Origin of the sequence: Mycobacterium sp. pW045 (assembly GCF_041287085.1) — a bacterium.
Classification (GTDB): domain Bacteria; phylum Actinomycetota; class Actinomycetes; order Mycobacteriales; family Mycobacteriaceae; genus Mycobacterium; species Mycobacterium algericum_A.
On sequence record NZ_JBGGKU010000011.1, the window covers coordinates 163,839 to 204,967 of the forward strand.

The window sequence follows — 41,129 nt, forward strand, 5'->3', positions numbered from 1 at the left end:
AGCAGTAAGGATTACCGATGGAATCGACTTCGCTGATCGCGTTGGCCGACGAGAAACTGGCCGAGGCCCGGCAGCACCACAGCGGGCGCTCGGCCCACACCGTCTACGGCGGATCGGTGCACCATCTGCGTCAGACCCTGGTGGCACTTCGGGCCGGCGAGGCGCTGGCCGAACACGACAGCCCGGGGGAGTCCACCCTGCAGGTGTTGCGCGGCCGGGTGCGGCTGACCGCCGGTGACGACGCCTGGGAGGGCTCGGCGGGGGAGATCGTCGGCATCCCGCTGACCCGCCACGCGCTGGAGTCGCTGGAGGACTCGGTGGTGCTGCTCACCGTGGCCAAGAGCGCCGCGCACTGAGCGTTCCGGCAGCGCGGCTCGGCACGCCCTGGTCGCTGGGGGCGGGGCTGCGGGTGCCCATCGTCAACGCGCCGATGGGAGGGGTGGCCGGCGGACGGCTGGCCGCTGCGGTCACCGCCGCCGGCGGGCTGGGCATGATCGGAATGGGCAGCACCGCCACTGCCGCGTCGTTGGCCACCGAGGTGGCCCGGGTCGGACCGGCGAGGTTCGGAATCGGCTTGGTGGACTGGGTGATCCGCGACCAGCCGGACCTGTTCGACGCCGCGCTGGCGGCCCGCCCCGCGCTGCTTTCGGTCAGCTTCGGCACCGACCTGTCCTGGGTCGAGCGCGCCCACGCGGTCGGAATCCGCACCGCCACGCAGGTCTACGACGCGGAGGAGGCCCGGCGCGCACAAGACGCCGGGCTGGACGTGGTGGTGGCCCGCGGCGCCGAGGGTGGTGGACACGGGCAGACGAGGCTCGCGACGCTGCCGCTGCTCGACGCCGTGCTGGACGCCGTGACGGTGCCGGTGCTGGCCGCCGGAGGGGTCGCCTCGCCACGCAGTCTGGCCGCGGTGCTGGCCGCCGGAGCCGCCGGCGCCTGGCTGGGGACCTGTCTGTCGGCTTGTCCTGAGGCACTGACCGGCGACGCGGTCCGGCGCGCCTTGATCGCGGCGGCCGGCACCGACACCGTGACCACCCGGGTGTTCGACATCGGCCAGCGGCTGGGCTGGCCGGCGCAGTTCCCATCGCGGGTGTTGCGCAACGAGTTCGCCGGCCGCTGGGCGGGGCGCGAGGCAACGCTGGCCGGCGACGAGCACGCGATCGCGGAGCTGGCGGCCGGTATCGCCGCCGAAGACCAGCGGATCGCTCCGGTCGACGCCGGCCAGGGCGTGGGACTGCTCAGCGCGAGCCGTCCGGTGGCGGTGGTCGTCGATGAGCTGTGCGCCGGGGCGCAGCGACTGTTGGCCCGCTGGGGCTAACCGGGGGCGGGACGCTCACCGGCGGTCAGCACAACACAGCACCGAGACGGATCGGGCGCCAGGCGGGCCCGCGGGCAGTACGGCATCAGCGCATCGGCGACGCCGCTGATCAGCGCGAGATTCATGGTGCAGGCCAGTTCTGTCTGGGACTGGGCCAGTGCGTGAAACGGGCAGTTGGCCAAATACACCTCGCCGCTGCCGTCGTCACGCGGCTCGTAGCCGTGGTCGGTGAGCACATCGGCGGCCAACTCGAGGGCGGCGGCGGCGTCGGCCGGTGGTCGGTCCGCCGTGGCAGCCCTCCCGAGTTCGCGGCCGTAATCCCGGGCCCGTCGGTCGAGCGCCTGGATTGCCGGTGTGCCGGTACGGGCGGATTCGGCGATCGCATCGGCCATCAACCGGCCCGCCAGTTCATATTCCCGCGGCGGCAGGCTCACCGCGATCTCGCTCGGGGAGCGCCGGTAGCGCTTCGATGGGCGGCCGGCGCCGGGACCTGAGCGACCGGTCAACCGGGCATAGTCGCTCACCAGCAGGCCGTCGGCCTCCAGTCGGTCCAGATGGAACTTGGCCTGATGGCGGGCAATCCCGGTGGCCGCGGCAGCCTCGTCACGGCTGACCGGGGCGGCTTGGGAGGCGACGAATCGATACAGCTCGCGACGAACCGGATCCGCGAGGGCACCGATCCCGGTCATGTTGCGGTCCAGATTGGCCATCGGCAGCAGGTTTCTATCGGAGAAAGGTCTTGACGTTAGATTCAGGTCGTTCTAACGTTCAAAATATTGATATTTAGAAGCGAGGAGGATGTTCATGAGTGCCACCAATCTGGGCTCACCTGCCCTTTCGGAGCGGTTGAAGGACCCGGTGTTCGAGGCGTATTTTCTGCTGCGAACGCTGTTCACGGTCGCCCCGATCCTGTTCGGTCTGGACAAGTTCTTCAATCTGCTGACGCACGTCCCCGGAGGCGCGGGCCCGAGCCACTGGGACAAGTACCTTGCCGGCTGGATCAATGACATCCTGCCAGGCAACGGCGACCAGGCCATGTACCTGATCGGCGTCATCGAGATCGTCGCCGGGGTCCTGGTCGCGGTCGCGCCGCGGATCGGCGCCTGGGTGGTGGCGGCGTGGCTCGCCGGCATCATCGTCGACCTGCTCACCTTGTCCGGCTACTACGACGTCGCGCTGCGGGACTTCGGTCTGCTGGTCTCCGCCGTGGTGCTGGCACGGCTGGCCCAGGCCGTGCATGTCCGTCGTGTGACCTGACGCCGCCCCAGTCCAGCTCGCGGCCGCGCCACGGCCCACCGGACCGCGGCGCGGTCGCGCCATATCGGGACGTCAGATCGCCCGCAGATAACGCCTGGCGATGACGCGCTGCGCCGCCGAAGCCACCGGTCCGGCTGCCCTGATCCACCACGTGGCGGGCCGGGAGAACGCCCGCACCTGTGCGTGGACCGTCTCGTCGGCGGGGTCGTAGCGCACCGAGAACAACTCCTCACCGGATTCGGGGTGTCCCGGCAGGGTGCCGTAGGCGAAGCCGCGGCGATCGGGCTCGGACACCACGTAGACCACCCGGCACGGTGCGCTGAGCAAACCCATCCGCACCACCACTGTCGCGCCCACCGTGGCGACGTCGCTGTCGGCCCGCACCCCCAGACCGGCGCCGCGCTGCATTCCCCAGTGCAGCACCGCCTCGGCCGCCTGCTCGAACCGCTGCCGGCCGCGGCCGATCGGGGCGGCGTGTTCCAGATGCTGATACCCCGCGGGCAGCGCCCCGGCGGTGGCGCCCACCTCGGCGTAGGTCAGCGGTAGGTCGCGCAGTCTGCTCAAGTCCACCGCACCAACCCTGCCATCGCGGGCGTGGCGTACACCCGGTAATCACCTGAACGTTAAATAGACGCGTGACAGCCACACATGCCGGCGGCGGATTCAACCCGCCCGAACCGACCCAGAAGGGCGGGCCGGACTACGGCCGGTTCCTCGAGACGATGCGTGCGCTGCAGGACCACGCCCGAGCCGCCGACGCCCCGGACGAGGTGTTCAGCCGGGCCGCCGACGCGCTGCAGGACGTCTGCGACCTGTTGGCGCCGTTCGACGGCGACGAATGGTCCTCGCCGTCGGGGCGCCGGCTGGATCTGCCGATGCGCGGCAACCTGCTGGCGGTGCCGATGAAGCTCAGCAGGACCGAGGACGGCCGGCTGCGCGGCTGGGCCCGATTCCGGCGCTTCCACCTGGGCCGCAACGGCGCCGCGCACGGTGGCGCCATCGGCCTGCTGTTCGACTCCGTGCTGGGAACCGCGTCGTGGCTGCTGACCGGCGGGCCCTACCAGCGCACCGCCTATCTGCATGTCAACTACCGCAACATCGTCCCGATCGACAAGGAGCTGCAGGTCGAGGCGTGGATCAGCCGGACGGAGGGGCGCAAGATCTTCGTCGGGACCTCGCTGCGTGACGGCGATACGGTGCTGGCCGACGGCGAGGCGCTGTTCGTGGTGCTCAAGCCCGGCCAGCCGTGACGGCGGCGTACTCCCGAGCGGTCGGTCACGACAGCCCCGATAGCATGGTCGCGGACGTTCGACCACCTCGCATCCCCTTGGAGACCACCCCATGAGCGCGCCCGCACCGATCCGGGTTCCTGCCGGCACCACCGCCGCCGATGCGGTGCGCGCGGCGGGCCTGCCCAGCCGGGGGGCGCCGGATGCGATCGTCGTGGTGCGCGACGCCGAGGGCAAGCTGCGCGACCTGAGCTGGATTCCCGACGCCGACGCCGAGGCGACCCCGGTGCCGGCCGACACCGAGGACGGCCGCAGCGTCATCCGGCACTCCTGCGCGCATGTGCTGGCCCAGGCCGTGCAGGACTTGTTCCCGGGCGCCAAGCTCGGCATCGGCCCGCCGATCACCGACGGCTTCTACTACGACTTCGACGTGCCCGAGGCCTTCACCCCGGAGGACTTGGAAAAGCTCGAGAAGCGGATGCGGGCGATCATCAAAGACGGTCAGCTGTTCGCCCGGCGGGTCTACGAGTCCAAAGAGGCCGCCCGCGCCGAGTTGGCCGGCGAGCCCTACAAGCTCGAGCTGGTCGACGACAAATCCGGCGACAGCGACATCATGGAAGTGGGTGGCGATGAACTCACTGCCTACGACAACCTGAATCCCCGTACCCGGGAACGGGTTTGGGGTGACCTGTGCCGCGGCCCGCACATCCCGACCACCCGCTTCATCCCCGCGTTCAAACTCACCCGCTCCTCGGCCGCCTATTGGCGCGGCGATCAGAACAACGCCAGCCTGCAGCGCGTCTACGGCACCGCGTGGGAGTCCCAGGAGGCCTTGGAGCGTCACCTCGAGCTGATCGAGGAGGCCCAGCGACGCGATCACCGCAAGCTGGGCGTCGAGCTGGACCTGTTCAGTTTCCCCGACGAAATCGGTTCGGGCCTGCCGGTTTTCCATCCCAGGGGCGGGATCATCCGCCGTGAGCTGGAGGACTACTCGCGGCGCAAGCACATCGAGGCCGGCTACCAGTTCGTCAACACCCCGCACATCACCAAGTCGGCGCTGTACGAGACCTCCGGTCATCTGCAGTGGTACTCCGAGGGCATGTACCCGCCGATGCACATCGACGCGGAGTTCGCCGAGGACGGCACCGTTCGCAAGCCCGGCCAGGACTACTACCTCAAGCCGATGAACTGCCCGATGCACCACCTGATCTTCCGGTCGCGGGGGCGCTCCTATCGGGAACTTCCGTTGCGGCTCTTCGAGTTCGGCAGCGTCTACCGCTACGAACGTTCCGGTGTGGTGCACGGGCTGACCCGGGTGCGCGGCATGACCCAGGACGACGCACACATCTACTGCACCCGGGAGAGCATGCGCGAGGAGTTGGCCTCGCTGCTGCGCTTCGTGCTCGACCTGCTGGCCGACTACGGCCTGGACGACTACTACCTGGAGCTGTCCACCAAGGACCCGGAGAAGCACGTCGGCTCCGACGAGGTGTGGGAGGAGGCGACCGAGACGCTGCGTGAGGTCGCCGAGGCGTCCGGGCTGACACTGGTGCCCGACCCGGGCGGCGCGGCGTTCTACGGCCCCAAGATCTCGGTGCAGGTCAAAGACGCCCTCGGCCGCAGCTGGCAGATGTCGACCATTCAGCTCGACTTCAACATGCCCGACCGGTTCGAGTTGGAGTACACCGCAGCCGACGGCACCCGGCAGCGTCCGGTGCTGATCCACCGGGCGTTGTTCGGCTCGATCGAGCGATTCTTCGGTGTGCTGACCGAGCACTATGCCGGAGCCTTCCCGGCCTGGCTGGCGCCGGTGCAAGTGGTCGGCATCCCGGTGGCCGACCAGCACGTGGGATACCTGGAGGAGATCGCCGCGCAGCTGCGCAGCCACGGGATACGGGTCGAGGTGGACGCCAGCGACGACCGGATGCCCAAGAAGATCGTCAACCACACCAACGCGCACGTGCCGTTCATGCTGCTGGCCGGCGACCGCGACGTCGACGCCGGGGCGGTCAGCTTCCGGTTCGGCGACCGCACCCAGATCAACGGTGTGCCCCGCGATGACGCGGTCGCGGCGATCGCCGGCTGGATCGCCGCGCGGGACAACACCGCGCCGACCGCGGAGACGGTCAAGACGAGCCTGAAGGCGGGCGAAGCGACATGACCGGCGACCAGGGCGGTGAGGACGGGATCGTCGACACCGGCGCCGGTGACCCCGACCGGTTGGAGCGGCTGTGGACCCCCTACCGGATGACCTATCTGGCCGAGGCGCCGCTCAAACGTGCGGCGTCCGGGTCGGCACGGTCCACCAGGCCGTTCACCGACATCCCGAATATGTCCGATGAGGACGGACTGGTGGTGGCGCGCGGCGAGAACGTCTATGCGGTGCTCAACCTCTACCCGTACAACCCGGGCCACCTGATGGTGGTGCCCTACCGGCGGTTCTCGGAATTCGAAGACCTCACCGAACCCGAGGCCGCCGAACTGATGACGTTCATCCAGAAGGCCATCCGGGTGATCAAGGCGGTGTCGCGTCCGCACGGGTTCAACGTCGGCCTGAACCTGGGCGAGTCGGCCGGTGGTTCGCTGGCCGAGCATCTGCACGTGCACGTGGTGCCCCGCTGGGGCGGCGACGCGAACTTCATCACCATCGTCGGCGGCTCCAAAGTGATCCCGCAGTTGCTGCGTGACACTCGCCGGCTGCTCGCCGACGAGTGGGCGCGACAGCCATGAGCAGGCTGCCGTTCCTGTCGCGGGCGAGGTTCGCCGGTATCACCACGCCGGTGGCACGGGCCTTCCTGCGGGCCGGGCTCACCGCCGACGTCGTCACGATCATGGGCACCGCCGGTGCGGTGCTGGCCGCACTGACACTGTTCCCCACCGGCCAATTGTTCGCCGGCACGCTGGTGGTCTGGTTCTTCGTGCACTTCGACATGCTCGACGGGGCGATGGCCCGGCTGCGCGGCGGCGGCAGTGCGTTCGGCGCGGTCCTGGACGCCACCTGCGACCGGATCAGTGACGGTGCGGTGTTCTGCGGGCTGGCGTGGTGGGCGGCGTTCGGTCTCGACAGCGCCCCGCTGGTGGTCGCCACGTTGATCTGCCTGGTGACCTCGCAGGTGATCTCCTACATCAAGGCGCGTGCCGAAGCCAGCGGGCTGCGCGGCGACGGCGGTTACATCGAACGCCCGGAACGGCTGATCATCGTGCTGGTGGGTGCCGGCCTGTCCGATCTGCCGGTGTACCCGCTGCCGTGGGCGCTGCATGTGGCGATGTGGCTGCTGGCGGTGGCCAGCCTGATCACCTGCGCGCAGCGGCTGCACACCGTGCGCACCTCACCGGGCGCGGTGGAGCCCCGGCCGGAAGCCGACGGCGAGGGAACCGCCGGATCGTGACCTTCATCCCGAGCGGTCTGCGAGTTCCCGGGCTGAGCCAACTGGACGCCTGGGCCACCGATGCCGGGTTCGCCGCAGGCTGGATGATGGTACGCGCGTTGCCGGAATTCGTCGCCCGCAACGCATTCGACGCCGGCGCCTTGTTCGCGGCCCGCGGCGGGGGACCCGAGCAGCTGCGCAAGAACCTGGCCCGGGTGCTGGGCGTGGCGCCGGCTGAGGTGCCGTCGGGGCTGATGCGGGCTTCGCTGGCGTCGTACGCCCGGTACTGGCGCGAGGCGTTTCGGCTGCCCACCATGGACCACGCCGAGCTGGCACGCCGGCTGCACGATTCGGTGCAGGGCCAGCAGCACATCGAAGCCGCATTGCGGGCCGGGCGCGGCGCGGTGCTGGCGTTGCCGCACAGCGGCAACTGGGACATGGCCGGGGTCTGGCTCGCCCAGACCCACGGCGGGTTCACCACCGTCGCCGAGCGCCTCAAACCCGAGTCGCTCTACCGGCGCTTCCTCGACTTCCGGGAAAGCCTGGGTTTCGAGGTGCTGCCACTGTCCGGCGGCGAACGCCCGCCGTTCGAGGTACTGGCCGACCGTCTGAGTGCCAATGGACTGGTCTGCCTGATGGCCGATCGCGACCTGACCCGCAACGGGGTGGCGGTCGAGTTCTTCGGTGAGACCACCCGGATGCCGGCCGGGCCGGCCAAACTCGCTGTTGCAACCGATGCGGCCCTGCTTCCGGCGCACTGCTGGTTCGACGGCGCGGGCTGGGGGATCCGGATTCATCCGCCGCTGGAGTGCGGCAGCGGTGACGTCGGGGTGATCACCCAGGCGCTGGCCGACACGTTCGCCGAGGGCATCGCCGCATACCCGCAGGACTGGCACATGATGCAGCCGCAGTGGGTGATCGATCTGCCTGAATCGCGACGGGCGCACCTGGGGGAGAGCTGATGCGGATCGGCATGGTCTGCCCCTACTCGTTCGACGTGCCGGGCGGGGTGCAGGCCCATGTGCTGCAGTTGGCCGAGGTGCTGCGGGGCCGCGGGCATGAGGTCAGTGTGCTGGCGCCGGCCTCACCGCATGTGGAGCTGCCCGACTACGTCGTCTCGGCCGGCAAGGCCGTCGGGATCCCCTACAACGGCTCGGTGGCCCGGCTGCAGTTCAGCCCGGCCGCGCACCGCAAGGTCAAGAAGTGGCTCATGCGGGGCGATTTCGACGTGTTGCACCTGCACGAGCCGAATGCCCCCAGCCTGTCGATGCTGGCGTTGAACGTCGCCGAGGGCCCGATCGTGGCCACCTTTCACACCTCCACGACCAAGTCGTTGACGTTGAGCGTGGCCCAGGGCCTGCTGCGGCCGATGCACGAGAAGATCATCGGCCGCATCGCGGTCTCGGACCTGGCGCGCCGCTGGCAGATGGAGGCGCTCGGATCCGACGCGGTCGAGATCCCGAACGGGGTCGACGTGGCCGCGTTCGCCACGGCGCAGCCGCTGCCCGGCTATCCCCGAACCGGCCGTACGGTGTTGTTCCTCGGCCGCTACGACGAACCCCGCAAGGGAATGGCGGTGCTGCTGGCGGCGCTGCCGGCGCTGGTCGAGAAATTCGCCGACGTCGAGTTGCTGATCGTCGGCCGCGGGGACGAGGCCGAATTGCGCAGCAATGCGGGCACATTGGCGAAACATCTGCGGTTTCTGGGTCAAGTCGATGACGCCGAGAAGGCATCGGCGCTGCGCAGCGCCGACGTTTACTGCGCACCGAACACCGGCGGGGAGAGCTTCGGCATCGTGCTGGCCGAGGCGATGGCCGCCGGCGCGGCGGTGGTGGCCAGCGACCTGGATGCCTTCCGCCGGGTGCTGCGCGACGGACAGGCGGGCCGGCTGGTGCCGGTCGACGACCACGCGGCGCTGGCCGCGGCCCTGATCGAGGTGCTCGACGACGATGCGCTGCGGGCGTCGTATGTGGCAGCGGGCAGCGAGGCGGTACGGCGCTTCGACTGGTCGGTGGTGGCCGATCAGATCATCCGGGTCTATGAGACGGTCGCCGGCGTCGGCCGCAAGGTCTCGGTGGGCGAGTAGATGGGCCCGACGATCCTGGGTACCGTGCTGGTGCTGGTCGCCGTGGCGCTGCTGGCCGCCACGGTGGGCTGGGCCTACCAGACCGCCAGCCGGCTCAACCGGCTGCACGTACGGTGCGACCTGTCCTGGCAGGCACTGGACGCGGCCCTGGCGCGCCGTGCCGTGGTGGCCCGGGCTGTCGCGTTCGAGGCATACGGCGATGCGCTGACCGGGCGGCGGCTGGCCGCCGTGGCCGACGCCGCCGAGCGAGCGTCACGAGACGCCCGTGAGACGGCCGAGAACGCGTTGTCCGCCGAACTGGCGATGGTCGACACCGCGTCGCTGCCGCCGGCGATGATCGCCGAGCTGGCCGACGCCGAAGCGCGGGTGCTGCTGGCGCGCCGGTTCCACAACGACGCGGTGCGCGACACCGTGGCGCTGCGGGAGCGCCCGCTGGTTCGGGCGTTGCATCTGGGCGGAACCGCCCCGATGCCAACGTATTTCGAGATCGTCGAACGGGCCGGAATGGTCGCTTACGGCGACCACGGCGTCCTGGGCCCGCGCGTCTCGGCGCGGGTGGTGCTGCTCGACGACACGGGCTCGGTGCTGCTGCTGCGCGGCCGCGACCCGGCCCTGCCCGACGACGCCGAGAATCCCGCACCGCGCTGGTGGTTCACCGTCGGCGGCCAGGTGTTGCCCGATGAGCCGCTGGCCGACGCGGCGGCGCGCGAACTGCACGAAGAGACCGGGCTGACGGTCGACCCCGCGGAGCTGGTCGGGCCGATCTGGCGCCGCGACGCGGCCTTCCAGTTCAATGGCGACCGGATCGACAGCCAGGAGTTCTTCTTCGCCTATCGCACCACCCGGTTCGAACCGTCCGGCGCCGGTCGCACCGGACTGGAGCAGCGTTACCTGCACGGTCACCGCTGGTGCGATGCGGCCACGATCGCCGAGCTGGCCGCCGGCGGCGAAAAGGTCTACCCGCTGCAACTCGGCGAGCGGCTCGCCGAGGCCGCCCGGCTGGCCGATTCGGCCGATGGGCAGCCGGTGCTGCGCCGCATTTCTTGACCGCTCGGGCCCTGGCTGCCCGGATTGCGGCGGAATAAGCTCGGGCAATGCCAACTCATCGCGCTGTTCAGGTGCCATCGGCCGGTGCGCCGCTGAGCCTCGTCGACGTCGACACCGCCGCGCCGGGACCCGATCAGGTCAGGATCAACGTCGCGGCCTGCGGTGTCTGCGGCACCGACCAGGGCATTGTCGGTGGCGGGTTTCCCGGCGTCAGCTGGCCGTTGACCCCCGGGCATGAGATCGCCGGCCGGGTCGCCGAGCTCGGCTCGGCCGTGACCGGCTGGGCCGTCGGCGACCGGGTGGCGGTGGGATGGTTCGGCGGTCACTGCAACCACTGCATCCCCTGCCGCAAGGGTGATTTCATCCACTGCGCCGACGGGCAGGTGCCGAGCCTGCACTACCCGGGCGGCTACGGCGAATCGGTGACGGTGCCGGCCAACGCGCTGGCGCGGATCCCCGACGGGCTGTCCTTCGTCGAGGCGGCGCCGATGGGATGTGCGGGGGTGACTACCTATAACGCGCTGCGCTGCACCCGGGCGCTGCCCGGCGACCGCGTCGCGGTGCTCGGCGTCGGCGGGCTGGGCCACCTGGGCGTGCAGTTCGCCGCCGCCATGGGATTCGAGACGATCGCGGTCGCTCGCGGCGCCGGGAAGGGCCAGGACGCCCGCGCGCTGGGCGCCCACCACTACATCGACTCCACGGCAGGCGACGTCGCGGCCGCGCTGCGCGCGCTCGGCGGGGTGTCGGTGGTGCTGGCCACCGCCGCCAATTCGCAGGCGATGGCCGATACGCTGGGCGGCCTGGTGCCGCGTGGCGAACTGGTCATCATCGGTGTCACCGCAGATCCGCTGCCGATCGCCCCGGTGCAGTTGATCGGGCCGGGGCTCAGCGTGTCCGGTCACCCGTCGGGCACCGCCCGCGACGTCGAGGAAACCATGGCGTTTGCGGTGCTGTCGGGGGTGCGGGCCCGCATCGAGGAGCGGCCGCTGGCCCAGGCGGCCGAGGCATACGCCGCCATGGCACAGGGCCGGGCCCGCTACCGCATGGTCTTGACGATGTGACCTGTCACCGGCTCACGCCGAGAGGCCCGCGTCGTAGTCCCACCGGGTGGGTGGCGTCATTCCCGGCGGCATCCACCCGATGAACAGGTGCCCGTCGCGATGCGCGCGGGCGGTCGGCTCGATTCCCAGCAGTTCGCGCACCTCGGCGAGCGGCTTGTCCAGCAGCTCTTCATAGGGGGCGGCCATCAGGTTGTCGGCGCGTTGCCCCCGACGGACCGCCTCACGGAAATAGCGCAGCTTGCGGCGTGGGGAGGCGGGGATCAGGGGCCCCAGCAATCCGAGGGTGAGCGCCTTGAGCGCACCGGAGGGCTCCATCTGGCCGCAGTGGAAGCCGAGGTTGCCGAACTCTCCGCCCATGTCCGGACCGTAACCACCGAGGGTGTGGAACATGTCGTGCAGGGCGGTGCCGCGCCGCATCATGTAGAAGAAATCGTCATCCCAGCCGCGGCGTTCGGCGATCGGCCGGATCACGGTGTCCACGTCGAACACGCCGGCGTCGAGCCGGTTGGTGCGCAGAAAAGACCGGTAGGCGTGGCCCAGCGATCCCGCCGGCAGCGAAGCCAGGTGGTCGTCGTCGCCCAGCAGCGCCAACAGATCGGGCTTCTCGGAGAACAGCTTCCGGCCGTTGGGATGTGCCCGCAGCTGGTGGTAGCTGCGCGCCAGGATCGGAGCCGCCAGGCCCACGATCAACTCGAAGGCGGAGCCCCCGTTCTTGCCCGGGTTGGCCAGCAACCGCCACGAGCCGAAGACTGCCGCCCAGTCACGCTGCTCGGGTACACCAGTAAGCGTTGCGGCCATGCGACGATCCTTTCACCGGATGCCTCGATAATAGACATTTGAATGGAGATGTCCATATATGTCAGCGAAGACGGCCCGCGGCCGAGGCAGGCCACCCGGTGGTGGCAATCCTCCCGAGCACGCTCGGGAGTTGCTGCTCGACGCCGCGGAACGGTCGTTTGCGCGCCGGGGCTACCGCGCGTCGACGATGCAGGTCATCGCGCGGGACGCCGGCTACACCCGCGCGGTGATCTATCGGCATTTCGGCAGCCGGGACCAGCTGCTGGACGCGTTGGTGGTGCGGGTCGCCGGACGCAAAATGGCCGCCATCGCCGCCCGGCTCGAGACCACCACCGACCCCGGCGAGCTGGTGACCGAGTCACTGGTGATCGTGGCCACCGAAGTCGGCCAGGACCCCCTGCTGCGGGTGATCTCCGAGCACACCGACGAGGGCAACGTCGCCGCGATGATCGCCCGGTCGGCAACCCTGAGCGAGGTGCTCGCCGGGCAGTTCGAGATGGGATTTCACCAGGCGGGCGACAAACTGCGCGCCGGCCTGCGCCCCGGCGACGCCGCCCGCTTCGTGTTGTCGGTCGCGCTCGGGTTGCTGCTGGGGCTCGTTCCCGGCGCCGACGACGCCGAACAGGTCCGCCGGTATGTGCAGGTGTTCGTGCTCCCCGCGCTGGTCGCCGATCCGTCGCCGGCCGGGCCGGTGTTCACCGCGCCGGGGTAACAAGCGGGAAAACCGGTGGCGTCGGCCCACTACACTGAGCGGGTATCAGTGGCCAGCAAGGAGAAGCATTCAGTGGACAGCGCGGCGCAGAACGGTTCGGCACCCGGCGGGCAGACGGGTACTGCGCGAGTAAAGCGCGGCATGGCCGAGATGCTCAAGGGCGGCGTCATCATGGACGTCGTCACCCCCGAACAAGCCCGGATCGCCGAGGGGGCCGGCGCCGTCGCGGTGATGGCGCTGGAGCGGGTGCCCGCCGACATTCGCGCTCAGGGCGGGGTGTCGCGGATGAGCGACCCCGACATGATCGAGAGCATCATCGCCGCGGTCACCATCCCGGTGATGGCCAAGGTGCGTATCGGGCACTTCGTCGAAGCGCAGATCCTGCAAAGCCTCGGAGTGGACTACATCGACGAGTCCGAGGTGCTCACCCCGGCCGACTACAGCCACCACATCGACAAGTGGCAGTTCACTGTTCCGTTCGTGTGCGGGGCGACCAACCTCGGTGAGGCGCTGCGCCGGATCACCGAGGGCGCGGCCATGATCCGCTCCAAGGGCGAGGCCGGAACCGGCGATGTCTCCAACGCCACCACCCACATGCGTGCCATCGGCGGCGAGATCCGCCGGCTCACCTCGCTGTCTGAGGACGAATTGTTCGTCGCGGCAAAGGAACTGCAGGCGCCTTACGAACTGGTCGCCGAAGTCGCCAAGGCCGGCAAGCTGCCGGTGACGCTGTTCACCGCCGGCGGCATCGCCACCCCGGCCGATGCGGCGATGATGATGCAACTCGGAGCAGAGGGGGTGTTCGTCGGGTCCGGCATCTTCAAGTCCGGTGACCCGGCGGCGCGGGCCGCGGCCATCGTCAAGGCCACCACCTTCCATGACGACCCCGACGTGCTGGCGCGGGTTTCGCGGGGCCTGGGCGAGGCGATGGTCGGCATCAACGTAGAGGACATCGCCCAACCGCACCGGCTTGCCGAACGCGGCTGGTAGACGTTCCCCGTGGCGATCGAAGAGATCCTCGATCTCGAGCAACTCGAGATCAACATCTACCGCGGTAGTGTGTTCAGTCCGTTCTCGGCCGACAACCAGCGCACCTTCGGCGGGCACGTCGCCGGGCAGGCGCTGGTGTCGGCGGTGCGCACCGTGGACCCGAAGTTCCGGGTCCATTCCCTGCACGGCTATTTTCTGCGGCCAGGGGATGCCAAGGCGCCCACGGTTTTTCTGGTCGAACGCGTGCGTGACGGCGGGTCGTTCTGTACGCGGCGGGTCGATGCGGTGCAGCACGGCGAGACGATCTTCAACATGTCGGCGTCGTTCCAGAGCGAGCAACGCGGTATCGAGCACCAGGATGCGATGCCCGACGCGCCCGTGCCCCAGGACCTGCCCGACATCGCCGCCATGAAGGCGTTCGACGACGAGGGTTTCAAGGCATTCGCCGAGTGGGAGCTGCGCCGGGTGCCGCGCGAGCTGTTACCGCACGTTCCGGGCAAGGTCGCCGAACAGCAGGTCTGGTTCCGCCACCGCGATCGACTTCCCGACGATCAGGTACTGCACATCTGTGCGCTGGCCTATATGAGCGACCTGACGTTGCTGGGCTCCGCCTGGTCGATCCACCCCGCCGACCGCGACCACCTGCAGGTGGCCTCACTGGACCATGCGATGTGGTTCATGCGCCCCTTCCGGGCAGACGAGTGGCTGCTCTATGACCAGTCGTCGCCGTCGGCGAGCGCCGGCCGGGCACTGACCCAGGGCAAGATCTACAACCAGGCCGGGGACATGGTGGCGGCCGTCATGCAAGAGGGGCTGACCAGATACCCGTCCGGATACACCCCCGCCGGTCAGTGAGCGGCCCGCGCATCGGCGTGCTCGCACTACAGGGCGATGTGCGCGAACACCTCGCCGCAGTTGCCGGCGTCGGCGCAGAGCCGGTGCCGGTGCGTCGCCGTGCGGAACTCGACGCCGTCGAGGCGCTGCTGCTTCCCGGCGGGGAGTCGACCACCATGAGTCATCTGCTGCGCGAACTGGAACTGGTCGATGTGCTGCGGGCGCGGCTGGCCGAGGGGATGCCGGCCTACGGATCTTGTGCGGGAATGATCCTGTTGGCGAGTGAGATCGTCGATGCCGGCGCTGAGGGGCGTGCCGCCATCCCGTTGGCCGGTATCGATATGACGGTGCGGCGCAACGCTTTCGGACGACAGGTCGACTCCTTCGAGGGTGACGTAACCTTCGCCGGACTGGCCGAGCCGGTGCATGCGGTGTTCATCCGGGCGCCCTGGGTGGAGCACGTCGGACCCGAGGTGCAGGTGCTGGCCGAGGTCGCCGGGCATCCGGTCGCGGTGCGGCAGGGCGGCGTGCTGGCCACCTCGTTTCACCCGGAGGTGACCGGTGATCGCCGAATCCACCGGCTGTTCGTCGACATCGTCGCCGGGCGCGCCTGATCGGCCGTCAGCCGGCGGGGCGCACCGTGACGCTGACGGTGCCGGCCCCGGGATCTGATGCGATCGTCAACACCGCGGCGTTGGGGCCCGACACCACGTGACCGCCGGTGACACTCACCTGATAGCCGTTCGGATATTCCATCGCCGGCGTCGAGATCGTGGTGATCGAGCCGGCATCGAAGCTGCCCAGGCCGTCGACCCGGTCGGTGGTGTAGCGGAACTGGAAGGTCCCGGTTGTCGGGTCGAACGACCAGGAACCCGGGGTGCCCGAGATCGCCTGCGGGTACGGGGTGGCCAGCGCTGCCAGTTTCTCGGTGTCGACGTTGTCGCCTCTCGGCGGCTGGGCGGGGTCGGCGACCAGCCAGCCGTTGCCGCCGCCGGTGGTGGTGATGTCGCCCTTGTCGCTGTACTCCCACTCGGCCCAGCCGATGCGGTTCGCATCGGCGATCCGCAGCATGTCGCTGATGTGCGCGTAGTCGTTGGTCGCGCCGAATTCCGTCAGGAGCACCGGGATGTTGTGCGCGTTCCCGTAGGCCACCGCATTGGTCGCGCTCTGAGCGCCGAGTCCCAGGCCGGGCAGGAAGCTGTCGGCGTAGTCGTGGAATGACAGCACGGTGTTCGGGTCGTCGACGGTGCCCAGCGTCAGCGGCAGCCCGTTGGTGGTGAGCAGATCCGGTTCGAAGTACACCGGCGTGCTCGGGTCGACGGCCCGGATGGCGGCGTCGACCTGGTTGTAGAACGGTGTCAGTATTCCGGTCCCGAAGTAGCTACCCAGCCCGTAGCTGCCGCCCCAGGGTTCGTTCATGATCTCGTAGCCGGCGACATTCGGATTACCGTTGAAGTAATCGGCGACGTACTCCCACATCTGCGCGTAATGGTTGGACAGCCCCATGCCGTCGGGGGCTTCGGCGTTGGACCACAGCGCATCCCAGGCGTTGTACTGCGCCGGATTGAAGAAGTAGTCGTACGGGAAGCCCAGGCTCGGGTTGGGCAGCCCGCCGGTCTGGGTGGCCCACTCCGGTGCGCCCTCGCCGCCGAACACACTGCTGTAGCCGTCCTGGTGCATGTCGAGGATGACGCGGATGCCATGGCGCGCCAGCGTCTGGACGGTCTCGTCGATGGTGTCCAGGTAGGACCGGTCGAAGACGCCGGGCTGGGGTTCCACACCGGCCCAGATCACGCCCAACCGCACCACATTGAAGCCGTTGTCGGCCAAGAACTGTGCGTCGTCGTCGCCGAAGCCGATGGCTGACGGCGCGAACGGCGCGATCTTGTACACCTCGTTGAGGCCGTGCAACATCACCGCCCGGCCGTCGCTGTCGGTGATCCAGGTGCCGGTGCTGTCGAGTCCGCCGGTGGTCACGACCGGCGGACCGCTCGTCAACGTGCCGAATGCGCCGACCGCGCCGTGGCTGCCGAGCAGCCCGCCGGTGCCGCCTGCTCCGCCGAGGGCGGGCAGGCCGTTGAGCGTGTCGCCGTCGCCGGCGTTGCCCCCGTCGCCGCCGATGCCGAAGAGGCTCAACGCCGCCCCGCCGTCCCCGCCGGCCTGACCGGCGCCGGTGGCATCCCAGCCGTCGCCGCCGTCGCCGAACCACAATCCGCCGGCGCCGCCGTTGGGGTTCGCCGCCGTTCCCGCGTCGCCGTCGCCGATCAAATACAGCCCGAAGATCTGGTTGATGGCGGTGTCGATCTGCTGGCCGAGGTCGCTGTGGATCCAGTCCTCGATGCCGTCGTGGATCGGGTCGACGACCAGCTGCCGGAACGCCGTGTCGGCGGCCGCAGACCACATGTCCGGGTCGAACCAGGCACCGACGTCGACATCGTCGGCGCGAGCGCCGGGCGCACCGGCCAGCGTGGTCAGCCCGGCGGCGACCAGCACCCCGACCGTCGTTGTGAAGCCGGCGACCCGGCCATGGCGTGTGGAGCGGGTATCGGGCATCGAGACCTCCACGCAATTGTGACCCAGCTCATAGTAAACGGCCGGCACCGCCCGCAAAGGTGCTCGTGCCGGAGCGTCGAGGCCGTGGCCGTAGACTTGTCGGGCGGACTTCTCTCCAGCCACAGTTAGGTAGGACGGCTATGAGCGGCCATTCCAAATGGGCCACCACCAAGCACAAGAAGGCCGTCATCGACGCCCGCCGCGGCAAGAACTTCGCCCGGTTGATCAAGAACATCGAGGTCGCGGCGCGCGTCGGTGGCGGTGACCCGTCGGGCAACCCCACGTTGTATGACGCCATCCAGAAGGCCAAGAAGAACTCGGTTCCCAACGACAACATCGAGCGGGCGCGCAAGCGCGGCGCCGGTGAGGAAGCCGGCGGCGCGGACTACCAGACCATCACCTACGAGGGCTACGGACCCAACGGGGTGGCGGTGCTCATCGAGTGCCTGACCGACAACCGCAACCGCGCCGCCAGCGAAGTGCGCGTGGCGATGACCCGCAACGGCGGCACCATGGCCGACCCGGGCTCGGTCGCCTACCTGTTCAGCCGCAAGGGCACGGTCACGCTGGAGAAGAACGGCCTGACCGAGGACGACGTGCTGACCGCGGTGCTCGATGCCGGCGCCGAGGACGTCAACGACCTGGGCGAGAGCTTCGAGGTGATCTCCGAGCCGGGCGATCTGGTGGCGGTGCGCACCGCGCTGGTCGACGCCGGCATCGACTACGACTCGGCCGAGGCCAGCTTCCAGCCGTCGGTCAGCGTCCCCGTCGACGTCGAAGGCGCCCGCAAGGTGTTCAAGCTGGTCGAGGCGCTCGAAGACAGCGACGACGTTCAGAACGTCTGGACCAACGTCGAGCTGTCCGATGAAGTGCTGGCCGCCCTCGAGTCCGAGTAGCGCCGGTGGCGACGATTCATTTCATCTCGGGTCTGCCCCGGTCGGGCTCGACGCTGCTGGCCGCGCTGCTGCGGCAGAACCCACGATTCGAAGCCGGGATGTCAGGCCCGCTGGCCGGATTGTTCGGCGCCCTGCTCGGCGAGATGAGCGCCCGCAACGAGTTCTCGGTGTTCATCGACGACGCCAAGCGGGAGCGCATCCTGCACGGGCTGTTCGACAGCTTCTACGCCGACTGCCCCGCCGACGTGGTCTTCGATACCAACCGGGGGTGGTGCGGCTGGATGGCTGCGGTCTCGCGGCTGTTCCCGGATGCCAAGGTGATCGCCTGCGTGCGGGAGTTGCCGTGGGTGGTCGACAGCATCGAACGGCTGATCCAGCGCAACGTGTTCACGCCGTCGTCGATCTTCGGCTTCAACCCCGGCGGCACCGTCTACACCCGCGCCAACGGCGTGGTGGGACAAGACGGCATGGTCGGCGCGGCCTACGACATGCTCAAACAGGCCTGTTTCGGCGCACAGCGCGACCGGCTGCTGGTGGTGCAGTACGAGACGCTGACCGCCGACCCCGCCCGCACCATGCGGGCCATCTACGACTTCATCGGTGAGCCGATGTTCGAGCACAGCTTCGACCACATCGACTACGACGTCACCGACTTCGACGAGCGGGCCGGCACGCCGGGGTTGCACACCGTGCACAGTGAGGTCAGGGCGCAGCCCCGCGAGACCATCCTGCCCCCGGACCTGTTCAAGCGGTTCGTCAACGACGCGTTCTGGCGCGACCCGGCCGCCGTCCCGGCGGGTTTGCGGGTGGTGTGACGGCGGCCGGATCCGCTGCCGCCCCGCGTGTCCTGCCCGCGACTGTCGCCTGCACCCGCTACTGTTCGAACAGATGTTCACTACGGTAGGGAGCTGGCGGTGCGGGTGATGGGTGTCGACCCCGGGCTGACCCGCTGCGGGTTGTCGGTGGTGCAAGGCGGCAGCGGACGCCAGGTCGTCGCCCTGGACGTCGACGTGGTGCGCACGCCGGCCGATCAGCCACTGCCGCAGCGGCTGCTGACGATCAGTGATACCGCCGAGCACTGGCTGGACACGCACCGCCCGGATGTCGTCGCCGTCGAGCGGGTGTTCTCCCAGCAGAACGTCTCCACGGTGATGGGCACCGCCCAGGCCGGCGGGGTGATCGCACTGGCGGCCGCCCGCCGTGGCATCGACGTGCATTTCCACACGCCCAGTGAGATCAAGGCCGCGGTGACCGGCAACGGCTCGGCCGACAAGGCGCAGGTGACGGCGATGGTCACCCGAATCCTCGGATTGCAGCAGAAGCCCACACCCGCCGACGCGGCTGACGCGCTGGCGCTGGCGATCTGCCACTGCTGGCGTGCCCCGATGATCGCGCGGATGGCCGCCGCCGAGGCAATGGCCGCCGAGCAGCGGCGCCGCTATGCCGCCAAGCTCAAGGCGGCCCGGGCATGATCGCGTCGGTTCGTGGCGAGGTCATCGACATCGCACTCGACCATGTGGTGATCGAGGCGGCCGGGGTCGGCTACAAGGTGATGGCCACTCCGGCGACGCTGTCGACGCTGCGTCGCGGCACCGAATCCCGGTTGATCATCGCGATGATCGTGCGCGAGGACTCGATGACGCTGTACGGGTTCCCCGACCCCGACGCGCGGGACCTGTTTCTGACGCTGATCGGGGTGTCGGGGATCGGGCCCAAGATCGCCCTGGCGGCGCTGGCGGTCTACGACGCGGCCGCGCTGCGCCGGGTGCTGGCCGACGGCGACGTCACGGCGCTGACGCGGGTGCCCGGGATCGGCAAACGTGGCGCCGAGCGCCTGGTGCTGGAACTGCGCGACAAGATCGGACCGGTGGCGGCCCCCGACGGGGCCGTGTTCAACGGCCATGCGGTGCGCGCACCGGTGGTGGAAGCCCTTGTCGGCCTGGGGTTTGCGGCAAAGCAGGCCGAAGACGCCATCGACAAGGTGCTGGCTGAGTCCCCGGACGCCAGTACGTCCGACGCGCTGCGCACCGCACTGAGCCGGCTGGGGAAGACCAAGTGAGCGGTTCAGCGAGCCGCGACGGGGGAGAGGCGAAGCTGGGACCGCCGCAGGAACCCGGCGGTTCAGCGAGGCTCGACGGAGGAGAGGCGAAGCTGGGACCGCCGCAAAAACCCGGCCCGGCTGATGACCGCGAGGTGTCGCCGGCGTTGACGGTCGGCGAGGGCGATGTGGATGCGGGCCTGCGCCCGCGCAGCCTGGCCGAATTCATCGGCCAGCCCCGGGTGCGCGAGCAGTTGCAGCTGGTGATCGAGGGCGCCAAGAACCGTGGTGGCACACCGGATCACATCCTGCTGTCGGGTCCGCCCGGGCTGGGAAAGACGTCGCTGGCGATGATCATCGCCGGTGAACTGGGCAGTTCGTTACGGGTGACGTCGGGGCCCGCGCTGGAACGTGCCGGCGACCTGGCTGCGATGTTGTCGAATCTGGTCGAGCACGATGTGTTGTTCATCGACGAGATCCACCGCATCGCCCGGCCCGCCGAGGAGATGCTGTATCTGGCGATGGAGGATTTCCGGGTCGACGTCGTGGTGGGCAAAGGCCCTGGGGCGACGTCGATCCCGCTGGAAGTGGCGCCGTTCACGCTGGTCGGGGCGACCACCCGATCCGGCGCGCTGACCGGCCCGCTGCGGGACCGGTTCGGGTTCACCGCGCACATGGATTTCTATGAGCCGGCCGAACTGCAGCTGGTGTTGGCGCGATCGGCGACGATCCTGGGCATCGAGCTCGGCGATGAAGCGGGCGCCGAGGTTGCGCGGCGCTCGCGGGGCACCCCGCGGATCGCCAACCGGCTGCTGCGCCGGGTGCGGGACTACGCCGAGGTGCGCGCCGACGGGGTGATCACCCGCGACGTGGCCAAGGCAGCGCTGGCCGTTTACGACGTCGACGAGCTGGGGCTGGACCGGCTCGACCGGGCGGTGCTGGCGGCGTTGACCCGAAGCTTCGGCGGCGGCCCGGTCGGGGTGTCCACCCTGGCGGTCGCGGTGGGCGAGGAAGCGGCCACCGTGGAGGAGGTCTGCGAACCGTTTCTGGTGCGTGCCGGGATGATCGCGCGCACGCCGCGGGGCCGCGTCGCGACGCCGGCGGCCTGGACGCATCTGGGCATGGTCCCGCCGGCCGGAGCCGCCGGGCTGGGGATACCGCCCGGCTACGGGGGGCAGGGACTGTTCGACACCGACTGAACGGCCCCGGTTACAGCTTGCCCAGCTCGCCGGCCAGCACGTCCAACCCCTCGGCCAGCAGTTCGTCGCTGATGGTCAGCGGCGGTAGCAACCGCAACACATTGCCGAACGTGCCGCAGGTCAACACGATCACGCCGGCCCGGTGGCAGGCCGACGCCAGCGCCTTGGTCAGCTCCGCATCCGGTTCGGTGCTGTCACGCCGTACCAACTCGACGGCGATCATGGCGCCGCGGCCGCGAACATCGGCGACGCGGCCATCGCCGGCCTGCAGCCGGCCCAGTCTCTCGAACACCAGTCGCTCGATCTGCCGGGCGCGTCCCACCAGATCGTCGGCTGCCACGGTGGCGAACGCCCCCAGCGCCGCCGCACACGCCAGCGGGTTACCGCCGAAGGTCCCGCCCAGGCCGCTGACGTGGGGAGCGTCCATGATCTCGGCACGGCCGGTGACTGCCGCCAGCGGCAGCCCGCCACCGATGCCCTTGGCGGTGCAGATCAGGTCGGGCTCGATGGGTTCGTGTTCGCAGGCGAACATCGCCCCGGTGCGCGCGAACCCGGTCTGCACCTCGTCGGCGATGAACACCACGTCGTTGTCGCGGCACCATGACAACAGTGCGGGCAGGAATCCCGGTGCCGGAACGATGAACCCGCCCTCGCCCTGGATCGGTTCGATGACCAGCGCGGCCAGGTTGTGGGCGCCGATCTGGTTCTCCAGGACCGCGATGGTGCGCTCGGCGGCCCGCTCGCCGTCGCTGCCCAACTCTTTGTCGATCAGGGCGTCACGGTAGGGGTAGGAGGTCGGTGCGCGGTAGATGTCGGGCGCGAACGGCCCGAACCCGCTCTTGTACGGCATCGACTTGGCCGTCAGTGCCATCGTCAGGTTGGTGCGGCCGTGGTAGCCGTGGTCGAACGCCACCACCGCCGACTTGCGGGTGTAGGAGCGGGCGATCTTGACGGCGTTCTCCAGGGCTTCGGCGCCGGAATTGAGTAGCAGCGACCGCTTCTCATGGGCGCCGGGGGTGAGCCGGTTCAGCGCTTCGGCGACGGCCACATACCCCTCGTAGGGGGTGACCATGAAGCAGGTGTGGGTGAATTCGCCGGCCTGCTCGCGCACCCCGTCGACCACGCGCGGTGCGGCGTTGCCGACGGTGGTCACCGCGATGCCCGAACCCAGATCGATCAGCCGGTTGCCGTCGACATCCTCGACGATGCCCCCGCCGGCGCGGGCCGCGTAGACCGGCAGCGTGCTGGCCACGCCGCGAGCGACGGCCGCCGCGCGGCGGCTTGCCAGCCGCACCGAACCGGGGCCGGGAATCTCGGTGGCCAGGTGACGGCTCTGCTGCAAGGGCAATACAGACATGGGCTGTCTCCTCAGCGGTTGTTGCGGCGGTTCAGACTTGGCCGAGTGGCCGGCAGGCGTTGCCGAACGGGTTCCACCATTCGCCGGGCGGGCAGTCCAGCGGCGTGGGCCCTTGGCCGAGTGGCATGCAGGTGTTGGTGCTCGGCTCCCAGTACTGGCCTTCCGCGCAGTCGAGCGGCGTGGGGCCCTGGCCGAGTGGCATGCAGGTGTTGGTGCTCGGCTCCCAATACTGACCACCCGGGCAGTCCAGCGGTGCCGCCGATCCGACGGCGGGCATCGCGATCGCACCTACGGCCAGCGGGGCTGCCGCCAGCGCAACGGCGGTAGCCAGACCACACGCGAAATTCCTCATCGCCGACCTTCCCTCAAGACTCCTGACGCCTGATTTCTCCCACAGCCTAGGGGGCCAACCGCGGTACCGACTCGGAGTCGTGCGACACAATGGCAGACTGTTGTCATCAGCCGCCGTCACTCGTGAACCGGCGCGCAAGACCAGTACCTGAACTCGAAGGATCGGTTGTCGTCATGAATAGCATGGTTGCCTTCCTGCCGCTGCTCATCGTCATGGGCGCGTTTATGTTCTTCGCCTCGCGTCGGCAGAAGCGTGCGATGCAGGCCACCATCGACCTGCACGAGTCACTGCGGGTGGGGGACCGGGTCCACACCACCTCGGGCATGGAAGCCACGATCACCGGTATCACCGACGACAACGTTGATCTGGAGATCGCGCCCGGCGTGGTGACCACCTGGATGAAGCTGGCGATCCGCGACAAGATCGAGCCGGAGGACTTCACCGCCGACGCGGCGATCGAGCAGGCCACCGAAGACGCCTAGCGGCGATCGCGAGCGCGGCGGAGCCGGGCGCAGCGGGTCGTCGCCATGAGCCCGGACGCCGACGCGCCCAACGCCCGCCCGACGAGCGGGCCCGGCGGCCGGGCACGTACCCTTTTGCGGGTGCAGTCGAACTGATCGTCGGGAACGGACCGAGCGCGGACCAGCCCCGACGACCGCGAGTGCGCATCGTGCAATGAGCGAAGGAGACTGAAGCAACGTGGCATCGCCTTCGGCGCCGGTGCGCCCTGCCCGCAGTCTGGCGGTGTTCCTGGCAATGCTCATCGGTGTCTACCTGCTGGTGTTCCTGACCGGAGACAAGCTGGCCGAGCCGAAACTCGGCATTGACCTGCAGGGCGGCACCCGCGTGACGCTCACCGCCCGCACCCCGGACGGCTCCGCCCCGACCCGTGACGCGCTCAACCAGGCGCAGCAGATCATCAGCGCGCGCGTGAACGGTCTGGGCGTGTCCGGCTCCGAGGTCATCATCGACGGCAGCAACCTGGTCATCACGGTGCCCGGCAGCGATGGCAACGAAGCGCGCACCCTCGGACAGACGGCCCGGCTCTACATCAGGCCGGTGATCAGCGGGGTGTCGGTGGAGGAAGCCAAGCAGGCCGGCGGCGGTCAGATGCCGGGCCTCCCCGGCGGACCCCGGCAACCCGGCCTGCCGCCGGGAACCCCCGGCGTCCCCGGCGGTGTGCCCGGTGTCCCCGGCGGTATGCCCGGTGTTCCGGGTGGCAGCCCCAGCCTGCCCGGCTTGCCGGCCACCGGTGGCCAGTTGCCCTCGGGCGAATCGGGCCTGCCGGGCGGCTTCGGGGCAGGCGGCGAGGGTGCCCTGGGCGGCAACGGCGGCCCCCTTCAGCAACCGCTGTTCCCGCCGGCTCAGCCGCGGCCCTATCCGCAGGAACCGGCTCCCGCTCCGGGCACCACCTCGGAGAGCCCCGAACCGGAGGACGCCACCGAGACCACTACGCCGGGCGTCTCCGAGACCCCGGCGCCCACACAACCGGGCGCACCGGCCCAGCCGCCCGTCCCGGGTGCCCAACTGCCGGGCCTGCCCGGTCTGCCGGGCATGCCGGGCGTACCAGGCCAGCCCGGCCAGCCGCAGGGCCTGGCGGCTCGCATCGCCGCCGAGAAGCGGTTGCGGCAAAGCGACAACAAGGTGGTGCAGGCGCTGGCGCTGCAGATCCAGGCCAGCCGGTGCGACAAGGAAGACATCCTGGCCGGCAACGACGACCCGGACCTGCCGCTGGTGACCTGCTCCCAGGACCATCAGACCGCCTACCTGCTGGCGCCGTCGATCATCAGCGGTGACCAGATCGCCGACGCCAGCTCGGGCATGGACCAGCGCAGCGGCGCCAACATCGTGCAGGTGCAGTTCAAGAACGGCGCGGCCGACGTCTGGGCCGACTACACCGCGGCCCACATCGGCACCCAGACCGCGTTCACGCTGGACTCGCAGGTGGTCAGCGCACCGCAGATCCAGGAGGCCATTCCCGGCGGTCGGACCCAGATCACCGGCGGCTCACCGGGGTTCACTCAGGACGAGGCGCGCCAGTTGGCCAACGTGTTGAAGTACGGTTCCCTGCCGCTGTCGTTCGAGTCCTCGGAAGCCGAAACCGTCTCGGCCACACTGGGAATGACGTCGCTGCGGGCCGGCCTGATCGCCGGCGCGATCGGCCTGCTGCTGGTGCTGGTGTATTCGCTGCTCTACTACCGGGTGCTCGGGGTGCTCACCGCGCTATCGCTGGTGGTCGCCGGCGCCATGGTCTACGCGATCCTGGTGCTATTGGGCAGATACATCAACTACACGCTCGACCTGGCCGGCATCGCCGGTCTGATCATCGGTATCGGCACCACCGCCGACTCCTTCGTGGTGTTCTTCGAACGCATCAAGGACGAGATCCGGGAAGGCCGGTCCTTCCGCTCCGCGGTGCCACGCGGATGGACCCGGGCCCGCAAGACCATCGTGTCGGGCAACGCGGTGACCTTCCTGGCCGCGGCGGTGCTGTACTTCCTGGCGGTCGGCCAGGTGAAGGGCTTCGCGTTCACGCTGGGGCTGACCACCATCCTCGACCTGGTGGTGGTGTTCCTGGTGACCTGGCCGCTGGTCTATCTGGCGTCCAAGTCGTCGACGCTGGCCAAGCCGAGCTACAACGGCCTCGGCGCGGTGCAGCAGGTCGCACGTGAGCGGCGGGCGGTGGCGAGATCGGGTGGCAGACCCGCAGCCAAAACGGGCGCGCGGGTGAGCGCCCAGTCGACGGGACAGGGATAGCCAGATGGCCAAACCGAGCACCAGCAGCGGCACGAAGCGCGCCACGAAGGCCGCGAAAGGCGAGGCAGGCGCGGTCGAACTCACCGAGACCGGCACCGCCGTGGAGGAGACGGCCCGCAAGCCCACCGGCGCCCCGCGGCCGCCGCAACACGGCTTCCTGTCGCGGCTCTACACCGGCACCGGCGCGTTCGAGGTCATCGGTAAGCGGCGGATGTGGTACGCGATCAGCGGCGCGATGGTCGCGATCGCGATCCTGAGTATCTTGATCCGCGGCTTCACCTTCGGCATCGACTTCGCCGGCGGCACCAAGGTGTCGTTCCCGCGCGGCGACACCTCGGTCACCCAGGTCGAGCAGGTGTTCCGCGACACCGTCGGCAACAGTCCTGAATCGGTGGTCGTGGTCGGCAACGGCAGCTCGGCGACGGTGCAGGTCCGCGCCGAGACGCTGACCAACGAGCAGACCGATAAGCTGCGCGACGCACTGTTCGACGCGTTCCAGCCGGTCGGCCCCGACGGGCAACCCAGCAAGCTGGCGATCAGCGACTCGGCGGTGTCGGAGACCTGGGGTGGGCAGATCACCCAGAAGGCCGTGATCGCGCTGGTGGTGTTCCTGCTGCTGGCATCGCTCTACATCACCGTGCGCTACGAGTGGTACATGACCCTGGCGGCGATGATCTCGATGATCTTCGACGTCGTCGTCACCGCCGGGGTGTATTCGCTGGTCGGGTTCGAGGTCACGCCCGCCACCGTGATCGGCTTGTTGACCATCCTCGGGTTCTCCATCTACGACACCGTCATCGTGTTCGACAAGGTCGAGGAGAACACCCACGGCTTCGAGCACAAAACCCGGCGCACCTTCGCCGAAGAGGCCAACCTGGCGGTCAACCAGACCTTCATGCGGTCGATCAACACCAGCCTGATCTCGGCGCTGCCGATCATGTCGCTGATGGTGGTCGCGGTGTGGCTGCTGGGGGTGGGAACGCTCCAGGACCTGGCGCTGGTGCAGTTGGTCGGCGTTGTCGTGGGCACCTACTCGTCGATTTATCTGGCCACACCGCTGCTGGTCACGCTGCGGGAACGCACCGAACTGGTGCAGAACCACAACCGCCGGGTGATGCGGCGGCGTCAAGCCGGGGCGGGTTCGAAAGCTGCGCCGGCCGACGACGCGGCCGATGTCGACGAGGGGGAGACAACCGAGAACGCGGCCGTCAGCTCCGCTGCGACGCCGGCAGCCCCGGCGCCGGGCGCCAAGCCGGTCCGCCCGACCAGCCGGCGCACCCAGCGTCCGACCGGCAAGCCCGGCGCCGGACGGTAACGCCGATGGCGGCCCGCTGGCGGCGCGCGGCGGCGTGGGTGGCGGCGGCTGCCACCGCGCTGGGCGCCTGGTCGGTGTCGGCATGCACCAGCGCCACCGTCGATCAGATCGACTACGCCGTCGACGGCGGCCTGATCACCTACAACACCGCCTCGGTGACGGGAGCTGCTTCGGCTGGGCCGCAAGCGTTCTCCCGGGCCCTGACCGGCTTCGGCTACCACGGCCCGGACGGGCAGATCGTCGCCGACCACGACTTCGGCAGCATCTCGGTGGTGGGTCGCGCCCCGCTGGTGCTGGACTACCAGATCGCCGAGGCGGCGGTCTACTCCGACGGTAAGCCGATCACCTGCGATGACCTGGTGCTGGCCTGGGCGGCGCAATCCGGGCGGTTCGCCGGCTTCGACGCGGCCAATCGAGCCGGCTACCTCGATATCGAGCACATCGAATGCCGGCCCGGGGCCAAGAAGGCGCGGGTGTCGTTCTTCCCCGACCGCAACATCGTCGATTACGAGGAACTGTTCACCGCGACGTCGATGATGCCGTCGCACATCCTCAACGAGCTGCTCGGGCTGAACATCACCGAGGTGATTCTGGGCAACGAACCGCCGGCCGAGGAGGTCGTGGCCAAGATCGCCCATGCCTGGAACACCACGTGGCAACTCGACGCCAATGCCGATCTGGGGCACTTCCCGTCGTCGGGGCCCTACAAGATCGACTCGGTGCTCGAAGGCGGCGCCGTCGTGCTGGTCGCCAACGACCTGTGGTGGGGCGCCAAGCCGGTGACCAGACGGGTCACGGTGTGGCCGCAGGGCGCCGACATCGCCGACCGCGTTAACAAACGCGTGGTGGAGGTCGTCGACGTGGCGACCGGGTCGGCCGGGTCGGTGATCACCCCCGACGACTACCAGAGCAGCGACAGTCCGTCGGGCGGCATCCAGCAGCTGATCTTCGCTCCGTCCGGCCCGCTGTCGGAGATCCCGGCGCGCCGGGCGGTGGCGCTGTGCACCCCGCGGGATGTCATCGCCCGCGACGCCGGGGTGCCGATGGTGAATTCGCGGCTGAACACGGCGATGGACGACGCGTTCGACCAGGCCGAGAACGTGCCCGAAGCCCAGCAGTTCGCACAGGCCGACCCGAACGCCGCCCGGGACACGCTGGGCGGCAAACCGCTGACGGTGCGGATCGGCTACCGCGGCCCCAACACCCGATTGGCTGCGGTGGTCGGGGCCATCAGTGCCTCCTGCGCGCCGGCCGGCGTCACCGTCACCGAGGTGGCATCCGAGGGCACCGGGCCGCAGTCACTGCGGGAGGGGCAGATCGACGTGCTGCTGGCCAGCACCGGCGGGTCCACCGGTAGCGGCTCGACCGGATCGTCGGTGATGGACGCTTACGAGCTGTTCAGCGGCAACGGCAACAATCTGTCCGGTTACCACAATGATCAGATCGACGGCATCATCTCTGCGCTGGCGGTGACCGCCGATCCGGCGGACCTGGTCCGGCTGCTGGCCGAGAGCGCCCCGGTGCTGTGGGCGGACATGCCGACGCTGCCGCTCTACCGCCAGCAGCGCACCTTGCTGTCATCGAAGAAGACCTACGGCGTCGCGGCCAACCCCACCCGGTGGGGTGCGGGCTGGAACATGGACCGCTGGGCGCTGCAGCAGTGAAAGCCGCCGGGCGGCCGGCCGACGATGTCGCCGGGATCATCGCGTCGTTGACCCGCGAGGTGGCCGACTTTCCCAGCCCCGGAATCGCGTTCAAGGACCTGACCCCGGTATTCGCCGATGCCGCCGGACTGGCGGCGGTCACCGCGGCGTTGGCTCAGGTCGCCGCCGGGGTGGAACTGGTGGCCGGCATCGACGCCCGGGGGTTTTTACTGGCCGGGGCCATCGCCGACCGACTCGACGTGGGTGCGCTGGCCGTGCGCAAGGGCGGCAAGCTGCCGCCGCCGGTGCTGTCGGAGGCCTACCAACTCGAGTACGGCCAGGCCGTGCTGGAGATCCCGGCCGACGGGGTCGAGCTGGCCGGCCGCCGGGTGGTGATCGTCGACGACGTGCTCGCCACCGGCGGTACGCTGGCGGCCGCGCAACGGTTGTTGCGTCGCGCCGGAGCTGAGGTCGTTGCGGCCGCGGTGGTGCTGGAGTTGGCCGACATGGGCGGGCGCGCCGCCATGGCGCCGTTGCCGCTGCACAGCCTGCTTGCGCTTTAGCCGATATTCTCGTGGTCGGAGGTGAGCGACGTGGGCTCTGAGGAGGGCTTCGAGGTCGAGCGGCGGGAGCAGGAGGGCGGCCAGCCGGTGGCGGTCTTCCAGCCGCCGGACCAGGACTCGCCCACTGAGCGCACCGATCTGCTCAAAGTGCCCACCAGTGCCTCCCGGCGGGTACGGGCCCGGATCGCCCGCCGGATCACCGCCCAGCGCGGCGCGCTCAGCCCGGTGCTGGAACCACTGGTCGCAGTGCACCGGCAGTTCTACCCGAAGGCGAACCTGGCGTTGCTGCAACGCGCCTACGAGGTCGCCGAACAACGCCACGCCACCCAGTTGCGGCACTCCGGGGACCCCTACATCACCCACCCGCTGGCGGTGGCCACCATCCTGGCGGAGCTGGGGATGGACACCACCACGCTGGTGGCCGCGCTGTTGCACGACACCGTCGAAGACACCGGCTACACCGTGGAGGCGCTCGCCGGGGAGTTCGGCGACGAAGTCGCCCACCTGGTCGACGGGGTGACCAAGCTCGACAAGGTGGTGCTGGGCAGCGCCGCCGAAGCCGAGACCATCCGCAAGATGGTCATCGCGATGGCGCGCGACCCGCGGGTGCTGGTGATCAAGGTCGCCGATCGGCTGCACAACATGCGGACCATCCGCTTCCTGCCGCCGGAGAAGCAGGCCCGCAAGGCCCGCGAGACGCTGGAAGTGATTGCGCCACTGGCACACCGGTTGGGTATGGCCACGGTCAAATGGGAGCTCGAGGATCTGTCTTTCGCGATCCTGCACCCGAAGAGGTATGAGGAGATCGTGCGGCTGGTGGCCGACCGGGCACCGTCACGCGACACCTATCTGGCCAAGGTGCGCACCGAGATCATCAACACGCTGGCGAAGTCGAAGATCGCCGCGAACGTCGAAGGCCGCCCCAAGCACTACTGGTCGATCTATCAGAAGATGATCGTGCGGGGCCGCGACTTCGACGACATCTACGACCTGGTGGGCCTGCGGATCCTGTGCGACGAGATCCGGGACTGCTACGCCGCGGTCGGTGTGGTGCACTCGCTGTGGCAGCCGATGGCCGGCCGGTTCAAGGACTACATCGCCCAGCCCCGCTACGGCGTCTACCAGTCGCTGCACACCACGGTGATCGGTCCGGAGGGCAAGCCGCTGGAGATCCAGATCCGCACCCGGGAGATGCACCGCACCGCCGAATACGGCATCGCCGCGCACTGGCGCTACAAGGAGGCCAAGGGCCGCAACGGTGTTCCGCATCCGAACGCCGCCGCCGAGATCGACGACATGGCCTGGATGCGCCAGTTGCTGGACTGGCAGCGGGAAGCCGCCGACCCCGGCGAGTTCCTCGAGTCGTTGCGCTATGACCTGGCCGTCAAGGAGATCTTCGTCTTCACGCCCAAGGGTGACGTGATCACGCTGCCCAATGGCTCGACCCCGGTGGACTTCGCTTACGCCGTGCACACCGAGGTCGGTCATCGCTGCATCGGGGCCCGGGTCAACGGCCGGCTGGTGGCGCTGGAGCGCAAGCTGGAAAACGGGGAAGTGGTCGAGGTTTTCACCTCCAAGGCCCAGAACGCCGGTCCGTCCCGGGACTGGCAGCAGTTTGTGGTGTCGCCGCGGGCCAAAGCCAAGATCCGGCAGTGGTTCGCCAAGGAGCGCCGCGAGGAGGCGCTGGAATCCGGTAAGGACGCGATCGCGCGCGAGGTGCGCCGGATGGGGTTGCCGCTGCAGCGGCTGATCAGCGGTGAGTCGATGGTCGCGGTGGCCCGCGAACTGCACTACAGCGACGTGTCCGCGCTCTACACCGCGGTCGGGGAGAACCACATCTCGGCGCATCACGTGGTGCAGCGGCTGGTTGCCCAACTCGGTGGGGTGGATCAGGCCGAGGAGGACCTTGCTGAGCGCTCCACCCCGCTGACGATCCCGCGCCGCGAGCGGCACACCGACGACGTCGGTGTCGCGGTTCCCGGTGCCACCGGGGTGCTGACCAAGCTGGCCAAGTGCTGCACCCCGGTGCCCGGCGACGAGATCATGGGCTTCGTCACCCGCGGCGGCGGGGTATCGGTGCATCGCACCGACTGCACCAACGCCGACGCGCTGCGGCAGCAGGCCGAGCGGATCATCGAGGTCAAGTGGGCGCCGTCGCCGTCGTCGGTGTTCCTGGTGGCCATCCAGGTCGAGGCGCTCGACCGGCACCGACTGCTGTCGGACGTGACCAAGGTGCTCGCCGATGAGAAGGTCAACATCTTGTCGGCCTCGGTCACCACGTCGCGGGACCGGGTGGCGATCAGCCGGTTCACCTTCGAGATGGGCGACCCGAAGCATCTCGGGCATCTGCTCAACGTGGTGCGCAACGTCGAGGGCGTCTACGACGTCTACCGGGTGACATCCGCGGCGTAGTCGCGTTTCGCGTCTGCTCGCGGGGGATTAGTCGGCGCGGATGGACTTGACGGTCACCTTGGTGGCCGGCGGGCCGTCGGTGCCGCCGCCCTGGACGCCGGCGGCGGCGATCTTGTCCAGGGTGGCCAGCCCGTCGTCCTGGATCTTGCCGAACACGGTGTACTGCGGCGGCAGCATCGAATCCTGGTAGACCAGGAAGAACTGACTGCCGTTGGTGCCCGGCCCGGCGTTGGCCATCGCCAGGGTGCCGCGCGGGTAGCGCACCGGTTGCTGCGCGGCCGGGTCGTTCGGCGCGTACTGGTCGGTCGGGTATTCGTTGGCGAACTCGTAGCCCGGGCCGCCGGTGCCGTCGCCGGCCGGGTCGCCGCACTGCAGCACACTCAGCATCGGAGACGTCGTCAACCGGTGGCACTGGGTGTCGGCGAAGAAGTCCTTGGCGCCCAGGCTGATGAAACTGTTGACCGTGCAGGGTGATTGGGCGTTGTCGAGCATCAGCCCGATGGGGCCCTGATCGGTCATCATCGACACGCTGACCTCGGCCGGCTCGGTGGGGACCTTGCCGGAGCGCGGCGGCTCGACCGGCTTGCTGGCCGGACGGGCCTTGGGGTACTGGCAGTCGGCGCCCAGGGTGGGCGAGGCGGTGAACTTCGGCAGTTGACCGGGCTCGCCGGGGGATGGCGCCGGAGCGTCGGAGGTCTCCGAGGTCGGGGCGGCGTTGATGTTGCCGGTATCGCCGTCGTCGCGCAGCACCACGAACACCACGCCGGCCAGCAGTGCCACGGCAACCACCGCGCCGGCGATCATCAGTATCCGGCGCTGCTTGCGTGCGGCCTCGGCCCGCTGCTGCACCTGTTCGTCCAGCTTGCGCTTGGCCGCAGCGCGCCGCTCTTCGTTCGTGGACACCGCCGGAATACCTCCCTGGCTCGCGGGTGAGTCGGCTCTACAGTCTGCCAAAGTCTGCCAGCACCGCCCACGTCCATGCCGCAACGGCGCGCAATGGGAAACTGGTGCACGTGTTGGTCACCGGATTCTCCGCCGGAATGCTGGCGTGCAACTGCTACGTCGTGGCGCAGCGGCAAGGCGCCGACGCGATCGTCGTCGACCCCGGCCAGCGCGCGATGTCCCGGCTGCGTCACATCCTCGACGAGAATCGGCTGACGCCGTCGGCGGTGCTGCTCACCCATGGCCACATCGACCACATCTGGTCGGCGCAGAAGGTCTCCGACACCTATGGCTGCCCGACCTACATCCACCCCGAGGACCGCTTCATGCTCACCGATCCACTGCGGTCTCTTGGCACGCTGCCGGGCCAGGCGCTGTTCGGCGTCTTGAGCAAGGTGATGTTCTCCGAGCCCAAACAGCTGGTCGAGCTGGACCGCGACGGGGACAAGATCGGCCTGGGCGACACCAGCGTCACCGTCGATTTCACGCCGGGACATACCCGCGGTTCGGTGGTCTTCCGGGTCGACGGCGACACGAACGAGCTGGTGTTCAGCGGGGACACGCTGTTCCAGAACTCGGTCGGCCGCACCGACCTGCCCGGCGGCAGCGGCCGCGACCTGATGAACTCGATCGTCGACAAGCTGCTGTGCCTCGACGATGCCACCGTGGTGCTGCCCGGCCACGGACCCACGACCACCATCGGCGCCGAACGCCGGTTCAACCCGTTCCTGGAAGGGCTGAGCGCGTGAGCACCTTTGCCGCCCCCAAGGGGGTGCCCGACTATGTGCCGCCGGCTTCGGCCGGCTTCGTCGCGGTGCGCGACGGGTTGTTGGCCGCGGCCCGTCGCGCCGGCTACGGCGACATCGAGCTGCCGATTTTCGAGGACACCGCGCTGTTCGCCCGCGGGGTGGGGGAGTCCACCGATGTGGTGTCCAAGGAGATGTACACCTTCGCCGACCGCGGGGACCGGTCGGTGACGCTGCGCCCCGAGGGCACCGCCGGGGTGGTGCGCGCGGTGATCGAGCACGGACTGGACCGCGGCCAGCTGCCGGTCAAGCTCTGTTACTCCGGCCCGTTCTTCCGCTACGAGCGTCCGCAGGCCGGCCGGTACCGGCAGCTGCAGCAGGTCGGGGTGGAGGCGATCGGCGTGGACGATCCGGCGCTGGACGCCGAGGTGATCGCGGTGGCCGACGCCGGGTTCCGCTCCCTGGGCCTGGACGGCTTCCGGCTGGAGATCACCTCGCTGGGCGATGACACCTGCCGGCCGGCCTATCGAGAGCTGTTGCAGGAGTTCCTGTTCGGGCTCGAACTCGACGAGGAGACCCGCCGCCGCGCCCAGCTCAACCCGCTGCGGGTGCTCGACGACAAACGTCCGCAGGTGCGCGAGATGACCGCCGCCGCACCGCTGATGCTCGATCACCTCTCCGATGCCGCCAAACAGCATTTCGACATCGTGTTGGCGCATCTGGATGCCCTGGGGGTGCCGTATGTGATCAACCCGCGGATGGTGCGCGGCCTGGACTACTACACCAAGACCACCTTCGAATTCGTACACGACGGGCTCGGCGCGCAGTCCGGCATCGGCGGAGGTGGGCGCTACGACGGCCTGATGAGCCAGCTCGGTGGGCAGGACCTGTCCGGGATCGGCTTCGGGCTCGGGGTCGACCGCACCTTGCTGGCGCTGGCCGCCGAGGGCAAGACGGTGGGGGCGAACACCCGCTGCGACGTCTTCGGGGTGGGCCTGTCCGAGGCGGCCAAACTGCGCTTGGCCGTGCTGGCCGGCCAACTGCGGGCCGCCGGGGTACGGGTGGATCTGGCCTATGGCGATCGCGGCCTCAAGGGTGCGATGCGCGCCGCGGACCGCTCCGGCGCCGTGGTGGCGCTGGTCGCCGGTGACCGCGACCTGGAAGCCGGCACCGTCGGCGTCAAGAACCTGGCCACCGGCGAGCAGCTCGACGTGGCGTTCGACGATGTCGTCGCCGAGGTGCTGGGTCGACTGTCGCGCGATGACACCCACGCCGCAAAAGCCGGGGAAACTCCTGCGTGAGTGGGATCTGGCGGGTATCGCGTGATGCGCAGCAACCCGCCCGGTGATGACCCTCCGGTACCGTGACGCGGTATGACGACCATGCGGAATGTGACAGCCGTACTCGGCGCGACGCTGCTTGCGGCGGCGGCCGGAGTGCTGGCCGGCCCGGCGACGTCACTGGCGGAGCCGACGCCCTCGCCGGATTCGTCGGCGGAATCGCCGGCGCCGGCCCCGGCCGAGAACGCGCCCGAACCCTCGGGTGAGGCCCCGAAGGCGGCGGCCGAGGCCCCGAAGGCGGGGGAGGTCCCGGCGAAGGGCACGACCGGGGGCCACGAGGTCACCTACACCATCACCGCCACCAGCGACCTGACCGGCAACATCTCCTACATCAAGACCGACCCGCCGAGCATGGCGGCCTACAACGCCAACTCCTCGGAGTATCTGGAGACCGTCCGCGTGCCGATCGGCGGAGGACAACCGCTGGTCTACACCACCACGCTGGCCGACCCGGGCCAGTGGGCGCTGGTCACCGCCAGCGGCGGGTTGCGGATCAACCCCGAGTTCCACTGCGAGATCGCCGTCGACGGCGAAGTGGTGGTCTCCCAACAGGGCGGCAGCGGGGTGACCTGCTCGACCCGGCCGTGGTGATGCCGGCTCACTCGGCGAACACGTAGACCCAGGCCCGCGCGCCGGAGCGCAGCGGCACCGAGATCCGGCGGTAGGCGTCGACTTCGTAGTCGTCGGCAGCGGCCAGTTCGGCGGTGCTGATGGCGAATACCGTGCCGTTGACCGCTGCGTCGGGCGCCGCCGACGGGCGCAGGATCGGGTGGCGGTCGCTGCCGCTGACTGCCACCACCTCGGGGTCGGTGATCGTCACGTAGTCGAGGTCGTAGCCGACGATGGCATCGGGCCGGCCGTCGAGTTCGCGTCCGAAGGTGCTGCGCTGCACCTCGGGCAGCCGCAAGGTGCCGTAGGAGAACAGCAGTTCGGTGTTCACCGCGCGCCCGCTCCGTCGGTGGTCACGACGACGACCTCGGCGGGTTCTCCGCCCACGGCGCGGATGCGGTGGCTGACCGAGGCGTCGAAGTAGGCGCTGTCGCCGGGCGCCAGGGTCCAGCTCTCATCGCCGTACGCCAGCTCGACGGTGCCGGCGTGGACGAACACGAATTCCTGGCCGCCATGCTGCGAGCGCAGCGGGTGGGAGGTTCGGGTGGCGTGGTCGGTGGGACGTAGCACGAACGGGGACATCGTTTTTCCCAGCATGCCCGAGGCGATCGCCCGATAGTGTTGCCGATCGGAGCTGCGGTCGGCGGCGCGGTCGACAGCGATGTTGTCCTCGTCACTGCGTTCGGCGAACAGTTGTGCCACATCGACATCCAGCGCCCGGGCCACCTTGATGGCTGTCGCGATCGACGGCGTGCTGCGGCTGCGTTCGATCTTGGACAGGTAGCTCTTGGTCAGCCCGGTCCGCTCGGCGAGGTCCTCGAGGGTGAGTCCTCGCTGCTTGCGGACGTTGCGCAACAGTGCCGTCATGCTGGCCATGATGACACACCGATATGACACAAGGTGTCCTATCGACTACAGTTGTGTCATCTGCTGCCTACCGAGGAGCTGCCATGGCCAGCACGTTCGATGACTCCAAGTCCGATCTGATGGAGCAGGCGGAACGGCGCTTCGCGGCGAATATCGGGCAGGACAGCTGGTCGCTCCGCCAGAAACTGGCGTTGACCTGCCGGGCGCTGTTCGACCGCGGACACGACTCGGGGCTGGCCGGGCAGATCACCGCCCGCGCCGAGGCGCCCGGCACCTACTACACCCAGCGGTTGGGCTTGGGCTTCGACGAGATCACCGAAGGCAATCTGCTGATCGTCGACGAGGATCTCAACGTCCTCGAAGGCGAGGGAATGGCCAACCCCGCCAACCGATTCCACAGTTGGATCTACCGGGCACGCCCCGACGTGCAGTGCATCGTGCACACCCACCCGTTCCACGTGGCCGCCCTGTCGATGCTGGAGACCCCACTGGTCATCTCGCACATGGACACCACTCCGCTCTACGACGACTGCGCGTTCCTGCCGACCTGGCCCGGGGTTCCGGTCGGCAATGAGGAAGGTGAGATCATCTCGCAGGCCCTGGGCGACAAGAAGGCGATCCTGCTGGCACACCACGGTCAGATCGTGGCCGGCGCCAGCGTCGAGGAGGCGTGCTCGCTGGCGGTGCTGATCGAACGCGCCGCCGCGCTGCAACTGGCCGCCATGGCCGCCGGCACCATCAAGGAACTCCCCGAGAAGCTGGCCCGCGAAGCCCACGACTGGACCCTGCTGCCCAACCGCAGCGTCGCCAATTTCGGCTACTACGCCAGACGGGCACTGGCCGGCCACCCCGACGCGATCACCCGATAACCAAAGGAGTAGTTCGTGGCAGCACCCCTGCACGGCATCATCGGCTACCCGATCACACCGTTCGCCGACGACGGTATCGACACCGCGGTGTTGACCGCCGTCATCGAACGCCTCGTCGACGCCGGTGTGCATGCCATCGCTCCGTTGGGCAGCACCGGTGAGCTCGCCTACCTCAACGAACGCGAGTTCGACACCGTCGTCGACGTCGCCGTCGCGGCGGTGGCCGGGCGGTTGCCGGTGCTGGTCGGGGTCTCGGACCTGACCACCGCGACGACGGTGCGTCGCGCCCGCTACGCCGCGCAGGCCGGTGCCGACGCGGTGATGGTCGCGCCGGTGTCCTACTGGAAGCTCTCCGAGCGGGAGATCACCACGCACTACGCGGCGGTGTCCGACGCCGTCGACATCGACATCGTCGCCTACAACAACCCGGCCACCTCCGGAGTGGACATGAGTCCAGAGCTGTTGGTGGCGATGGCCGAGGACATCGAGCACGTCACCATGGTCAAGGAGTCCACCGGCGATCTGACCCGGATGCTGCGCATCGCCGAGCTCTCCGACGGGCGACTGCCGTTCTTCAACGGCAGCAACCCGCTGGTGCTCGACGCACTACGCGCCGGAGCGGCCGGCTGGTGCACCGCGGCCCCCAACCTGCGCCCGAAGCCGTGCCTGGACCTCTATACCGCGGTCGTCGCGGGCGATCTCGACGCCGCGCAGGCACTCTACGACGACCTGAAGCCGCTGCTGACGTTCATCGTGGCGGGCGGGCTGGCGACCACTGTCAAGGCCGGCCTGGACCTGCTCGGGGTGCCCGCCGGTGCGCCGCGGCGCCCACTCTTGCCGCTCGAGGAGTCAGGCCGCGCCGAGTTGCGCAGCCTGCTCGGCTGACCCGGAGCTGCCGCTAACCGAGGTCGGCAGCGGCGAAAGTGTCGCACTGGTTGGGGTCCCCGGTCTGGTAGCCGACGGTGAACCAGTGCTGCCGCTGGGCCGATGCGCCGTGTGTCCAGGACTCCGGGTTGACGCGGCCGGTGGCGGCCTCCTGGATGCGGTCATCACCCACCGACGCCGCCGCCGACAGCGCATCGCGGATGTCGTCGTCGGTCAGCGGCTTGAGGAACGGAACCCCGGTGCTCTTCTGCTTGGTCACCGCCGCATAGTGCGCCCACACTCCGGCGTAGCAGTCGGCCTGCAACTCGGTGCGCACCCCGGCGCCGGTCGCGCCCTGCGCACCATGCTGCGCCCGGCCCAATACGCCGCGCAGATTCTGCACGTGGTGGCCGAACTCGTGGGCCACCACATACTCCTGGGCCAGCGGCCCGCTGCTGGAGCCGAACCGGTCGACGAGCACCTGGAAGAAATCGGTGTCGAAATAGGCGGTCTGGTCGCCCGGGCAATAGAACGGCCCCACGGCACTGGTGGCCGCTCCGCAGGCCGTGGACGTTTGGCCGGTGAACAGCTGCACCTGCGGGCGGCTGTATCCGGGCAGCAGCTCCGACCACACCGCGTCGACCGAGTTGGCGGTCGCCACCACCCGGCACTGCACGTACCTGTTGGCGTCCTCGCCGGTGCGGCACCTGCTGAGGTCGAACCCCGGTGCGGTGTACTGCCCGCGATCCACCGGCTGCTGGCTGAGCACGTCGCCGGGATCCGCGCCGAGCAGCAGCGCCACCACCAGGATCACCAGCCCGGCGACACCACCGCCGATGGCGATGCCACGGCCGCCCCCGCCAGATGAGGTGGTGCTGGTATCAATCTGCATACCTTCGTTGAAGGTCATCGCACACTCCGTGGAATTTCCGTAGGTTCCAGGTCACCGGCGGGCCGCCTTGTGAGCATCCTTAGCTTTGCATATCCGTACGGCCGGCCTGCTGGGTTGAGCCCCGTCACCGTGGCGAATCCAGGGAGTTCGTTAGCCAAAGACGATCTTGTCTGACCAGTTCCCAAACCTTTACTGAATGTTTGTCGCGGTGCTGTACGGGGTGGTGGTACCGGTGTTACGTTCTGCTTCCGGCTGCCGTGGGAACCACACCCGCAACGGCCGCCACAGCTTTATGCCGCAGATTTACGGAGAGGTCGTCCGCCCGGTGAACGCGTCAGCTCGTGTTATTGCCCCCTGGTATGGCACCTGGCCGGGACTCTCGCCGGCATCGCCAGCCTCAGCTTTATCAGATCGTTATTAGACGGCGTCGGCTAGAGTGACGTGCGTCAACTACTGACCCAGACTTCGATCGCGTAACACCACATCGCTTCAGGTTCCAGGAGGAAAGATGTCATTCGTAACCGCTCAGCCGGAGGTTCTGACGGCGGCTGCGGGCAGCCTGTCGGGAATCGGTGACTCCATGACCGCGGGCATGGCTGCCGCGGCCGCTCCCACCACCGGTGTGGTACCGCCTGCCGCCGACATGGTCTCGGCGATGACTGCTGCCCAATTCGCCACCCACGCCCAGCTGTTCCAGCAGGTCAGCGCCCAGGCTGCGGCTGTTCACCAGCAGATCGTGGCCACCCTGAGCGGGAACTCCAACGCCTACGCCCTCACCGAGGCCGCTAACGCCACTGCGGCCGGCTGAGTCGAGGCGCGTCAATGAGCTTCAGTATGTTCCCGCCGGAGATCAACTCCGGCTTGATATATACCGGGCCGGGTTCGGCGCCGCTGCTGGAGGCGTCGACGGCTTGGGCCAATCTGGCCGCCGAATTGTCGACGTCGGCGACGGCGACGCATTCGGTGGTGACCAACCTGACCTCGACCTGGACGGGTATGGGGTCGGCCGCGGCATCCGCGTCGGTTGCGCCCTACGTGGCCTGGCTACAGCAGGCGTCGGCCAACGCCACCCAGAACGCGGCCTTGGCCAGCCAGGCGGCCGCGCTGTTCGAAGCGGCCAGGTCCGCTTCGGTGCCGCCGCCGGTGATCGCGGCGAACCGGGCCATGCTCATGGCGTTGATCTCGACCAACTTCTTCGGGCAGAACACCCCGGCGATCGCGGCGACCGAAGCCCAGTACGAGGCGATGTGGGCGCAGGACGGCGCCGCGATGGACACCTACAACATGTCGGCCCAAGCCAACAACAACCTGCTGCAGGCCCAGTCGGCGCCGCCGAACTCTGCTCAGGCGACGCAACCGGGTTCGGCCGCGGACACCTCCACCGGAGCGCCCATCCCCGGTGACGGCGGGACCCCGCCGGTCAACCCGGGCTACAACCTGTCGACGATCGGCGGGATCATGGATTCGCTGGGCATCCCGACCACCGGCCTCGACGAGACCCTGCTCGCCACCCAGCTCAGCCAGGTGATGTCGCCCATCAACACGATGAGCATGCCCGCCATGATGGCCGCGCGGATCCTGCCGATGCTGCTCATGCAGATGGCCCGGATGGGTGCGATGGGCGGCACGGGCGCGCTGGCCGGACAGACCGCCGGCGCGGCCGGCACCGGCACCCTGATGACCCAGATCGGCGACTTCGTCAACGACAAGCTGCAGGGCGCGGTCGGCGTACTGGCCGGCCACTTCAGCTCGGCGACCAACGCCATCTCCGCCAAGCTCGGCCAGGCCGCCTCGATGGGCGCGCTGAAGGTGCCGCAAGCCTGGTCGATGGCCGCCGACGGCATGGTCCGTGCCGCACCGGTACTGCCGTCCACCACGGTGAGCGCTCCCATTCAGACCATGTCTGGATCGTCGGGCCTGCCGGGCGGTCCGTTCGGCAACGCGCTGATGGGTGCGATGGCCGGACGCGGACTGGGCGCAGTCGCCGCCAAAGCCCCCAAAGTTATGCCCCGTTCGCCGGCCGGCGGGTAACGGAAGGGGCCTGAACCACACGTGTCCGCCGGGCCGCCGCCCGGCACCACAACGAATTCCGAGCAAGAAGGAGTGATTTTCATGGCAGCACGTTTTATGACCGATCCGGATGCGATGCGGGCGATGGCGGGGCGTTTCGACGTTCACGCGCAGACGGTGGAGGATGAGGCTCGCCGGATGTGGG

Annotated in this window: 43 protein-coding genes and 1 pseudogene; 34 read left to right on the forward strand and 10 right to left on the reverse strand. The window is 69.2% G+C overall.

Going from position 1 to position 41,129, the window contains the following annotated elements:
- Positions 1–17 precede the first annotated feature (17 nt).
- On the forward strand, positions 18–356 hold the full coding sequence (locus ACAG20_RS17980; protein WP_112687033.1) for a cupin domain-containing protein: 339 nt from the start codon (positions 18–20) through the stop codon (positions 354–356).
- A 74-nt stretch (positions 357–430) separates the two neighbouring features.
- Entirely contained in the window at positions 431–1,318 is an 888-nt protein-coding gene (locus ACAG20_RS17985) for an NAD(P)H-dependent flavin oxidoreductase (protein ID WP_370493574.1), read from the forward strand.
- Here the strand turns inward: ACAG20_RS17985 and ACAG20_RS17990 are convergent.
- Positions 1,315–2,028 (reverse strand): helix-turn-helix transcriptional regulator, encoded by a 714-nt coding sequence (locus tag ACAG20_RS17990; RefSeq protein ID WP_370493544.1) that lies wholly within the window; start codon positions 2,026–2,028, stop codon positions 1,315–1,317. The genes ACAG20_RS17985 and ACAG20_RS17990 overlap by 4 nt on opposite strands.
- A gap of 94 nt (positions 2,029–2,122) precedes the next feature.
- Between ACAG20_RS17990 and ACAG20_RS17995 the strand changes: the two genes are divergently transcribed.
- Positions 2,123–2,575 (forward strand): DoxX family membrane protein, encoded by a 453-nt coding sequence (locus ACAG20_RS17995; protein WP_112688632.1) that lies wholly within the window; start codon positions 2,123–2,125, stop codon positions 2,573–2,575.
- A gap of 72 nt (positions 2,576–2,647) precedes the next feature.
- Here ACAG20_RS17995 and ACAG20_RS18000 read toward each other — a convergent pair whose 3' ends face one another.
- Positions 2,648–3,145 carry a DUF1990 family protein gene (locus tag ACAG20_RS18000; RefSeq protein ID WP_370493545.1) on the reverse strand — a complete coding sequence of 166 codons (498 nt, stop codon included), beginning with the start codon at positions 3,143–3,145 and terminating at the stop codon, positions 2,648–2,650.
- A gap of 65 nt (positions 3,146–3,210) precedes the next feature.
- On the opposite strand from ACAG20_RS18000, the gene ACAG20_RS18005 reads away from it, so the two are divergent.
- The 8 genes from ACAG20_RS18005 to ACAG20_RS18040 all read left to right on the forward strand — a co-directional run bounded on the left by ACAG20_RS18005 (position 3,211) and on the right by ACAG20_RS18040 (position 11,366).
- Entirely contained in the window at positions 3,211–3,825 is a 615-nt protein-coding gene (locus tag ACAG20_RS18005; RefSeq protein ID WP_370493546.1) for a PaaI family thioesterase, read from the forward strand.
- Positions 3,826–3,916: 91 nt separating this feature from the next.
- Positions 3,917–5,965, forward strand: coding sequence for a threonine--tRNA ligase (thrS, locus tag ACAG20_RS18010; RefSeq protein WP_370493547.1), 2,049 nt, complete (start codon positions 3,917–3,919; stop codon positions 5,963–5,965).
- Complete coding sequence (locus ACAG20_RS18015; RefSeq protein WP_112688622.1) at positions 5,962–6,534, forward strand: HIT domain-containing protein; 573 nt, start codon at positions 5,962–5,964, stop codon at positions 6,532–6,534. Before thrS ends, ACAG20_RS18015 begins: the two co-directional genes overlap by 4 nt.
- On the forward strand, positions 6,531–7,193 hold the full coding sequence (pgsA, locus tag ACAG20_RS18020; protein WP_112688620.1) for a phosphatidylinositol phosphate synthase: 663 nt from the start codon (positions 6,531–6,533) through the stop codon (positions 7,191–7,193). The genes ACAG20_RS18015 and pgsA overlap by 4 nt, the downstream gene beginning before the upstream one ends.
- A gap of 17 nt (positions 7,194–7,210) precedes the next feature.
- A complete protein-coding gene (locus ACAG20_RS18025) occupies positions 7,211–8,134 on the forward strand; it encodes a phosphatidylinositol mannoside acyltransferase (RefSeq protein ID WP_370493575.1) in 924 nt (307 codons plus the stop codon).
- On the forward strand, positions 8,134–9,258 hold the full coding sequence (locus ACAG20_RS18030) for a glycosyltransferase family 4 protein (protein ID WP_112688616.1): 1,125 nt from the start codon (positions 8,134–8,136) through the stop codon (positions 9,256–9,258). Before ACAG20_RS18025 ends, ACAG20_RS18030 begins: the two co-directional genes overlap by 1 nt.
- Positions 9,259–10,305 carry an NUDIX hydrolase gene (locus ACAG20_RS18035; protein WP_370493548.1) on the forward strand — a complete coding sequence of 349 codons (1,047 nt, stop codon included), beginning with the start codon at positions 9,259–9,261 and terminating at the stop codon, positions 10,303–10,305. It begins immediately after the preceding gene.
- A 47-nt stretch (positions 10,306–10,352) separates the two neighbouring features.
- Entirely contained in the window at positions 10,353–11,366 is a 1,014-nt protein-coding gene (locus ACAG20_RS18040) for an alcohol dehydrogenase catalytic domain-containing protein (protein WP_370493549.1), read from the forward strand.
- Between the two features lie 12 nt (positions 11,367–11,378).
- Here ACAG20_RS18040 and ACAG20_RS18045 read toward each other — a convergent pair whose 3' ends face one another.
- Positions 11,379–12,164, reverse strand: a complete 786-nt coding sequence (locus ACAG20_RS18045; RefSeq protein WP_112689124.1) for a Coq4 family protein — start codon at positions 12,162–12,164, stop codon at positions 11,379–11,381.
- Positions 12,165–12,222: 58 nt separating this feature from the next.
- Between ACAG20_RS18045 and ACAG20_RS18050 the strand changes: the two genes are divergently transcribed.
- From ACAG20_RS18050 to pdxT, 4 genes are all read left to right on the forward strand, one after another.
- Positions 12,223–12,876, forward strand: a complete 654-nt coding sequence (locus tag ACAG20_RS18050; RefSeq protein ID WP_112689122.1) for a TetR/AcrR family transcriptional regulator — start codon at positions 12,223–12,225, stop codon at positions 12,874–12,876.
- A 72-nt stretch (positions 12,877–12,948) separates the two neighbouring features.
- Complete coding sequence (gene pdxS / locus ACAG20_RS18055) at positions 12,949–13,866, forward strand: pyridoxal 5'-phosphate synthase lyase subunit PdxS (RefSeq protein ID WP_370493550.1); 918 nt, start codon at positions 12,949–12,951, stop codon at positions 13,864–13,866.
- A 9-nt stretch (positions 13,867–13,875) separates the two neighbouring features.
- Positions 13,876–14,721 (forward strand): acyl-CoA thioesterase II, encoded by an 846-nt coding sequence (tesB, locus tag ACAG20_RS18060; RefSeq protein ID WP_112689120.1) that lies wholly within the window; start codon positions 13,876–13,878, stop codon positions 14,719–14,721.
- The gene (gene pdxT, locus ACAG20_RS18065; protein WP_112689118.1) at positions 14,718–15,314 is read left to right on the forward strand and encodes a pyridoxal 5'-phosphate synthase glutaminase subunit PdxT; all 597 of its coding nucleotides are present in this window, start codon (positions 14,718–14,720) and stop codon (positions 15,312–15,314) included. The genes tesB and pdxT overlap by 4 nt, the downstream gene beginning before the upstream one ends.
- A 7-nt stretch (positions 15,315–15,321) precedes the next feature.
- Here pdxT and ACAG20_RS18070 read toward each other — a convergent pair whose 3' ends face one another.
- Positions 15,322–17,253, reverse strand: coding sequence for a cellulase family glycosylhydrolase (locus ACAG20_RS18070; protein WP_370493551.1), 1,932 nt, complete (start codon positions 17,251–17,253; stop codon positions 15,322–15,324).
- Between the two features lie 140 nt (positions 17,254–17,393).
- Between ACAG20_RS18070 and ACAG20_RS18075 the strand changes: the two genes are divergently transcribed.
- The 5 genes from ACAG20_RS18075 to ruvB all read left to right on the forward strand — a co-directional run bounded on the left by ACAG20_RS18075 (position 17,394) and on the right by ruvB (position 21,386).
- The gene (locus ACAG20_RS18075; RefSeq protein WP_112689343.1) at positions 17,394–18,149 is read left to right on the forward strand and encodes a YebC/PmpR family DNA-binding transcriptional regulator; all 756 of its coding nucleotides are present in this window, start codon (positions 17,394–17,396) and stop codon (positions 18,147–18,149) included.
- A gap of 5 nt (positions 18,150–18,154) precedes the next feature.
- On the forward strand, positions 18,155–18,964 hold the full coding sequence (locus tag ACAG20_RS18080) for a sulfotransferase (RefSeq protein WP_112689341.1): 810 nt from the start codon (positions 18,155–18,157) through the stop codon (positions 18,962–18,964).
- Positions 18,965–19,063: 99 nt separating this feature from the next.
- On the forward strand, positions 19,064–19,621 hold the full coding sequence (ruvC, locus tag ACAG20_RS18085; RefSeq protein WP_112689339.1) for a crossover junction endodeoxyribonuclease RuvC: 558 nt from the start codon (positions 19,064–19,066) through the stop codon (positions 19,619–19,621).
- On the forward strand, positions 19,618–20,208 hold the full coding sequence (ruvA, locus tag ACAG20_RS18090) for a Holliday junction branch migration protein RuvA (protein ID WP_370493552.1): 591 nt from the start codon (positions 19,618–19,620) through the stop codon (positions 20,206–20,208). Before ruvC ends, ruvA begins: the two co-directional genes overlap by 4 nt.
- Positions 20,209–20,300: 92 nt before the next feature.
- Positions 20,301–21,386 (forward strand): Holliday junction branch migration DNA helicase RuvB, encoded by a 1,086-nt coding sequence (gene ruvB / locus ACAG20_RS18095; protein ID WP_370493576.1) that lies wholly within the window; start codon positions 20,301–20,303, stop codon positions 21,384–21,386.
- A gap of 10 nt (positions 21,387–21,396) precedes the next feature.
- On the opposite strand, the gene gabT is transcribed toward ruvB, so the two are convergent.
- Both gabT and ACAG20_RS18105 read right to left on the reverse strand, forming a co-directional pair.
- Positions 21,397–22,743 carry a 4-aminobutyrate--2-oxoglutarate transaminase gene (gene gabT / locus ACAG20_RS18100; protein WP_370493553.1) on the reverse strand — a complete coding sequence of 449 codons (1,347 nt, stop codon included), beginning with the start codon at positions 22,741–22,743 and terminating at the stop codon, positions 21,397–21,399.
- A gap of 31 nt (positions 22,744–22,774) precedes the next feature.
- Complete coding sequence (locus tag ACAG20_RS18105; RefSeq protein WP_083037428.1) at positions 22,775–23,095, reverse strand: hypothetical protein; 321 nt, start codon at positions 23,093–23,095, stop codon at positions 22,775–22,777.
- A gap of 173 nt (positions 23,096–23,268) precedes the next feature.
- Here ACAG20_RS18105 and yajC point away from each other — a divergent pair, with 173 nt between their 5' ends.
- From yajC to ACAG20_RS18135, 6 genes are all read left to right on the forward strand, one after another.
- Entirely contained in the window at positions 23,269–23,577 is a 309-nt protein-coding gene (gene yajC / locus ACAG20_RS18110) for a preprotein translocase subunit YajC (protein WP_112689456.1), read from the forward strand.
- A 217-nt stretch (positions 23,578–23,794) separates the two neighbouring features.
- A complete protein-coding gene (gene secD / locus ACAG20_RS18115; RefSeq protein ID WP_370493554.1) occupies positions 23,795–25,852 on the forward strand; it encodes a protein translocase subunit SecD in 2,058 nt (685 codons plus the stop codon).
- A 4-nt stretch (positions 25,853–25,856) separates the two neighbouring features.
- The gene (gene secF, locus ACAG20_RS18120) at positions 25,857–27,167 is read left to right on the forward strand and encodes a protein translocase subunit SecF (RefSeq protein ID WP_370493555.1); all 1,311 of its coding nucleotides are present in this window, start codon (positions 25,857–25,859) and stop codon (positions 27,165–27,167) included.
- Between the two features lie 5 nt (positions 27,168–27,172).
- Complete coding sequence (locus ACAG20_RS18125) at positions 27,173–28,831, forward strand: ABC transporter substrate-binding protein (RefSeq protein ID WP_370493556.1); 1,659 nt, start codon at positions 27,173–27,175, stop codon at positions 28,829–28,831.
- Positions 28,828–29,373: an adenine phosphoribosyltransferase gene (locus tag ACAG20_RS18130; protein ID WP_370493557.1), complete on the forward strand. Its 546-nt coding sequence runs from the start codon at positions 28,828–28,830 to the stop codon at positions 29,371–29,373. The genes ACAG20_RS18125 and ACAG20_RS18130 overlap by 4 nt, the downstream gene beginning before the upstream one ends.
- A gap of 87 nt (positions 29,374–29,460) precedes the next feature.
- Positions 29,461–31,785, forward strand: coding sequence for a bifunctional (p)ppGpp synthetase/guanosine-3',5'-bis(diphosphate) 3'-pyrophosphohydrolase (locus ACAG20_RS18135; RefSeq protein WP_112687688.1), 2,325 nt, complete (start codon positions 29,461–29,463; stop codon positions 31,783–31,785).
- Positions 31,786–31,812: 27 nt separating this feature from the next.
- Here the strand turns inward: ACAG20_RS18135 and ACAG20_RS18140 are convergent, their stop codons facing one another.
- On the reverse strand, positions 31,813–32,688 hold the full coding sequence (locus ACAG20_RS18140; protein WP_370493558.1) for a peptidylprolyl isomerase: 876 nt from the start codon (positions 32,686–32,688) through the stop codon (positions 31,813–31,815).
- A 110-nt stretch (positions 32,689–32,798) separates the two neighbouring features.
- Here ACAG20_RS18140 and ACAG20_RS18145 point away from each other — a divergent pair, with 110 nt between their 5' ends.
- The 3 genes from ACAG20_RS18145 to ACAG20_RS18155 all read left to right on the forward strand — a co-directional run bounded on the left by ACAG20_RS18145 (position 32,799) and on the right by ACAG20_RS18155 (position 35,404).
- Positions 32,799–33,476 (forward strand): MBL fold metallo-hydrolase, encoded by a 678-nt coding sequence (locus ACAG20_RS18145; protein WP_205868909.1) that lies wholly within the window; start codon positions 32,799–32,801, stop codon positions 33,474–33,476.
- The gene (gene hisS / locus ACAG20_RS18150) at positions 33,473–34,774 is read left to right on the forward strand and encodes a histidine--tRNA ligase (RefSeq protein ID WP_112687672.1); all 1,302 of its coding nucleotides are present in this window, start codon (positions 33,473–33,475) and stop codon (positions 34,772–34,774) included. Before ACAG20_RS18145 ends, hisS begins: the two co-directional genes overlap by 4 nt.
- 72 nt (positions 34,775–34,846) lie before the next feature.
- Entirely contained in the window at positions 34,847–35,404 is a 558-nt protein-coding gene (locus ACAG20_RS18155; RefSeq protein WP_370493559.1) for a hypothetical protein, read from the forward strand.
- A 7-nt stretch (positions 35,405–35,411) separates the two neighbouring features.
- On the opposite strand, the gene ACAG20_RS18160 is transcribed toward ACAG20_RS18155, so the two are convergent.
- Both ACAG20_RS18160 and ACAG20_RS18165 read right to left on the reverse strand, forming a co-directional pair.
- Positions 35,412–35,753 (reverse strand): gamma-glutamylcyclotransferase family protein, encoded by a 342-nt coding sequence (locus ACAG20_RS18160; RefSeq protein WP_370493560.1) that lies wholly within the window; start codon positions 35,751–35,753, stop codon positions 35,412–35,414.
- Positions 35,750–36,289 carry a helix-turn-helix domain-containing protein gene (locus ACAG20_RS18165; protein WP_370493561.1) on the reverse strand — a complete coding sequence of 180 codons (540 nt, stop codon included), beginning with the start codon at positions 36,287–36,289 and terminating at the stop codon, positions 35,750–35,752. The genes ACAG20_RS18160 and ACAG20_RS18165 overlap by 4 nt, the downstream gene beginning before the upstream one ends.
- Positions 36,290–36,372: 83 nt before the next feature.
- Between ACAG20_RS18165 and ACAG20_RS18170 the strand changes: the two genes are divergently transcribed.
- Positions 36,373–37,158: an aldolase gene (locus ACAG20_RS18170; protein WP_112687668.1), complete on the forward strand. Its 786-nt coding sequence runs from the start codon at positions 36,373–36,375 to the stop codon at positions 37,156–37,158.
- A gap of 15 nt (positions 37,159–37,173) precedes the next feature.
- Positions 37,174–38,043, forward strand: coding sequence for a dihydrodipicolinate synthase family protein (locus ACAG20_RS18175; protein WP_370493562.1), 870 nt, complete (start codon positions 37,174–37,176; stop codon positions 38,041–38,043).
- A gap of 13 nt (positions 38,044–38,056) precedes the next feature.
- Here the strand turns inward: ACAG20_RS18175 and ACAG20_RS18180 are convergent, their stop codons facing one another.
- Positions 38,057–38,932 carry a neutral zinc metallopeptidase gene (locus ACAG20_RS18180; RefSeq protein ID WP_112687664.1) on the reverse strand — a complete coding sequence of 292 codons (876 nt, stop codon included), beginning with the start codon at positions 38,930–38,932 and terminating at the stop codon, positions 38,057–38,059.
- A 490-nt stretch (positions 38,933–39,422) separates the two neighbouring features.
- Between ACAG20_RS18180 and ACAG20_RS18185 the strand changes: the two genes are divergently transcribed.
- The 3 genes and pseudogenes from ACAG20_RS18185 to ACAG20_RS18195 all read left to right on the forward strand — a co-directional run.
- A complete protein-coding gene (locus tag ACAG20_RS18185; protein WP_112687662.1) occupies positions 39,423–39,722 on the forward strand; it encodes a PE family protein in 300 nt (99 codons plus the stop codon).
- Positions 39,723–39,736: 14 nt separating this feature from the next.
- Entirely contained in the window at positions 39,737–40,945 is a 1,209-nt protein-coding gene (locus tag ACAG20_RS18190; protein WP_205868908.1) for a PPE family protein, read from the forward strand.
- An 81-nt stretch (positions 40,946–41,026) separates the two neighbouring features.
- Positions 41,027–41,129: pseudogene (locus ACAG20_RS18195) on the forward strand (WXG100 family type VII secretion target); the annotation flags it as partial.

What these genes read in the sequence shown, in the direction of transcription:
- thrS (WP_370493547.1), top strand. Translation starts at nt 3,917, where the DNA reads ATGAGCGCGCCCGCACCGATCCGGGTTCCTGCCGGCACCACCGCCGCC.
- ACAG20_RS18015 (WP_112688622.1), top strand. Translation starts at nt 5,962, where the DNA reads ATGACCGGCGACCAGGGCGGTGAGGACGGGATCGTCGACACCGGCGCC.
- ruvA (WP_370493552.1), top strand. Translation starts at nt 19,618, where the DNA reads ATGATCGCGTCGGTTCGTGGCGAGGTCATCGACATCGCACTCGACCAT.
- ACAG20_RS18035 (WP_370493548.1), top strand. Translation starts at nt 9,259, where the DNA reads ATGGGCCCGACGATCCTGGGTACCGTGCTGGTGCTGGTCGCCGTGGCG.
- ACAG20_RS18105 (WP_083037428.1), bottom strand. Translation starts at nt 23,095, where the DNA reads ATGAGGAATTTCGCGTGTGGTCTGGCTACCGCCGTTGCGCTGGCGGCA.
- ACAG20_RS18185 (WP_112687662.1), top strand. Translation starts at nt 39,423, where the DNA reads ATGTCATTCGTAACCGCTCAGCCGGAGGTTCTGACGGCGGCTGCGGGC.
- ACAG20_RS17985 (WP_370493574.1), top strand. Translation starts at nt 431, where the DNA reads ATGGGAGGGGTGGCCGGCGGACGGCTGGCCGCTGCGGTCACCGCCGCC.
- ACAG20_RS17990 (WP_370493544.1), bottom strand. Translation starts at nt 2,028, where the DNA reads ATGGCCAATCTGGACCGCAACATGACCGGGATCGGTGCCCTCGCGGAT.
- ACAG20_RS18070 (WP_370493551.1), bottom strand. Translation starts at nt 17,253, where the DNA reads ATGCCCGATACCCGCTCCACACGCCATGGCCGGGTCGCCGGCTTCACA.
- ACAG20_RS18180 (WP_112687664.1), bottom strand. Translation starts at nt 38,932, where the DNA reads ATGACCTTCAACGAAGGTATGCAGATTGATACCAGCACCACCTCATCT.
- ACAG20_RS18075 (WP_112689343.1), top strand. Translation starts at nt 17,394, where the DNA reads ATGAGCGGCCATTCCAAATGGGCCACCACCAAGCACAAGAAGGCCGTC.
- gabT (WP_370493553.1), bottom strand. Translation starts at nt 22,743, where the DNA reads ATGTCTGTATTGCCCTTGCAGCAGAGCCGTCACCTGGCCACCGAGATT.
- secF (WP_370493555.1), top strand. Translation starts at nt 25,857, where the DNA reads ATGGCCAAACCGAGCACCAGCAGCGGCACGAAGCGCGCCACGAAGGCC.
- ACAG20_RS18040 (WP_370493549.1), top strand. Translation starts at nt 10,353, where the DNA reads ATGCCAACTCATCGCGCTGTTCAGGTGCCATCGGCCGGTGCGCCGCTG.
- ACAG20_RS17980 (WP_112687033.1), top strand. Translation starts at nt 18, where the DNA reads ATGGAATCGACTTCGCTGATCGCGTTGGCCGACGAGAAACTGGCCGAG.
- ACAG20_RS18125 (WP_370493556.1), top strand. Translation starts at nt 27,173, where the DNA reads ATGGCGGCCCGCTGGCGGCGCGCGGCGGCGTGGGTGGCGGCGGCTGCC.
- ACAG20_RS18050 (WP_112689122.1), top strand. Translation starts at nt 12,223, where the DNA reads ATGTCAGCGAAGACGGCCCGCGGCCGAGGCAGGCCACCCGGTGGTGGC.
- ACAG20_RS18165 (WP_370493561.1), bottom strand. Translation starts at nt 36,289, where the DNA reads ATGACGGCACTGTTGCGCAACGTCCGCAAGCAGCGAGGACTCACCCTC.
- ACAG20_RS18030 (WP_112688616.1), top strand. Translation starts at nt 8,134, where the DNA reads ATGCGGATCGGCATGGTCTGCCCCTACTCGTTCGACGTGCCGGGCGGG.
- ACAG20_RS18045 (WP_112689124.1), bottom strand. Translation starts at nt 12,164, where the DNA reads ATGGCCGCAACGCTTACTGGTGTACCCGAGCAGCGTGACTGGGCGGCA.
- pgsA (WP_112688620.1), top strand. Translation starts at nt 6,531, where the DNA reads ATGAGCAGGCTGCCGTTCCTGTCGCGGGCGAGGTTCGCCGGTATCACC.
- yajC (WP_112689456.1), top strand. Translation starts at nt 23,269, where the DNA reads ATGAATAGCATGGTTGCCTTCCTGCCGCTGCTCATCGTCATGGGCGCG.
- ACAG20_RS18170 (WP_112687668.1), top strand. Translation starts at nt 36,373, where the DNA reads ATGGCCAGCACGTTCGATGACTCCAAGTCCGATCTGATGGAGCAGGCG.
- ACAG20_RS17995 (WP_112688632.1), top strand. Translation starts at nt 2,123, where the DNA reads ATGAGTGCCACCAATCTGGGCTCACCTGCCCTTTCGGAGCGGTTGAAG.
- ACAG20_RS18155 (WP_370493559.1), top strand. Translation starts at nt 34,847, where the DNA reads ATGACGACCATGCGGAATGTGACAGCCGTACTCGGCGCGACGCTGCTT.
- ACAG20_RS18190 (WP_205868908.1), top strand. Translation starts at nt 39,737, where the DNA reads ATGAGCTTCAGTATGTTCCCGCCGGAGATCAACTCCGGCTTGATATAT.